The following is a 57335-nucleotide window of genomic DNA, read 5'->3' as shown; positions in this document are numbered from 1 at the left end:
AGCGCCACCAGCTGCTGCTGCGACCGGGAGGTCGCGGAGCCGATGTGGTCGGCGACGTAGGAGGTGGTGGCCGAGGCGGCGATGGTGTTCAGCAGGGCCGTACCGATCGCGCCGCCCACCTGCTGCGAGGTGTTGACCATCGCGGAGGCGACACCGGAGTCCCGGGGCTCGACGCCCAGGGTGGCCAGGGACATGGCGGGCATGAAGGCCGTACCCATGCCGAGACCGAGGAGCAGCATCGCCGGCAGGATGATCGAGGCGTACGACGAACCGATCTCCAGCTGGGTCATCAGGAGCATGCCGACCGCGGCGACCAGGAAGCCGGGGCCCATCAGCATCCGCGCCGGGACCCGGGTCATCAGCCGGGTGCCGATCTGGGTGGAGCCGATCATCATGCCCGCGATCATCGGAAGGAACGCGAAGCCGGTCTTGATCGGCGTGTAGCCCTTCACGATCTGCAGGTAGTAGGTCAGGAACAGGAAGGTGCCGAACATCGCGATGATCGCGACACCGAGAGAGAGGTAGATCCCGCCGCGGTTGCGGTCGGTGACCACGCGCAGCGGCAGCAGCGGGGCCTTGACCTTGGCCTCGGTGACGACGAACGCGATCAGCAGGACCGCGGAGGCGACGAACATGCCCACGGTCACGGAGTTGCCCCAGCCGTCGGACTCGGCGCGGGTGAAGCCGTAGACCAGCGCGACCAGACCGAGCGTGGAGAGCAGGACGCCGGGGATGTCGAGCGGGTTGCGGTTGCGGCCGCCCTTGGGCTCACGGATGACGAAGTACGCGCCGAGCGCGGCGACGACCGCGAACGGGATGTTCACGAAGAAGGTCCAGCGCCAGTCCAGGTACTCGGTGAGCACACCGCCGAGGATGAAGCCCACGGCACCGCCACCACCGGCGATCGCGCCGTAGATGCCGAAGGCCTTGGCGCGCTCCTTGGCGTCCGTGAACATCACGGCGAGCAGGGAGAGCGCGGCGGGCGCGAGCAGGGCGCCGAACACACCCTGGAGGGCGCGGGAGCCGAACATCATGGCCTCGTTGGTGGCCGCGCCACCGAGCGCGGAGGCCGCGGCGAAGCCGATCAGGCCGACGACGAAGGCGTTCTTGCGGCCCCACAGGTCGGCTATGCGGCCGCCGAAGAGCAGGAGACCGCCGAAGGCGAGGGCGTAGGCCGTGACGACCCACTGCCGGTTGCCGTCGGAGATGCCCAGGTCGGCCTGGGCCGACGGCAGGGCGATGTTCACGATGGTGGCGTCCAGGACGACCATCAGCTGGGCGAGCGCGATGAAGACGAGCGCTTTCCAGCGGTTGGCGTCGCCGGTGTCGGCGGCGCCGCGAGCCTTGGAGGCTGTTTCAGACATGGGGATACCCACTTCGGGACTTCGTAACGGAAAAAGCGTGTCGAAAGGGACGGCTCGGCGACGACTGCGTCGCGAGCTGTTGGAGCTCGGAGTTCTGATGTCGGAGTACTGACTGAGGTGGCGCGCTGAACTGATCGGTCAGAGCCGGCCGGTCAGGCCTGGCGGAGATCCTCCATGGTCACGGCCGTGCCCGGCAGGACGGACGGGGCCGGGGCCCGCAGTCCGTCCAGGAACACCTGGAGATGGCGGTGGACGAAACGGTCCGCCTGGACGCAGGCCGTGCCCGCCGGAGGCCGGCTGAGCTGGGCCACGGCGACCATCAGGTCACCGGAGTCCACGTCCGTGCGGAGCTGACCGGCCGCCTTGGCCCGGTCCATGAGTGCCGCCACGAGTTCCTCGGACCGCACGCGCGCGGCCACCAGGTCCGGGTGGTACTGGTCGAAGGTCCCCCGGACCATCGGGCACAGCGCGCTGATGCGCTCGTCGGCGGCGGCGTGCACGAAGCGTTCCAGGGCCTCGAAGGCGTCCCCGGTCTCCGCGAGGGCACGCTCGGCCGCCTCGGTCGTCCGGTCCATGACGGAGCAGACGACCTCACGGACCAGCGCGTCGCGGTCGGGGAAGTTGCGGTACACCGTGGCGTTGCCGACGCCGGCCCGGCGGGCGATCTCGTCGAGCGGCACGTCAGGGCCGAACTCGGTGAACATCTCCCGGGCGGCGGCGACGATCCGCTCCCGGTTGCGCAGGGCGTCGGCTCGCGGCCGGGGCACCTTGCGCTGCACGGTCGTGGCGGTCACGGCGTACTCCTCGATGGGCGGTGGGTGAACGATCCGGGGACGCTCTCCCCGTTTCGCTCGGACACATGACTAAACGGGGAGACGCTCCCCGGTTATTTCAGGTTGAGGAGAACTTATGTTGTGACCTGAGTCACAAGTCCAGCGGCGAGAAACCCACGTTCGGTCTCCTCCAACGCGCGCCCCTCCACCCCTCGGCACAGGGTGATCGAAAGGGTGCAGCCGGTCACCGGTGGCTGCCTGGACGAAAGGCCCGTGCATGGAGCCACAGGCGACCAGCCGTCGCAGCCGGATACGCCCGCGCCGCGTGGCCGCCCTCGCGTCCGTGGCCGCGCTGACCCTCGCGGTCGGCGGCTCGGCCGGCACCGGGCACCTCACGGCGAGCACCCCGACCGCCGCCGGGGCGGGCCCGATCGCCAGGGCCGACGCGGCCACCCACGGCGCCTGCATGATCAGCGGCCGCCCCACCGTCCAGATGTCCGAGGGCGTCCCCACCCCGAGCGGCTACTCCCGCTCCACCGGCACGGTCCGCGCCCTCACCCTGATGGTCGACTTCTCCGACGCCCCCGGTCCGGGCAGCGCCCTCGACCGCTTCCGCGAGTTCTTCCCGCAGACCCAGGACTGGTTCCGCACCAGCTCCTACGGCCGCCTCGACTACCGCCCCGAGACCCCGGTCGCCGACTGGCTGCGCATGCCGAAGCCCTTCCGGTCGTACGGCATAGAGCGCGGCGCCCCCTTCGACCCCGGCTACCGGGAACTGGTCCAGGACATCGTGGCCGCCGCCGACCCCCGCGTGGACTTCCGGACGTACGACTTCCTGAACGTGCTGGTGACGCCGAACGCGGGCCCCTCCGCGCTGGACACGGTCCTGTCGGTGACCTTCGCCGGGAACACCGAGGCCCCCGTCGCGGACGGCGTGCCGGTCGCCAACGCCTCCTTCGTCTACTCCCGTCAGGACGACGGCTCCGGCTCCTACGCGCAGACCGGCTACCGGGTCCTGCCGCACGAGAACGGCCATGTCTTCGGTCTGCCCGACCTGTACACCCAGGAGGGCGGGGGCGCGGTCGGCCACTGGGACATCATGAGCGAGGACTGGGGCGCCAACAACGACTTCCTCGGCTGGCACAAGTGGAAGCTGGGCTGGCTGGACGCCGACCAGATGAGCTGCGTGACGGCCCGCGGGACCACCGAGCACACCCTGACCCCGCTGGGCCGGGCCGGCGGCTCGAAGCTGCTGTTCGTGCCCCTCGACCGGCGCACCGGCTACGCCGTCGAACTGCGCACCCGCGAGGGCAACGACGAGACCGTGTGCCGCCCGGGCGTCCTGATCTACAAGGTCGACGCGAACGTGGACACCGGCCAGGGCCCGGTCACCGTCTACGACTCCCGCCGCGACAGCGGCGGCTGCACCCGCAGCCCCAACATCCACGCGGAGCTCTCCGACGCGCCCTTCGCCCCCGGCCAGGACTTCCAGGACGTACGGCGGGGACTGCGGATCTCGGTGGCGGGGGCGGACCTGGCCGGGAACTACCGGCTGCTGGTGACGCGACGGTGAGGACCGAGGTGCTTCCGGTGACGCGGTGCTGAAGGGGGCGGCCGCCGGTTTACGGTAGGCCTGCCGCGATCGTCGTACCGGAGAACCCATGCCCGCTGAGACGTCCTTGGACGATGCCCCCGCCGGGGCGGCCGTACCGGCCGAGGCGGTCGCGCCGTTGATGCGGGGCATCACCGTGCTCAACCGGCTGACCGAGGCGGGCGGGACGCTGAGCCCCAGCGGGCTGGAGCGGGCCACCGGCCTCGCCCGGGCCACGGTCGACCGGATCACCGCCACCCTCGCCCGCATGGGATACGTCCGTCTCGACGGCCGGGACGTGGTCCTCGCCCCCCGGCTGATGGAACTCGGCAACGCCTATCTGGCCGCCCTGCGCCTGCCCGACCTGCTGGCCGCACGCGCGGACGCGCTCGCCGACGAGCTGGACGAGTCGGTGTCGCTGGCGGTCGGCGACCGCGACGGCATCCGCTTCATCCACCAGGCCACCCGCCGCCGCGCGATGTCCCTCAGCTTCCGCATCGGCGACCTGCTGCCGGCCGAACGCACCGCGCCCGGCCCGCTGTTCGCGTCCGAGTGGACCGAGGAGGACTGGCGCGGCTGGCGCGCGCGCCGGGCGGCGGACCCGGAGGACCGCGGCTTTCCCGCCGTACCGCCGAGGGAACGCGGGGGCACGGACGGGGAGTTCGAGGCGCGGGCCGCGCAAGCCAGGTCGGACGGCTGGGCGTTGGACGACGAGCTGATCGAAGCGGGCCTGGTCGCGGTCTCCGTGCCCGTACGGGATCCCGCCACCGGCCGCATCGCCTGCGTGGCGAGCGTGGTCAGCCACACGAGCCGCCATACGGCGGCGGATCTGCGCGACACCCTCCTGCCCCGGCTGCGTTCGGCGGTCGCCGACATGGAACGCGCCCTGCGGGACGCCCCGGCCGCGCGGCCGGCACCCGGGCCGCAGCCCTCGGGACTGGCGGCCTGGACGGGGGCGTCGAAGCAGGAACTGGGCCGGGAGTTCGTGGAGTCGCTGGCCCGGGGGCTGACCGTGCTCACGGCGTTCGGCGAGGGCAGGGCGGCGCTGACCCTGACGGAGGTGGCGAGGGCGACCGGGCTGGCCCGGGCCACGGCCCGCCGGGCGCTGATCACGTACGAGCATCTGGGCCTGGTGGTGTCGGGCCCGCGTCCGGCCGCAGAGCCGCGTCCGGCCGGGATCCCGCACCGCGTGTTCGTCCTCACCCCCCGCGTGCTGTCCCTGGGCTTTCCGCTCCTGTCCCGTACGTCCCTCCCCCGCATCGCCGGTCCCCATCTGGCGGATCTGGCCGCGCGCGTCCACGAGTCGGCGTCGCTGGCGGTGCTCACGGGTGACGAGATCCAGTACACGGCCCGGGCGGCCGCGGACCGGGTGATGAGCGTGGACATCACCGTCGGCACCCGTCTGCCGGCGGCGGCCACCTCACTGGGGCGGGTGCTGCTGGCCGACCCGGAGACCACCGCGCGCGGCTACGCCCTGCTCGACGAGGAGTGGGAGGAGGGGCTGCGCTCGATCGCCGTCCCCGTCCACGACCGCACCGGCCGGGTCGTCGCCGCCGCGAACGTGGCCCTGCACGCGGCCCGCCGCACGGCCGAGGAGTGCGTCCGCGACATCCTGCCCGAACTGCGGGCCACGGCGGGGCGGATCGAGGGGGAGATGGCGGTGGCGGGGAGGTTCGTGCGGGTGGCGCTCCACTGAGGGCCGAGGCCCGCCGGGGTCCCGGGCGGGCCGCGCGGACCTCAGACCGCGTACGCCCGGACGGCGCGTCCTTCCCTCAACGTCGCTCCCCACCAGGCGAGTTGGTCCAGCAGCACGGTGGCGGCCTTGGCGGCGCCGTCCTCGTCGTAGGGGCGACCCTGTTCGTCGAACCGTTCCCAGGCCATGGGGAAGCTGACGGTGTCGCGCAGGGTGACGGCGTGCAACTCGGCGAAGACCTGGCGCAGTTGCTCCACCGCACGCTGCCCGCCGGCCATGCCGCCGTAGGCGACGAAGCCGACCGGCTTGGCCCGCCACTCGGCGTAGACCTGGTCGATGGCGAGCTTCAGGCCGGCCGGGTAGCCGTGGTTGTACTCGGGGGTGACGACGACGAAACCGTCGAGTTCGCCGATGCGGGCGGCGAGTCGCGGGCCGCCGTCCGGGGCGCCCGCCCCGTAGAGGCTGAGCCGGAGTTCCTCGGCGAGGACGGGCTCGGCCAGGTCGATGACATGGACCTCCATGTCGTCGCGCCGGCCGGCCTCGGAGACGAACCAGTCGGCGACCTTGTCGGCGAACCGGCCGGGGCGGATGCTGGCGACGAGGACGCCGATCTTGAGCGGGTTCTGGGGCATGGGAGTTCCGTCCCTGGTGTCGGGTACCGGGTGGTGTCGGGTACTGGGCTGCCGGCCCCGGAACGGGGCCACATCAGGAACGTAGAAGCTCGACTTAACTTGAGGTCAAGCCCGGCTCGGCGGCGGCCACTGGTACCGGATCACCGGAATCGGGTCGCTGGTATTGATAGAGGGGATGACTGACACCACTGCGCCGGCGGCGAGCGAGATCCTCACCGATGTCCACCAGGGCGTCGGCAGGATCCGGCTGAACCGCCCCAAGGCCCTCAACGCCCTCACCACATCCATGGTCGCCGCCGTCGACGACACCCTGGCGACCTGGGAAGGCAGCCCCCTCACGGCCGTGGTGCTGTCCAGCACGTCCGCGAAGGCCTTCTGCGCCGGAGGGGACATGCGGGCGATCCGGCAGAACGTGCTCGCCGGTGACGCGGAGGCGAGCGAGCGCTTCTTCGCCACCGAGTACCGGCTCAACGCCCGGATCGCCGAGTACCCCGTCCCGGTCGTGGCCCTGGTCGACGGCATCTGCATGGGCGGCGGCCTCGGCCTGTCCGTCCACGGCCGCTACCGCGTCGTCACCGAGAACACGGTCCTGGCCATGCCCGAGACCGCCCTCGGCTTCTTCCCCGACATCGGCGCCGGCTACTTCCTCCCCCGTCTCCCCGGTGCCCTCGGCATGTACCTGGGCCTCACCGGCCACCGCCTCGACGCGGCCGACGCCCTGTACACCGGACTCGCCACCCACTTCGTGCCCGCCGACCGCGTCCACCTGGTCCCGGAGGCCCTGGCCGCCAACCCCCACACCCCGGTCGACACCGTCCTGAAGGACCTGGGCGACGGCTCGGTGGTGCCGCGCAGCAGGCTGGCGGCGGTACGTCCCGAGGTGGACCGCGCTTTCGGCTCCCCGACCCTCGCCGGCATCAGGGCGGAGCTGCGCCGCCTGGACGGCGCCTGGGCGGCCGGGGCCCTGGCCACCCTGGACGCCGTCTCCCCGCGCAGCCTGGAGATCACCCACGCCCTGCTGACCGCCGGCCGGGACCGCACCCTGCGCGACTGTCTCGCCGCGGACCTCCGCCTCGCCCGGACCACCATCGTCCAACCGGACTTCCTGGAAGGGGTCCGGGCCGTCCTCGTCGACAAGGACCACACCCCCGTGTGGCAGCCGGCCTGAGCACGGTCCGCCGGCCGGCGGGGACGTGGGTCCGGGTCACGGCACGGGCGTGAACTCGGGCAGGGTGAGGGCCGAGTGGACCGGCCGGGCCTGTGCGGCGGGCAGCGTGCGGAGCTTGCGCAGCATGTCGTTGCGCCGCTCCAGGGCCCGGGCGGTGGCCGGGAAGAGAGGGGCGTCGCCCACTCCGACCTGGTCCTGGTTCAGGGTCACGAACGCACGGGTGCCGTGTTCGTAGGCGGCGAAGCCCTCGGCGGCGTCCCGGCCGGCCAGGGAACCGGCGAGCATGTACGCGCCGACGAGCGCCAGGCTCGTGCCCTGCCCGGTGAGGAACGAGGGCGCGTACGCGGCGTCGCCGACCAGCGCGACCCTGCCGCTGGACCAGCGGGGCATACGGATCTGGCCGACCACGTCCACGAACAGGTCGTCCGCGTCGCGCATGGCGGCGATCAGGCCCGGGACCTCCCATCCCGCGTCGGCGAAGACCGCGGCGACCAGGTCCCGTTGGGCTCGCGGGTCCCGGAACGCGTCGTCGGCGGTGGGCGGTTCGGGACGGGCGAAGTTCAGGAAGGCGTGGACTGTGTCGTCGTCCGCCACGGCGTAGAGGGCCGCGGCCCTGCCCGGGGTGTTCCACATCATGATCTCGTGGGAGAGACCGAAGGTGTTGCGCAGGGTGAACACGGCGAAGCAATACCCGAGGTACCGGTGGAACTGCTCCTCGGGGCCGAACAGGAGCTCCCGGGTCCGCGAGTGCAGACCGTCCGCGCCGAACACCATGTCGAACGTACGCCTGGCGCCCCCGTGGAAGGTGACGTCGACGCCGTCGCCCGACTGGTCGAGGGTCTCGACCCAGTCGTCGAAGAGGAACTCCACGTCGTCGCGGACCGCCGCGTGGAGGGCGGCGGTCAGATCGCCGCGCCGCACCTCCAGGTCCCGGCCCGCGGCACTGCCGTCGACGGCGTGCGGGGGGATCGAGGCCACCTCGGCGCCGTCGCCGTCGAGGAAGGTGAACCGACGGGAGTCGACGTGGGCCTCCCGCAGGCGGGGCAGGAGGCCCATCCTCCGGACGACCTCCAGGGCGGTGCCGCGCACGTCGACGGGGTATCCACCGCTGCGTAACGTGCCCGCCTTCTCCACCACGGTGACCGCGTATCCGTAGCGGTTCAGCCAGTACGCGAGGGCGGGACCCGCGATGCCGCCCCCCGATATCAGGACCCGGCGCCTCGGCGTGGTGCGGATGTCGGTCGACCGGTCGGTGGGGGTCATTCCTTGACTCCTTTGGTGAGGCGCCGGACGGCGAGCAGGGACAGTGCCGTGACGACACCGGCGATGAGGAAGCCGGTGACGAAGGCCGATTCGGCCGGGTCGTCCGCTCCGGGGCGGGTCCCGGCGGTGAGGAAGGCGCCGCTGACCTGCGCGCCCGCGGCGAAGCCGATCACGCGGGTCACCAGGACCAGGCTGGTGGCGGTGCCGGTGTTGCCGTGATCGACGGAGGTGGCGGTCCTGACCACCATCGCCGTGACGCAGACACCGCCGGCCAGGGCGATCAGCGTCTTGCCGACGACGAGGTGCCAGACCTCGGTGTGCACGAACGCCATGGCGGTCAGCGTGGCCGTCATGGCGACGATTCCGGCCGTGACCACGGCCCTTGAGCCGAACCGCCGCGCCGCGATCCCGCCGAGCGGCCCGCTGACCGCCCCCGCGACGGTCCCGGGCAACAGGTACCACCCGATGTCGGTGGAGCCGGCCCCGAAGCCGTATCCGTCGGCGGACGCCGCGAACAGCTGCGGGACGAGGAACATCGAGGACGAGGTGCCGACGCAGACGGCGAAGGTGATCACATAGGAGCTCCACATCGCGGGCCTGGCCATCAGCTTCAGATCGACCATCGGCCAGGGTGACCGGCGTTCGACGGAGATCCATCCGGCCACGAGGAGGGCCAGGAGCACGACGAGGGCGCCGAGCACGAGGGGGCGTCCGCCCAACTCGGGTGCCACCAGCAGGCCGAGCATGAGCGTCAGCAGAACACCGCTCAGCAGCACCAGGCCGGGCCAGTCGATCCTGGCGTCCGGCCGGGCCGGCGGGTCGTCCGGCATCAGCCGGTGGACGAACAGGGTCGCCACGACGATCGCGAGCGTCGGTACGGCGAACATCCAGTGCCGGGACAGCCCTTCCGCGAGGGGCCCGGCCATCAGCGTGCCCAGCATGTTGCCGCCGACGAACAACCCGCTGACCAACCCGATGGCCACCGGGGACTCGCCCGTCGGGCGATACTTGCGCACCAGGATGAACGACAGCGGCATCGCGCCCACCATCGCGCCCTCCAGCACCTGACCGAGCAGCAGCACCGGCATGTTCGGCGCCAGCGAGGACACCAGTCCGCCCGCCACGACCACCGCCATCAGCCGGACCATGACCCGTTTCCCGCCGTGGCGGTCACCGAGGTTGCCCGCGACGGGCGCGACGAGAGCACCGGTGATGAGCAGCGCGACGCTGAGAAGAGCCCCTTGGGTGGGGCTCATCGATAACTCGCGTTGCAACAGCGGGAGCGTGGGTGTCACCACCGCCTCCAGGGCCCCGGTGGCGGCGGCCAGCATGCCGAGAGCCCAGACGGCGGCCTTCCCGACGCGGACCGGGGGAGCCAGGGTTGTGGTCATGGACGTCCTTTCCCTCGTTGCGGAGGCGAGCGGGACGGATCCCGGCTCCCCTCTCTTCGCATCCATCCGAAGAACTACACTACACCGTGCAGTGTAGTCAGGTTAGGGTATGGCCATGCCGACCACGAAGACGCTGCGCGAGGGGTCCACGCAGAAGCGGGCCGCCATCCTCACCGCGGCCCGGGAACTGTTCCTCGCCGACGGCTTCGACCGGTCCAGCGTCGACGCCGTCGCCGCCCGGGCCGGGGTGTCCAAGCGGACGGTCTACGACTACTTCGGCGACAAGCAGACGCTGCTGCAGGCCGTCGTCGACGCCATCGGCCAGTCACTGATCAGCACGATCCGGCGCATCCTCGACGACACCCTCACCGGCCTCACCGACGCCGCCGAACTCGAAGACGTCCTGGTCACGTTCTCGATGCGCATCGCGACCGACATGCTCGACTCGGCGGAGTACGCGACGCTGCAACGGCTGGTCCGGGCGCGGTCCGGACATGTCCCCGGCCCGGGTGAGAACCCCATGGCCGACACCCCGGACGAGGCCCTGGCCGAACGGTTCGCCGACTTCGCCGCGGCCGGGCTGCTCGACGTCCCCGACGCCCGGCTCGCCGCCGACCAGTTCATCGCGCTGACCTTCGGCGTCGCGCTCAACCGGTTCGGTTCCGTGAACGCAACGGAGGACAGCCGTGTCCGGCCGCTCATCGTGGCGGGGGTGCGGACCTTTCTCCGGGCGTATCGGACCGGGTCCTGATCGGCCTCACCGGCTTCCCGGAGGCTCGCCTCGGACCATCCCGCCAGGTCGGCGCGCGGCAGTTCTACGCGTCGGCCCCGGGCGGTGCCGCCTGCCCGATGCGCCGAGATGCGGGAGCAGACCATCGAGCGACCATGAGGGCGGGCATCAGCCTCTCCACGATGAAACCCCCAGGTCGAAGACGTGGGGGTTTCATCGTCAGCTTCCGGTGGTCCGTGCCGGTCGAGGCGCTCGACGCGTCACTGGCGGCCGGTGCAGCGGAAGTTGGCGGCGTCGTTCGTGCTGCCGTGTCCGTCGTAGCGGGCCACGGCCGGCCAGCGGCACAGCGGCCTGCTCATGGACCCGTTCTCGGCGCGCAGGGTGGTGGGGGCCTTGCCGTGTTCGACCCACTTCACCAGGGCCGTCAGTGGGTCGGCCGGGGCGGGGCCGGAGCCGCCCCTGCAGTGGCCCACGCCGGGGGCCGTGAAGAGGCGGGCGAACTGCTCGGTCTTCGCCCGGCCGCCCATCGCGGCGGTGACCTGCTCGTAGTACCTGATCGTTCCCTGGGGAGGGATCAACTGGTCGGCCAGGCCGTGCCAAAGGAGCAGTTTGCCGCCGGCGGCGCGGAAGGCGCTCAGGTCGGGGTCGTCCGTGCCGACGACGGGGCCCCACTCCTGACGGGACTGGTCGGCGTAGTGGGTGAAGTTGGCCGTGGTCAGGCTGTGCCAGTCGAAGGAGGGGTCCTTCGCCAGCCAGTAGGTGAACCAGCCCGACGCGAGAGGCGTCGGGACTCCGTCGCCGTTCGCGGTGGCGGCGAGTCTGGCGAACGAGGCGCCGGGCAGGATTCCGTACCACAGGCGGCGACCGTCCGGGCGTCGCGGCCCGTCCCAGATCTTTTTCACCACGGCCGCGTCCTTGGCCGTGACCCGCGCCGCGAACACCGTGACGGTGCTCGGCGGCCCCACCGCACTCATCCACCTGGCCGGCTGGACGCTGCTGACCGACCCGACCTTCGACGCCGCCGGCACCGAATACCAGGACGGCCCGGTCCCGGTCCGCAAGACCGCCGACCCGGCACTGAAGCCCGCACAACTGCCCGCTCTCGACGCCGTCCTGGTCAGCCACACCGGGCATCTGGACAACCTCGACATCGCCGGGCGTACGGTGGCCTCCGCTGCCTCGCAGGTGTTCACCACCGTCGCCGGCGCCCCCGAGCTCGGGGGCGCGGCCGTCGGCCTGGAGCCCTGGCAGACCCGGACCCTGTCGAAGCCGGGCCGCACGCCGCTGAACATCACCGCGGTTCCCGCCCGTCACGGTCCCGCCGGCACCGAGGACATCACCGGTCCGGTCACCGGCTTCCTCCTGCACACCGACGACGGCTCGGCACCGACGGTGTACGTCTCCGGTGACACCGTCGACCTGGACGCGATGAGTGCCCTGGCCGGCCGGTACCGCATCGACGTGGCGCTGCTGCACCTGGGCGCGGCCGGCTTCGAGGCATTCGGTGACATACGACTGTCGCTGACCGCGGACCAGGCCGTCGAGGCCCGCCGCCTGCTCGGCGACCCCCTCGTGGTGGCCGTGCACGCCGAGGGCTGGGCGCACTACACCGAGGACCGCGGCCACGTACAGCAGGTCTTCGACGCCGCCGGCGCCCCCCTGCACTGGCCCACCCCGGGCCGGCCCGTCCCCCTGCCGGACCAGCACACCCGCTGACACCTCACCCAGGGCCGCCGACCCGCCCGTCCGCGACGAAGAAACGAAACGACAAGGAAAGAACATGAAGCCGGAAGCCGTGCACGAGCGCTTCGCCCAGTACCTCAAGGACCGCGACCTCGACGGACTGGGTTCCCTCTTCGACGAAGAGCCATGTTCGTACCGGGACCAGGACAGAAGCCGGTCTACGGCAGGGAAGCCATCAAGGAAGCGCTGAAGCCCTACCTCGCCTCGCCCAGCACCATGGAGGTGGTGGCCGCGTCGGTCCATCAGAACGGCGACCTGGCGACGGTCCAGCCGTCCTGGCGGATCACGAGCGAGAGCGGCATCGTGGAAGGAAAGGCGGTCGAGGTGATGAGGAGGACGAGCGAGGGGGACTGGGTCTACATCATCGACAACCCCTACGGCGTCTGATCCTCGTCATCCCGGCATCACCGCCGGGCGACGGAACCTCGGCACGGCAGCGGCGGCCGCATCGTCTTTCTCGATGCGGCCGCCACTTGCTGTCCGGCGCCGGCGACACGGTCATGATCGGGTGCGGTCCGGGCGCGGTTGGCCGGTGAGGGTGAGCAGGTCTGCCGGGTTCAGCGCGAACGGCTCACGACTGGTGCGGCGAGCCTCCCTCACGGCGGGCCGTCCGGAATCGGGGCCGGGACGACAGCAGAGGGCCGGTCACCGGGCGGACTCCGGGGCGGCTGCCGGTTGTTCGGCCTCGGAACCGGACGGGACGCCGATGCGCAACGGCCCGGGCCGCTGTGCTCTGTCCATGCGGGCCAGGGTGAGCGCGGCACTCATGGCCAGAACGACGAGGGCGGCGCCCGAGAGGAGGAAGGCGTCCTGGACTCCGGTGAGTGCGATGGTGGTCGAGGCCACGAAGGGGGAAACGGCCAGGGCCCCGGCCACTCCGGCCTCCCACAGACCCAAGGCCTTCGCCAGATGGTGACTCGGTATGCGCTGCTGCACCAGTGCGATCAGCGGGATGTCCGTGAGGGCCGAGGCCAGCCCGGTGGCGATCAGGAGCACCACGGCCCCGGCGGTGGAGGTGACGATCCCGAGCGGCGCACGGAAGATTCCGAGCAGGGCCCAGGCCAGCACCGCCACCAGGGCGAGTCTGCGCATCCGCAGGCCGGCCAGCACGAGCGCCCCCGCCACCTCCGCGACCCCGGCGACGCCCAGCAACAGGCCGTAGCGGCCGCCCTGCCCGACGACCGCGACCAGCCCCACCGTCAGGAAACCACTGGTCAGAGCGAGGGCGAGCACGAAGGTCACGATGACCACCAGCACGTCGGGAGCGGCCCGAACGGCCCTGAGCCCGGCGGCGAGATCGGCCCACAGCCCCACCTGCCCCGCGGCCGGGACGGGACGGGTCACGCGGATGGCGGCCACGGCGCCCGCCGAGCCCAGGAAGGTCAGTCCGTCGACCACCAGCGCCGCCCGCATGGAGCCGTAGGCCAGCAGCGGCGCGAGCATGAGCGGGCCGACGAAGAAGGCGGCCCGGAAGGCGACCTGCAGCAGGCCGTTGGCCTGTTGCAGACGGTCGGCCGGGACGATCTGCGTGACGATGGCGTTGCGGGCCGGGGCGAACGGGGCGCCGATCAGGGCCAGCAGCGCCGTTGTCACCACGAGCAGGGGCAGGTTCAGCAGACCGAGGGACAGCAACACCGCGGCCACCGCCACCACGGCGACCCGGGCCAGATCGGTGGCGATCATCAGCTTGCGGCGGTCGTAACGGTCGGCGTACGAGGCGGACACGAACGTGGCCAGGAACGCGGGCGCGAACGCGGACACGCTGACCACGGCGACGGCCGTCGGGTCCTTCGTCAGCGACCAGGCCAGCCAGGCGGTCGCGGCGGTGTACAGGCCGTCGCCGAAGCGTGAGACGGCCTGGCCGACGAAGAGAAACAGGAAGTCGCGGTCCCTGAGCAGTGACATGCCGCCACTGTCGGATCTCCTCCGGCACCTGATCCACTTATTAGGCAGATGGCTAATCAATGGGGTCGGTGGTGTGGAGAAAGCTCTCCAGGCTGGGAGCGAGACCCGCCACCTGCCCGGGCACGAGCCGGTACAGGACGTAGTAGCCCTCACGGCGGCGTTCGAGCAGGCCCGCGTCCGCAAGGACGCGCAGGTGCTTGGACAGGGCGGCCTCGCTGACGCCGACCAGCGGGGCCAACTCCTGGGTACTGCGCGGGCGTTCGGCGATCAGCCGGAGGGCGCGCAGGCGGGTGTCGTCGGCGAGCGCGCGGAGCATGCCGACGAGCTGTGCGGGAGGGATCCTGGGGCGGGCTTCCCGGGCGATCGACGAGACGGGAAAGACGAGCCCGAGGGGCCAGGGGCCGTCGCAGTTGACCCGGACGTGCGGCCACACATACGCGCTGGGGGCGAGCAGCAGGGTGTCGTCCGGGCCGATGGCGACCTCGTGGTCGTGGGGGCGCTCCAGCCAGAAGCGTTCGGTCTGCCGGTCGATGCGCACCTCCGGCCACAGGCCGCGGAGCATGCCGTACAGACCGCGCTGTTCGATCTGATGCCCGGCCTCGCTCACCCCCGCGGCCAACTCCGGTTCGATCCGCGCCCATTCCTCCTCGAACGCCTCCCGCCAATAACGCTCCAGCATGCTCAGGAACCTTTCGAGGAGGGCGCGGGGGTCGTCCAGGAGCATCGCGGCCATCGCTTCATCGCTTTCCCGCGCGAGACGCTCCCGCAGCAGGGCGCGTACGTCCGGTTCCCGCAGCACGTGAGGATCCCGGCCCTCGCCGCCGCCCGGCCACGGCGACAACAGCGGGACGGCGAACTCCAGCCGGACCAGCTCCGGGTCCGCCGTACGCAGGCCGGCCAACTCGCTGCCGAAGTCCGCCAGCCCACCGGTCGGCCGCGGAAAGAGGAACTCGGGAAAGTACGAGCGCACCGCGTAGGAGAACGCCTCGATCTCCCGCTTCAGCGCCGGCGACAGCTTGCGCATCGCCCGCACCCAGCCGTGCTGGACGGGGTGGTGCTTGGGCTCCACCAGCACATGAAGGCTCAGTACGGCTTCCATCGTCGGCGAGTAGGCGAACCCCACCCGCTCCGCACCACCGGCAGGCACCCGGAACACGATCGTCATGACCCGCCATCCTCGCCGCCCGGCGCCCCCGGAGGGAGCCTGCCGCGCGAGAGGCCCACCACAGGTCAGAGGCACTCCAGCTCGCCGCCCCGACCTCCTGCCCCCAGACAGAGGACCCTCACTGGCGCGCATCCGCTAAGCTACCCTGGTCAGTCGTTGGTACGTGACGTTGTCTGCTCAAATGACCCGGCGGAGAGCGTCGCACCACATCTGACCAGCGGGCTTGCGCTCCTCGTCGAAGATCCACACCCTGGATTTTCAACAAGGCTTCCCACAAGCCCCCGCCTTCGTAGCTCAGGGGATAGAGCACCGCTCTCCTAAAGCGGGTGTCGCAGGTTCGAATCCTGCCGGGGGCACAGTGCGTTACCGCTCTGACCTGAGGTTTCTCCCTCAGGGAGGGGTTTTACTCGGCCTCGGACTCCTCGTCCGGGGCCGTTTGCGTGAGCGGGCGGAGCGCCAAGACCCACGCGCGCCGCAAAGTCCCTACGCCCCGCACGCCCTGGCTCCGACCTTCCCGGACAAAGCATGAAGCGGCTGCCGAGGAGGCGGCAGCCGAGGCACCCACCCGCAACACACAGGACATGGCATACTTGAAGTATGGCAACTCGGAAGATCACTATCACCGTGCCGGAAGAGCTGGTGGAATCGATCAAAGAACGTGTCGATGCGCGCGGGGTGTCCAGTTACATTGCGGCCGCCGCCGCTCATCAGGACGCCATGGACCGACTGCGCGAGCTGGCTGAACGCCTCGAAGAAGAGCACGGCGCCGTGACGGACGAGGAGCAGCAAGCGGCGCTGGACCGTATCGCCGAGATTGACGGCTGGCACGACGAGCAGCACTCGCATTCAGACGAGACAGCGTGAACCGCATCCCCCGAGCGAAAATGCACCGGCCGCGACAGCGCGTCTTCGTGTTCGACTCCGAGGCCCTCTCCAAGGCGGTTCACGGCGATCGGGAGATGGCCGCGCTGATCAAAACGGCTCCGCGGCTCGGCATCCCGATCATCACGTCGGCGCTCACGACCTTGGAAGCATGGGACCCTCGCGAAACGTCGAAGCAGGCGCTGTGGAACTGGACGCTGTCCCGGATCCGCGTCGTACACACGGACGACCAGGTGATCGCCATGGCGCGCGACATGCTGAAGGCGGCCGGTCTACATGGTCACAAGTACGCCATCGACGCCATCCTGGCGGCTGCGGCAGGGCGGGAAGCCGTGCAAGGAGCTGAGGCAACCGTCTTCACGTCCGACACCGACGACATGACTCAACTCCTCGCGGGACACTCCGTGCGAGTCGAGAAGGTCTGACGACTCGCCGCCCGCACCTCACTCCGACGACTCGCCGGCTCCCGACTGACCACCGGCCGTACGCCGATGGGATCCTCCGCTACCTGTGGTCAAGCCGACCGCCGGGACTAAGAAGCCACGCGCTCTCCACAAGCCGCGGGGACAGGAGGACACCGGCCCGGAACCAGCCGTCACCGGCCTCGCCGAGCATAGTGGACAGTCGGTCGCGCCGCCGTTAACCCCGCAGGCGGCTCCGCGTTGTTGACGGAGGCGATCAGATACGGATCGATCTGAAGCCAGAAGGCGTCACCGTCCCATTGGACCGCTCCGTCGAATCCCATCGCAGCAGCATGACGCGTCCATGGTCATCCGGCAGGGACGAGGCAGCGCCTTGCCTGGCAGGGCGGCACACGCGCGCGTGAGCGAACAGGCAGTCGTCAACGACGAGGAGAACTTCGGCCTCGTCTTCGACAACGTCTTCGCGGACAAGATGGCCGACCACATCGACACCATCGCGGGCATGGGTCGCCAGTACTTCGGCCCCGACAAGGGCTTCAAGTCCAGCCTGGACCGCAGCGCCCGCAAGGCGGCCTGGCGGATGATCCGCCGCGAGGAGGGCCTGGACGACGGGGTCTGATGCGTACGCCCTGGCTTGAGGGGGAGCGCGGCTTCGGCTATGCGGAGGGGTCGGGGGTTTCGGGGGAGGGCGGCAGGGGGTCGGCGACGAAAGTCCCCAGCCCGACCTCGCCCCGCGTCCACCCCTGCTCCCGTACGTGCCGCATCGCCTTCGCCGCCGTCGCATTAACCACGCCGAACTCCTGGGCGATCTCCAGAGTGGACGGCACGCGGCTTCCCGGCGGATACGTGCCCTTCTCGATACGCCGGATGATCTCCGCTGCGATCTGCCGCCACAGCGGGCGTGTGCGGTCAAGCTCCATGACATCAGCGTGGGTGACCACAGCATTCCACGCATCCGTGGTTATCTACGGTTATCCACGCTATCTTGGTTTCGCAACGCAAAGCGGCCCCGACGGGAAGCGGCTACTTCCCTACCGGGGCCTCAGCCGACTGATTGGGAGTCGACCTATGCGCAGCCTACTGGCCGCGATTCTGACCCTCCTCCTGCCCGCCCGCGGTACCCACCGCCCCGCGGCACCCCCACCACCACTGCCCCTCACCCCCTGTCCGCCCGCTCCGGAACCCCCGCCCGTGATCACGCGTCCGCACCAGGCGGATCTCATCACCGCCGACGGCCTGCCCCTGGTCCGGCCGTACGTCGTCGAGTGGGAGCGTGAGCGGGACGAACGGGACCGGCGGCGTCTTCAGCGCGAGCGGCGCCGGGCTGCGGTCCTGGCGACGCTGGGGCAGGACTACGTTCCGGTTCCGTGGGAGGTCGCCGTATGAGCACGAGTACGCCGCGTCTGCGCAACCTCGGCCTCGACCCGGCCACCGGCAAGGAGGCTCTGGCGGTCACGCGCCCCGGCGGCCGCCTTGAAGAGCTGGCCGACGCGCACGCCCTGAAGGCCGCCGCAGTCCTGGTGACGGTCGTCGGCGCAGTGCTGGAGGTGGGGAAGGCGTCGGACGCCGAACTCGCCGCCTTCGTAACGCCGTTGCACGCCGCGCTCGAAGAATGCGTCGGCATCATGGCGGCTGGCGAGGAGTGACGGCGTACGCAAGTCGGCCGCAGGGCCGGTGGCAGCTTCTGGTCTCCCCCGCCATCGCCCGCTCCACCGCTCTGCTCGAAAGCGAGGACGAGGACGACTAGGAGACGGCGGAGGGCTTCCGCGCCGACCTCAACGACTACGCCAGGAAGTACGGCGACCTGGCGGATGATCCGCCGCGAGGAGGGGCTGGACGACGACAGCTGATGCGTGTGCCCCGGCTGGAAACTCTGGCCGGGGCATCCCTTGGAGGACATCGTGAGCACACAGCCCGACCACGGCACAGAGCTGATCCCGCGCCCCGCGCGGACCCCCGAGGCCCTCCGGGCCGCCCTTGCCGCCATCGCGCCGGAGCGGCTGCCGGAAATGGACGCCGATCAGCGCAAGGCCGTCGCCGCCGTCATCGAGCAGAGCAGCATCAAGCCCCTCCAGCTCTTCATGATCGCGTGGGCCGCCAACATCGAAATCGAGCGGTTTCCCGAGGCGGCGCGTGAGTTGCGCCGCGCCGAGTACATGGCCAACGCCGCCGAGACTCTTGAAGAAAGCCGCCGCTACGTAAGGATCTCCGGCGACATCATCCGCGCCGCGTACAAGGCGGTGTCCGAGTGACCTGGAGATGGGAGTACGACCCTGGCGAGAAGTACGTGGCCGGCGGAGCTCCGCCGGCCTTCATCGCCGAGGTCGAGAAGAAAGCCGACGAGTTGATCCGCGCCGCTGAAACAGGGACGCCGGGCCGACCGGCGCGCCCGACCCCACGGGCGTGTTCCGTCGCCCGTTCGCGCCCCGCGCCCGCGCCCAGGCCCCGGCGCCCGGCGGTCGGGGCCGACGGCCGTCCTCCCGGGGGCCCCGCCGGTGCCCGTCCCCGCCCGGCTGCGCGAGGACATCAAGGAGGCGTACGCGCATTCCGACGCCCTGCTGGAGGAGGAGCGGTTCGCGCAGGCCGCCGAGGTGCTCGGCGAGGTCATCGCACCCGCCGCCCTCGCGCTCGGCTCCGAGAGCAGGCAGGTCCTGGCGCTGCGGCGCCAGCGGGCGGCGATCCGCCTCCTCGGCGGCGACTACCGGGCCGCCCTGCCCGAGTTCGACGCCCTCGCCGACGCCTACGCCCGTATCGCCGGGCCCACCGGCGAGCAGGCCCGCGCCTGCCGCGCCCAGGCGGCCCGGTGCCGCGCCGAGCTCGGCCAGGTCACCGACGCGCTGGCCGCGCTCCAGGGTGTGCTGAACGTCGTGCGGGCCGTCGACAGCGACGTGAGCGAGGAAGCCGTGGAGCTGCGGCACAACATCGGGATGCTGCTGCTCGCCCAGGGCCGGACCGCCGAGGCGCGGCAGGTCCTCGAACCGCTCCACCAGGACATGTGCATGGTGTTCGGCCCGGAGGACGAGATGACCGTCGAGATCGCCGAGGCGCTCGCCGTGATCCGCCTCAACCTCGACGGTTCGGCTTCCTGACCCGCTTCCTCCAGAATCGGCATCGCCAAAAACCATGCTGCTCTGCGGCCGAGGGTTTCGCGACGGCCACGTCGCCGGGTGGTTCAGCGCTCACCGGTGTGACCGTCAGGCCAGTGGTGCCGCCGGCCGTGTTCCGATCCTCTGGTGAGGAGTCCACCGCGCCGGTCTCCCACTTGTCGTGGGCTTGCTGGACGGATGTCGGCCGACGGGAGGGAGCGTGCGCGAGATCAGCGTGCCGGAAGGACGGCAGACAGTACGCTGAATCCAGCGGGATCGGGCCCGCAGCACAGTGTCCGGGAGGTGCTTCATGACGGCCGAGATGGTGGCCCCGGCGTGGATGCATGAGCAGATCACGGCGGAGGAGTACGACTCCTGGTCCGAGGAGCAGTGCGCCGGGATCGAGATCGTGGACGGGATGGTCGTCGTGAGTCCGAGTGCGTCCAAGCGGCACCACCGGCTGGCGCGGATTCTGGCGAACGCCCTGGATGCCGCCGCGGGCCCGGAGTGGAACGCCGACACGGACTTCGACGTCCGGCTTCAGGACGTTCCGCTCACCAATCGCCGCCCTGACGTCGTCGTGTACCGCGCAGACACGATCGACATCACCCCGACCCGCCCTGAGCACGTGCTGCTGGTCGCGGAGGTGGTGTCGCCGGGCTCGGAGACCACCGACCGGATCGTGAAGGTCGACCAGTACGCCAAGGCGGGCATCGGCTTCTACTGGCGGATCGAGCAGGCCGCGACAGGCGTTCCTCTCGTGTACACCTATGTTCTCGACCCGGCGACGAAGACTTACCGGGAGGGAGACGTGTTCACGGGCGTCCTCAAGGTAGTAGCCCCCTTCCCGGTGGAGATCGACCTCGGCCAGGTCTGAACCACGCGCTGCTCAGCACAGGGGAAACAGCACCGCGCGGCAGCACCAGGCACCGCCCGGCAAGGATTCGATCCCACTCCTGAAGCGGGTGTCGCAGGTTCGAATCCTGCCGGGGACACAGTGCGAGGCGAGGCCCTCCCCCGTCAGGTCAGGCTGAACTTTTCGGCGTGGATCTGTTGGGTGGGGACGTGCAGGTCTCGGAGGGTGGTGAGCACGGTGCTGGTCATGGCGGGTGGGCCGCAGACGTATACGTCGCGTTCGGTGATGTCGGGGACCAGGCGGTGCAGGTTGTCCGGGGCGAAGGGCGGGGTGGCGTTGTCGCGGGTTCGGCCGGTGAGGAGGTGGAGTCGGCCGCCGTGGAGGGCCAGGAGGTGACGTACTTCGTTCAGCAGAACGGCGTCGGCCTCGCTGCGTACGCGGTACAGCACGACGACGTCGCCGGTCGGCTGCTCCTCCAGCATGGCGCGTACGGGTGTGATGCCCACGCCGCCCGCGATCAGGAGGGTGCCGGGCCGGGTTCGGTGGAGTGAGGTGAAGGCGCCGTACGGGCCCTCGACGAAGGCTCGGGTGCCGGTCGGGATGTTCCGGAGGCCGGCGCTGGTGCTGCCGACCGCCTTCGCCGTGAGGCGGAGTCCCTGGGTGCCCGGCGCCGCGGACAGGGAGAAGGGGTTGGCCGACCACCAGTGGTTGTGTCCGGGGAACCGCCAGATGCAGAACTGGCCGGCGCGGGCCGGGAGTTTGTCGAGGTGGCGGCCGGTGACGTACACGGAGACCACGGTGTCCGACTCCGGTACCACGGCGGCGACGGTGAACCGGTGGTAGGCGTTGCGCCACAGCGGCATGACGACCCGCCCGGTCAGCAGGGCGCCGAAGGCGAGCAGCCAGAGGGCCCACCAGTAGGCCGTGGCGAACGCGGAGGAGGTGAACGTCGTGGTCTCCAGCAGCTGGTGGACGAACGACAGGCCCAGGGCGACGTAGAGCAGCAGGTGCAGGCCGTGCCAGACCTCGTAGCGCAGTCGTCGGCGCAGGGACCGGGTGGAGGTCACGGCGACCACGAGGACGGTGGCGGCGGCCCACATGCCCAGCAGGGAGGCCGGTACGCCGCTCAGTGCGACGAACGTCTTCGCCATGGACGTGTCGTCGAGGGTCGCGTAGCCGAGCACCACCAGCGTGGCGTGGGTGAGGATCGTCCAGAGCAGGGTGAAGCCGAGCCAGCGGTGCCACACCGTGAGCCGGTCCATCCCGATCCGGCGGTCCAGCCAGGGCAGCCGGGCCACCAGCAGGAGTTGGAACAGCAACAGCAGGGCCGCGTGCACTCCGAAGAACTTGGCGACCGTGAGGACGTCGTTCTTGCCCGAACCGGCGTTGAGGAACAGCGTCTCGACGATCACCACGTTGACGAGGACGAACGTCCACATCGCCCAGCGTGCCGCCCGCACCGGAAGCACGGTGCGTGTGCGCACCGTGTTGCTCGCCGTCGTCATGGTCGCCCCACATCCCCCCGGGGCCACGGCACCCGTGACCCGTATGCGCAAACCTACGAAGATCGAGTGATTCCTCCGGATACATGCCTCGATCGGAGAAGCATACGGATTGCCGGTCCGATCCGTTCACGCCGGAACCGTCGAATTCGAGTGGCCTTCGGTGACGCGATGTCCGCGCCTCTCGGGCAGGGCCCGGGACTACGGTGCCCGGCGTCCCGTGCGGAGGCCCGGGCCCACGAGTCCGGTTTCGTAGGCGACGATGACGAGTTGGGCGCGGTCGCGGGCGTGGAGCTTGGCGAGCAGGCGGCCGATGTGGGTCTTGACCGTGGCCAGGCTGAGGTGGAGGTGTTCGGCGATCTCGGTGTTGGACAGGCCCCGGGCGGTCAGGCCGAGGACCTCCAGCTCCCGGTCGGTGACGCCGTCCAGGGAGCGGATGGGCGGACGGGCGGGCTCGGGGCGGCGGGCGAACTCCGCGATGAGGCGGCGGGTCACCGAGGGGGCGAGCAGGGCCTCGCCCGCGGCCACGACGCCGACGGCGGCGAGGACCTCGGTCGGCGGGGTGTCCTTGAGCAGAAAGCCCGCGGCGCCGGCGCGCAGGGCGGCGTAGACGTACTCGTCCAGGTCGAAGGTGGTGAGGATGAGGACGCGGACGTCGGACAGGGCCGGGTCCGAGGAGATCCGCCGGGTCGCCTCGATGCCGTCGAGGTCGGGCATGCGTACGTCCATCAGCACGACGTCCGGCCGTTCGCGGCGGGCGAGTTCGACGGCCTCCGCTCCGTTCGCGGCCTCGCCCACGGACGTCATGCCGGGCGTGTGGTCGACGAGGGCCCGGAAGCTGCCGCGCACCATCGCCTGGTCGTCGGCGATCAGCACCCGGACCGGGGGCACGTCGGTCATGGTCATCGGTTCCCTTCGACGGGCAGGCGGACGGACACCGCGAAGCCGCCCTCCGGCCGGGGGCCCGCCTCGAAGCTGCCGCCGTACATCATCGCCCGTTCGCGGATTCCCAGGAGCCCGTGTCCGCCCGGGAGTTGGCGGGCGGGATGCCGGGGCGCGGACGGTGGTCCCTCGTCCGTGATGTCGATACGGACCTCTCGTTCACCGGCCTCCACCGTGACCCGGCAGCGGGTCGGGGCGGCGTGCCGGACCGCGTTGGTGAGGGACTCCTGGACGATCCGGTAGACGGTCAGCTGTGTGCCCTCGGCCAGGCCCTTCGTGGCGCGCACCGTCAGGTCGACGTCCACCCCCGCCCGGCCGGCCTCCGCCGCGAGCGAGTCGAGGTGGTCGAGGCCCGGTGCGGGCCGCAGCGGTGTGCCCTCGGTACGCAGTACGCCGAGCGTGCGCCGCATCTCGGCCAGCGCGGAACGGCTCGTCTCCTCGATGACCTTGAGGGCGGCCCGTGCCTCGCCCGGGTCGGCCTCCGCCACATGCCCGGCGACGCCCGCCTTGACGGCGATCAGGCTGAGGTTGTGCGAGACGATGTCGTGCAGTTCACGGGCGATCCGCAGACGCTCCTCGTCCAGTGCGCGCTGCGACCGGCGCCGCTGCTCCCGGACGGTCTCGGCCCGGCGGCCACGCACGACGAACCCCGCGCCCCAGGCCCCGCCGATCACCAGCAGCGCGAGCCCGGCCACCCCGGCGGCGGCCTGCCCGTCCCCGACGGGAGTGACCACCGCCTCGCCGAGGTACACGGCACCGCCCGCCACCGGCAGCGCCACCGCGAGGGCGGGCACGGACCGTCGGGCGGGCTCGGCCAGTGCGACGAGGTAGGCCGCGAGCCCGGCGGCGGCGTACGGCTCGCGCGGGATGTCGAGGAACGACGCCGTGGCCAGGGCGGCCAGGACGGTCACCAGGACCGCGAGCGGCCAACGGCGGCGTACGGCGATCGGCAGGCCGACCGCGCAGGCGATCAGGCAGCCGAGCCAGAACGGCCCTGTGTAGACGGGCTGGCCGTCTACGGCGGACAGCCGGGCGAAGCCGATGTAGACGGCGGTCAGGGCCAGGGCCGCGCCGAGGTCGAGGGCGTGGAGATGGCGCTGTCTCCTGGGCTTCATGCGCCGACCGTACGTGAACGTGCGCACTCAACCGGCCTGTCCGAGCAACGTCATCAGTCCGAGCGTCACCAGTGCCAGCGGTACCCAGCGCAGCACCACCGCCCGGCCGGGGCGGGGCGCTTCGGAGAGCAGGGCCCATCCCAGCGGCACCAGTGCCGCGCACAGTCCGGCCAGTGCCAGCAGCGACAGCGGGGTGGTTCCCTTCAGGACGCCGAGGGGCAGTGCCGCGGTGAGGGCGAGTGCGGTGGCGCGGAGCGGGCCGAGCACCCTGGTGCGCCAGGCGCCTAGGGCGACGACGATCCACCCGGCGACGATGGCGAGGTTCAGCGTGGCGAAGACGTGGAAGGCGCCGTAGCCCGCCGAGACGGTGTCGGCCGCGGGCCCGGCCCCCTGGGACCGCGCCAACTGGAAGGCCAGGTGGTCCGCCCCCGCGTGGAAGGCGCGGGCGAACAGCCCGAACATCACCAGGACCCCGCCCCACAGGCCCCAGCCCGCACTCCGCGCCCCGATCCGCGCGGCCAGCACCGCGACCGCGGGCCACAGCAGCACGCCGCCCGCGGCGAAGAGGCCGTACGCGGTGGCCATCAGGGTGGGGTGCCGCTCGTACGCGGCGAGTTGGCCGGGGAAGAAGAACGGGAAGCGGGCCCGCAGCAACGCGCCGGCCAGCATCAGGAGGGGGCCCAGCACCATCGCGGTGCCGCCCACCCAGCGGCCGGGGAAGCCGGTCGTGTCCCACCGGTCCACGGGGAGCGCGTCCCGCAGGCGGACGCCGATCGGGGTGGCCGGAGCGGCTGAGGCGACCGCGGATGTCGTCGGATTCGTCATGCCGAAGACGATGCCGTCATCGTCCCCGCGGGTCGTCGGACCAGGACCTGAACCGCGGGGTCAGACCTGGGTATGACCCGGCGCCCGAACAGGACGGCCTCCAGATCGTCTACGACGGATTCCCCGGCGTCGACGCGCGCTCCCTTTCTCGCCCTCTCGCCCTCTCGCCCTCTCGCCCTCTCGCCCTCTCGCCCTCTCGCCCTCTCGCCCTCTCGCCCTCTCGCTCCTAGCCTGTCGGTGGTTGAGTGACGGTGATGCGCCAGATCACCGAATTGGCCGCCGCGAACTTCCATGCCAACTCGCGTATATCGGCGCGCGGTATTTCGGCGGTGAACGCTCCGTTCCCATCACCGCACCGGGATCCGGCGAGGGTTTTCCCGGCGGCGGTGATGTCGAACGTGGAGGGGCCCGCGCATGTCCACATCACCGTGACGGACGCGGCTTTCCGCGCGGACTCGGGGAGGGTGACACCGCCCGTGCCATGACCCGATCCCGTGTACAGCGTCTTCGAACCGACAGGCACCGGTGACTGGACCGGATCGGGAAGGCGGTCGGGGCTCGTCGGGGTCTGCGGTGTCGCCCCCGGGTTGGCGGTCGCCCCAGGGGTGGCGGTCGCCCGGGCGCCGGCCCCGCCGGAACAGGCCGACACGAGCACCAGGGCCGACAGGCCGAAGGCCAGCAGGGAGGGCTTCATCAGATCGTCCTCGACTCAGGAGTGGGCGATGTAGGGCGAGAGCGCCGGGAGCTTGGCGGTCCCGTGGTTGGAGACGATCCACTTGCAGCCACCGTTCGTGGAACCCCGTTCCCACTTGAAGGAGTATCCCTTCGAGCCGAGGGCCAGCCATCCGTCCTTCTGGCTCGCCGGGACCTTCCACGACCCGCTGAGGGTGACGGTGGTGGTCTTGGCGTAGGAGATCGAGCCACTGATCGTCTCCTCGGCAGAGGCGACGAGGACCGACTCGCTCAGCTTGGCGGCGTACGTGAAGGTGCCGGTCCAGGTGTGGCCCTTGGCCACCGATACCGAGAGCGTGACGCCGGACTGGCCGTAGACGGTCTTGCTCTTGTCGCCGACGAAGACACTCTTGACGTTGTAGAAGCGGAAGCCCGGGTCGGGCGGACAGCCGTCCGGGTGCACCGGGACGTCAGCGGCGTCCGGCGCCTGAGGGATCGGGTTCCCGTCCTGATCGACGTTGACGGTCGTGGGGGCGTCGTCCGCAAAAGCGGTACTCACTCCCCCGGCCCCTGTGGTGAGAAAAACAGTCAGCGCAGCGGCTGTGCATGCGCGAGTGAACGCGGCATTCATCGTTGCCTCCCTTTGACCCCCGTGCGGGAGTGGCGTGAACAGAACATCACGCAATGCCTGGGTGATCGTCAAGAAAATGCGAACGATCTGAGCGAGCCTTGAGCTTGGCGTCGGCGATATTCCCGTTCCGTCAGCACGAAGAGACCGGACGAGCATGAAAAGAATTACCTTCCCCATGCCTCCCTTTACCCAATTAAGGGAAATCAGGACTTGATCCTTGATCCCGGAATCGATCTTTCATGACAGTCCGCCGGACGGCGCCAAGCCGCTGCCCTCGGGAGTGTGTCGGCGGCTGGATGCCGTCACTGATGCCGTCGCCGTGAGGGAGGCGGCTGCCAGCAGGGTCATTGCCGTGGTGGGTGAGGTGAGTTGGGCGATGGTGCCTGCCAGGGCGGCGCTCAGGCCCTGGAGGGTGAGCATTCCGGCGGAGTGCAGTCCCAGGGCGTGGCCGGTCAGTTGGGCGGGGACGAGGGTCATCAGGCGTTCCTGCTGGACGAGGCTCGCGCCGAAGCCGACGGAGGCCACGGTGACGGCGGCGGCCGCGAGGGGGAGGTTCGGGCCGAGGGCGAAGAGCAGGTAGGGCGCGGCCAGCAGCAGGAGCAGGGGTGTGCCGAGGCGGGGGCGCAGGGCGGGTGGGGCGAGGCGGCCGACGGTGACGTCTCCGACGAACATGCCGAGGGCCGCGCAGGCGAACAGGGTGCCGGCCGCTTCGGGGGCGTAGGAGACGTAGAGCGATTCGCAGCCGACGATCAGGCCGTTGGGGATCCACAGGGCGAGGTAGAGGTGGCGGCGGGGGCGGGAGGACCACAGCAGGGCGTTGGTACGCCAGGTCTCGGCCGCCGACGGGCGGCCCTGGGCGCGGGGCGGGCGCGGGGTGAGGCCCAGGCGCAGGACGACGGCCGCGGTGACGTACAGCGCGGCCGACAGCAGCAGGGCGGCTCGCGGGGACAGGGCAGCCAGGAGGACGCCGGCCACCGCGTAGCCGGTGATCTGGAGCAGGCCGCTCATCATGTTGAACAGCGAACGGCCCAGCAGGTAGCCGCCCTTGCCGTCCGCCCCGGCCCCGGTGCCCGCCCCGGTGCCCGCCGGCGACAGGATCTCGTTCAGCAGTCCCCAGCGCACTCCCCCGCCCAGCGAGGCGATCAGGCCCTGGAGGAGGACGACGGTGAAGAGGGCGGCGAGCGGGAGGCCGGGCAGCGCCATGAGCGCCGTACCGGCGGCGAAGGCCAGGGAGATGCCCGTCATCGTGGCCCTCGGGGGCAGCCGGTCCGCGCCGGAGAGGAGGACGGTCGCGCCCAGCACCTGGGCCAGCTGCGGGCCGAGCATGCTCACCGCCGACAGCAGCGGCGACTCGGTCGCCCGGTACACCAGCGTGCCGAGCGCCAGCCCCGCGATCGTCTGGGCGGCGACGTTGGCGGCGGAGGAGAGGAAGAGCGGGGTGAACTCCGGGGTGCGGAAGAGGTGGTGGTAGCTGCGCATGGCGAGAGTCTTCGGCGGGCCGGACGTCGTCGTTATTGTTTCGCGCGGACGCGAAAGGTCGGACGGGGCGAGGGAAGCGGGAGGGTTGCTCATGGGGTGGTGGCAGGTCAACGCCGACACCCTCGCCGGCAGCCGGTTCGTCCTCTCCCCGCTCGCCGAGGTCTTCGCCTGTCTCCAGCTGCTGCACCGGGGCAGGCCCGCGCACCCGGGCGAACAGGCCTGGCTCCGCGCCCACCTGCCCGGCTACCGGGCCCGGCTGGCCGCCGACCCGGTGGCCGCGCGGCTCGTGCGGGCCGGACTGGGCCGGTCCTGGATCGCCGACTTCCTCACGCCCACACCGAGGGACCGGGAGACCTTCGAGGAGGGCGTGGCCCGAGTGCGGGCCGCCGACCCCGGCGAGGCCCGCGCGCACCTGCGGGTCTCCCTCGCCGGCCCGCTGCCCGCCGCACTGGAACGCGACGACCTGCCCGAACGCGCGGCCGCGCTCCTGTCGTACGTCTGGACCGAGACCGTACGACCGGACTGGGACCGGCGTCGACGGGTGCTGGAGGCGGACGTGGTGGCCCGGACCGCGCAGGTGAGCCGGGGCGGCTGGGCGGCCGTGCTGGGCTCGCTGCGGCCGGGGCGGACACGGTGGCTCGGTGACAACCGGCTCCAGGTGAACCCGCACGAGTACCCGCCCCGCGAGATCTCCGGCGCCGAACTGCTCTTCGTGCCGGTCACCCCGAAGACCGGCTGGGTGTCCTGGGAGGAGCCCGACCGGTACGCGGTCGTCTACGCCTGCGCGGGCGTCCTCGCCGACCCCGGCGCCCGGACCGTGCCCGCCTCGCTCGGCGCGCTGCTCGGGGGCGCGCGGGCCGAGGTGCTCGGCCTCCTCGGCTCCCCCCTCAGCACCAGCCAGCTGGTCGCCGTGACCGGGCAGGCGCTCGGCTCCGTCGGCCGGCATCTGCGGGTGCTGCTGGACGCGGGGCTGGTGGAGCGGCGGCGGGCGGGGCGGTCGGTGCTGTACTCGCGGACCGCGGCGGGCGAGGTGCTGCTGAAGGCGGCCGGAACCTCGGGGTCCGGTCAGGGGGACGCCACCTCTCGGAGTTAGGCTCCGCTGCATGACGACTGTAGACAGCAACGGTGTTTCCCCCCTCCATGTCGAGATAGGCGCCCTCCAGGGCGGCGCCGCCGACCTCGCGCAGTACGCCGGTCAGGCCGTGCTCGTCGTGAACGTGGCCTCCAAGTGCGGCCTGACCCCGCAGTACACCGGTCTGGAGCGGCTGCACGCGCAGTACGCCGAGCGTGGCTTCACGGTCCTCGGGGTGCCCTGCAACCAGTTCCTCGGGCAGGAGCCGGGCAGCGCCGAGGAGATCGCCGAGTTCTGTTCGGCGACGTACGGCGTGACCTTCCCGATGACCGAGAAGGTCGAGGTGAACGGCGAGGACCGGCACCCCCTCTACGAGCGCCTGGTCGGCTTCGCCGACGCCGAGGGGCACAACGGGGACATCCGCTGGAACTTCGAGAAGTTCCTGATCGGCCGGGACGGCCAGGTCGTCGCCCGGTTCTCGCCGCAGACCGAGCCGGAGGCCGCGGAGCTCGTGGCCGCGGTGGAGAAGGCGCTCGGCTAGACGGTCGTTGACCTTGCCCCTGGGGCAAGGGCGAGCCTCCTGGTCACCGGGCGGACAGAGCCGCCCGGTGACGGAGGATGACTCGGGTGGACGACGAACTGCTTACCATCGGCGCGTTCGCGGCCCGGTCCCGGCTCTCGGCCAAGGCGCTACGGCTGTACGACCGGCTCGGGCTGCTGGCACCGGCGCACGTCGACGAGGTCAGCGGCTACCGCTACTACCGCGCCGACCAGATCGAACGCGCCCGGCTCGTGGCCCTGTTGCGGCAGCTGGACATGCCGCTCGCCCGGATCGCCGAGGTGGTCGGGGCGGCCGGGGCGGGCGACGGGTGCCGGGCCGCCGACCGGCTCGCCGCGTACTGGGCGGACGTGGAGGCGAGGTTGGCCTCGCAGCGGACGCTCGCCGAGTACCTCCGTGGACGGCTGTCGGGGAGGAGCTCCGAGATGTACGGGAAGTTCGCGGTCGAGACGGTGGACGTGCCGGAGCGGGTGGTGATCACCGAGAAGCGGCACACGCTGGCGGACGAACTGCCCGCCTGGATCGGCGCCTCGCTGGGGCGGCTGGAAAAGGCCTCCCGGGAGTGCGGGGGCAGCACGGCGGCGCCGTACGTCGTCTACCACTCCGAGGTGTCGATGGAGAGCGACGGCCCGGCCGAGTCCTGCGTACCGGTGGCCGACGAGGCCGCCGCCCGGGCGTGGGCCGCGCGGCACGGGCGGGCCTGGGAGACGGCGGTACGGGTGGAGCCGGCCCGGCGGCTGGCGTACACCCGGATCACCAAGGCTCAGGTGGCCCATCCGCAGATCCTGGCGGCCTTCGAGGCGGTGGAGGAGTGGATGGCGGCCCGGAGGCTGAAGCAGACGGGGCCCTGCCGCGAGGTGTACTTCGCGGACTGGGAGACGGCGGGCGCCCAGGACCCGGTGTGCGACGTGGCGTTCCCGGTGGGGTGAAGCCGGGCCCGGACACAGGCCGGGCGGTGACACAGGCCGAGCCCCCTCGGCTAGGACGGCGATCTGGTCGAGAGGGCTCTTCACTGTGGCGCTTGTGCAGTTGTTTTTCGTCTGTTTCTCGTGATCGTGATCGTGGTCGGGCCGGATCGGAAGGACCCGGCCTCCTACTTGACCGAGGCCACGAAGGCGTTCCACGCGTCTGCGGGGAACGCCACCTTGATCCCGTCGGGGCCGACCTTGGTGTCCCCCACGTGCAGTGAGGTCTCGTCGGTCGACCGCACCATCACGCACGCGCCGTTGTTGTTGGTGTACGAGGACGTCATCCACGTTTCCGTGGCACCCAGGCGAATCGCCATGTTTGCTCCGTTAGACAGTAGCGCCGTTCGGTTCTCGCCAACCTTTGCTGATCGTTGGCGTGATCGACGCTACTCGCCGCCCTCCCCTTTAGGAGCAGTCGTTCACTCTTCTGGATGGCATATTCCAGAGGATTCTTCCAGTGGAACCGGTCCGTGGTGTATATTCCCGCCCTTCCCACCGGAAACGGCTCAGCGGGCGTACTCCTTCGCCACGTCCTCGATGAGTTGGCGCGACTGGTCGACGTTCAGCGCCTGGGCCCGCAGGTGCTCGTACATCACCGTGTACTTCTGCACGTCGTGGGCCTTCTCCAGGTAGAGGTCGCTGGTGACGCCCTCGATGTACACCACGCTGGAGTCGGCCGCGTCGGCGAACTCCAGGATCGAGTACTGGCCGTTGATACCGGGATGCGCGCCGACGTCGAACGGCAGCACCTGCACGGTGATGTGCGGCCGCTGGGACGCCTCCGCCAGGTACTCCAGCTGCTCGCGCATCACCGGCCGGCTCCCCACGACCCGGCGCAGCGCGGCCTCGTCGAGGACGACCCAGAGCCGGAGCGAGTCGTGGTCGGCGGCGATACGATCCTGCCGCCGCAGCCGGACCTGGGCGCGCTTGTCGATCTCGGTGTCCGAGGTCTCCGGCGAACCGCCCCTGATGATGGCCTCGGCGTAGGCGCGGGTCTGCAACAGGCCGGTGATGATCTGGGGTTCGTAGACCCTCAGCGACTCGGCGTCGGTCTCCAGGCCGATGTAGACGCTGTACGGGATGTCCCCGAACGCGTGCCACCAGCCCTGCTGGCGCGAGTCCTTGGCCATCTGCATCAGTGAGTCGACGACGCGCTGGTCGTCGACCTCGTAGACCCCGCACAGGTCGCGGACGTCACGCTGGCTGATGCTGCGCCGCCCGTTCTCCAGGCGGCTGATCTTCGACTGCGACACCAGGAGGCGCTCGGCGACCTCCTCGGCTGTCATGCCCTTGAGCTCGCGGAGCCGGCGCAACTCCTGGCCCAGCCGGCGTCGCCTGACGGTCGGATTGACATTGGACGCCACGGGACGTGCACCTCCGGCTGCGTGCCTCGTACTTACCACTTTGCGTATCTGCTGTTGAGCAGACTGCCACCAAGGTGCTTTCTACCGCTGGGAAACGAGGGATATGCGCTGTGCGCGGGCTTGTCGGCGGATGTGCGGTCCTGTGCCCGCATGGCGCGCGATCCGGGTGGGCCGCAGGGCCGTGTGGTTCGCGCTGCCCGGAAAAGCGGCCGCGCGGGGCGGCGGAGACCGGTCGCCCGGTATGTCCGGACGAACGGTTCCGTCGCCCCGCGCGGACCAGCGGCTCCCGTACCGGGTCTGTTGGGGGACTGCGGTGCGGCGCTCGGTGGAGCGTGGTGCATGGTGCCTGGTAGTGCCTGGTGCGTGGTGGTGCCTTTGCTGCGGTGTGCCGTGGGACTGCGGCTCAGTGAGCCACGGCACGTGCCATGGGCCCGCGGCGCGGCTGCATCGGAACGCCGCGCGCGGGTTCCGGTGCGGGCCTGGCTCCGGGGGCGGCCTGACGGCCGGCCGGGGCCGGGTTGCGGCGCGGCTGCGCCGCCACGCCGTTCTGGACGTCCATCACGGCGTGCGCCACGAGGCCGCCCATCGGGTCGTGCCTGATCAGATCCCTGAGCCGGGAGCGGGAGGACCGCCCCTCGTTCCCGGGGTACAGATGCTTGCCGAGGCCCACCGCGTGCGCCAGCGCCGCGAGCGCCGCCGTCCGTGGGTCCGGTGGCACGCCGGTGCGGATCGCCGAATCCAGTCGGGCTCTGATCTCCCGGCTGATGTCGTTGTCCGTCGCCTGATAGCGCGTCGTCGGCAACACTCCGCACATCTGTCCCGCCACGGCATGCACCATGCCGCACCGCTCCAGATGCGAGAGGTAGGTCTGGCGCAGCCCCAGGCGGGGCCCGCCGATCCAATGGACCGCCCGCACAGGAGCGCCACGCCTTCGCAGCAACTCCAACGCGCAGTCCAGTGTTGGGTCTCCAGTCGGCCGTGGTGCTACCACGGCGATACGATCCCCGTCTGGGGCTATCCGTCCGGCCAGCGCCAGCTCCACTAGCTGTGCTCCGGCCAGACCGAGGTCGAGCGACTGCGGCTGTGCGGTGGTTCCCGTGGTCGGGTCCAACGCCAGCAGCAGAAGCTCCTCCGGAAGTGTTCTGCGGCTCCTGCCCATCCATGCCTCCCCGCGTGGATGAATGACAGGGTGACCCCTCTCACATCGGTCTGTCGAGGGTGCGTGACCTGTTTGTAGTGGAACCAGTAGGTATGTCGTTCTCGTCTACCGCTTGGGTCAGGCCCACACACAGGACACTGGTACATGGTTCGGACAGCGCGGGGGAGCGGTGTCCGGGCGGCGGTTCACGGTTCAGCAGGCGCACGGCTCACGTGCGGCAGGAGGAGGCATCGGTGGCGGGCGAGTCCCCCGACAGGTCGAAGCAGCACGGGTCGTCGGCAGAACCGACGTCGGGGAGCGCGGCTCCGGTTCCCGAGGCCAGGACCGGAACGAACGAGCCCCGCGATCCCCGCCTCGCCATGACCCGCCTCGGCGGCGTCGACACGGCGACCAAGGTCTTCTCGGTCCGCGAGGTCGCGGACGCGGCGCGGGGCGCTTCGCGCACGGACACCGGGGACGAGACGGCGGGGGCCGCGGCGTCGAGCGGGGGCTCGGGACCGGAGGGCGCCGACGCGCGGTCCGAGGGTGCCGGGCGTGAGGACGCCGGGGAGGAGCGGGGCGCCGACACCGGCGCCGCTGAGACGCGGGGCGACGCCGACACCGACACCGACGCCGGTTCGGACGCGTCCGGCGACGAGCCCCCGGCGGGTGACGACCGGCTCCGGGACGCTGTGGCCGCGTGGGTGGCCAAGGGCACCGGTGGCGCTGAGGGCGCCCAGGACGCCGGTGAGGGCGGTACGGAGGCGGAGGGCGCCGCGGAGGGCTCCGGGGGCGAGCAGGAGGCCGTAGAGCCCACTCAGGGCGAGACCGAGGATCAGAGCGGGTCGCCTGCCGGCGCGAAGGGCCCCGAGACGGACGAGACTCCGGACGACCGGGCCGACGCCGAGGCCTCCGACGGAGGCGCGGGCGAGGACGCCCGGGGCGACCGGGGCGACGCGGACGCGGAGCCGGAGAACGACTCGCGGGACGCCGCGCGCGACGAGGTCGTGGCGGCGGAGGGCCGGGAGCCGGTGACGGCGGGAGCGGCTGAGGCCGGTTCGGAGTCGACCTCCGAGACCGGCGCCGAGGCCGACGCTGACGCCGAGGCCGACGCTGACGCCGAGAGCGGCGCGGCCGGCGAGGACGGCACGCCCGCGTCCCCGGACGCGGAGGACGCCGACGTGAACGGCTCCAAGGAGGCCGGCGCTGCGGCAACGGCCGCTCCGGACGCCGAGGCCGACGCCGGCACCGACGCCAAGGCCGGTGCCGACACTGAGGACGCCGAGGACGCCGACGCGGAGCGCTCCAAGGGCGCCGACCCGAAGGGTTCCGGCTCCCCCGAGGACGGTGACGGTGGGCCCGTCGTGGATCAGCCCACCGCCGTTTTCAAGGCGCCGCGGGTGACCGGTCCCGCCGTGGACCAGCCGACGACGATGTTGAAGCTCGGCGGGGTGGCCAAGGCCGGGGAGACCAAACCCGGCGCCGACGGAAAGTCCGGGCCGGACACGAAGGCCGGGGCGGACGCCGAGTCCGAGGCGGACGCCGAGTCCGGCACGGGCAAGAAGTCCGGCACCGACACCAAGCCCGGCACGGATGACAAGCCCGGCACCGCCGACAAGCCCCCCGCCGCCGACAAGCCCGACACAGGCACCAAGCCCGGTGCGGATGCGAACGCCAGCCACAAGGCCGGCGTAGAGGCCGAGCGGGAGGCCGAGCGGACCAGTCGGTTCGTCGCGTTGAAGCCGTTGGACGATCCGGCGGCGCGGAAGCCGGCGAGGGCGGACGCGACGACGGCGTTTCCGCGGGTGTCGGGTCGGACGGACGCGACGACCGCGTTGCCGCAGGTGAAGGGGCGTGCGGATGCCACCGCGGCGGTGCCGCAGGTGGGCCCGGAGCGGACGACGCAGCAGCCGTTGCCGCCGAAGCCGCCGCTGGATCTGCTGGCGGAGCTGACGAACACGCCGCCGCCCCCGGACACCCCGGTCCGCACGGCCGTGCGCCGGGTCAAGATCTGGACCCCGCTGGTCCTGCTGCTCGCCGTGGTGTTCGCGGTCGTACAGTCCGTACGTCCGTTGCCGACCCCCGAGCTCCAGCTCACCGCCGAGGACAGCTTCACCTTCGACGGCGCCAAGGTCGACATCCCGTGGCCGGCCGACGGACAGGCCGCGCTCGACGTCCAGGGCATCGGTACGTTCGGCTCGTCCGGTGAGCAGAAGCCCGTACCGATCGCCAGTGTCGCCAAGGTCATGACGGCGTACGTCATCCTGCGCGACCACCCGCTCAAGAGCGGCGCCGACGGTCCGAAGATCGAGATCGACGCGACGGCCGAGAAGCAGTCGAACGCCGGTCAGGAATCCACCGTCGACGTGACCGCGGGCGACTCCATCTCGCAGCGCGAGGCCCTGGAGAGCATTCTGATCGCGTCCGCGAACAACGTGGCGCGGCTGCTCGCCCGGTGGGACGCCGGTTCGGAGAAGGCGTTCGTGAAGAAGATGAACGACGCCGCCGCCGACCTCGGGATGAAGAACACGACGTACACCGACCCCTCGGGCCTGAACAACACGACCGTCTCCACGGCCGTGGACCAGGTGAAGCTGGGCAAGAAGGCGATGGAGTACCCGGCCTTCCGCGAGGTCGCCGCGATGATGTCGTACGTCGACTACAAGGGACAGAAGCACGACAACTGGAACCGTCTCGTCGGCTCCAACAACGTCGTCGGCATCAAGACCGGCACCACCACCTCCGCCCTCGGCAACCTGGTCTTCGCCGCGAAGAAGGACGTGAACGGCGAGACGCGCAGGATCGTCGGCGCGGTGGTGCGCCAGCCCGCGGGCGGTACTGACAACACCATCCTGGGCGCCGCCCTCTTCGAGAGCGACAAGCTGATCCGGGCCGCGCAGGACGCGCTGAGGGCCGAGACGATCCTGAAGAAGGGCGATGTCGTCGGGTACGTCGACGACGGCCTCGGCGGCCACACCCCCGTCGTCCTCACGGAGAACGTCACGGCCGTCGGCTGGGCGGGTCTGACCGTCAAGCTCACCTTCACCGCCGACGACCTTCCGCACACGGCGAAGGCGGGCACCAAGGTGGGCTCGCTCACCGTCGGTGACGGCTCCGGCAGCGCGGTGAAGGTGCCGGTCGCCCTTCAGGACGATCTCGTCGAGCCGGGCTTCACGGACAAGTTGACGCGCCTCGGCTGATACGGGCGGAAGAAGTGCGCGGTCGCACCCCGTCGACCGGAACCCGTCCTGGTTCCGGTCGACGGGGTGCGTGCTAGCGTCACGAATCGGGGCAGGTGCCACCGTAGGGACGCGGTCACCCAACCCCGCGGGACACGACCGGCAACGCGCGGGGAACGGAACGCGTCCTAGAACAGAAGACGGGAGACCACGGGGAGTGCCTTCAGGTGGCCACAGCGGAGCCGACACGCGCCGACGACACCGATCCGGGCCCGGAAACCGGCCCGCGAATACGGCTGCCCGCACACCCGGGTCCCGACCACGGACCGACTGACGACGAGAGCACCGAGGACCGCCCTGACAGCGGGAGCGGTTCCACGCTGCTCGACCGCCTCGCCGACCGCACCACCCCCCTGCGCGAGTGGGTCCAGCGGCACCCCGTGCTGTCCCTGACGGGACTGTCCGGGGTTCTCCACGTCGTCTGGTTCTTCACCTTCGCGAACAGCGGGGGCGACCTCGCCGCGCAGGACGCCTGGGCCGAGTTCGTCGGCCGGCACCCGGACTCGGCGTACAACCTGGCCTGGTACGGCGGGATGCACCCCGTGTCGTACAGCGTGGTGTCGCCGTATCTGATGTCGGTCCTGGGTGTCCGTACGACGATGATGATCGCGGGGACCTTCTCGGCGACCCTGCTGATGCTGATCCTGCTGCGCAGCCGGGCGGTGCGGAATCCGCTGTGGCCGGGGCTGGCCGGTGTCTTCGCCTTCCTGTGCAACGCGGCCTCGGGCCGGGTGACGTTCGGGCTCGGCACGCTGTTCGCGCTGGGCGCGGTCGCGGTGGTGTTCTGCTGGCCGTACCGCTGGCGCTACAAGCGGTGGGCGAAGGCGCTGTGCGCGGCGCCGCTGGCCGCGCTGGCGACCATGTCCTCGCCGGTCGCCGGTCTGTTCGTGGGGCTCGTGGCGGCCGCGCTGTTCCTCCAGAAGCGGCGGCCGGGCGCCTGGGCGCTGGGGATCGCCCCCACGGCCGTGGTGGCGGTGTCGGCCTGGCTGTTCCCGTTCTCCGGCACCCAGCCCATGTCGTTCGGGTCGGCGGTGCTGCCGCTGGCGTACGCGATCATCGTCTACGCCGTCGTACCGCGCGCCTGGAAGACCGTACGGATCACCTCGGCCGTGTACGGGCTCTCGGTGCTGCTGGTGTGGCTGATCAGCTCGCAGATCGGCTCCAACATCACGCGGCTGCCGATGCTGTTCGCCGGGGTGGCGCTGGCGGCGGCGCTGCCGTTCACCGTGCCGCGCACCCGCAAGTGGTACGTCGTCGTGCTGGCCTCGGTCGGGTTCACCGGCTGGATCGGGTTCAAGACGGTCGACGACGTCGTCCACACCCAGCCGGCCGCCTCCTGGGCACGCGAACTCGCCCCCCTCGTCAACGAACTCCAGGAGGTCGGCGCCGAGAAGGGCCGCGTCGAGGTCGTCCCGGCCCGCTCCCACCGGGAGGCCTCCGCCCTCGCGCCCTACGTCAACCTGGCCCGCGGCTGGAACCGGCAGGCCGACATGGAGCGCAATCCCCTCTTCTACGACGACACGCTCAACTCGGCGAACTACCACGAGTGGCTGCGGCGGTGGGCCGTGCACTTCGTGGTGCTGCCCAAGGACGAGCCGGACGGGGACGGGGGCGAGCGGGAGCGGGAGCTCGTGCAGCGCGGGATGCCGTATCTGAAGCAGATCTGGGGCGACGCGAACTGGCAGCTGTTCCAGGTCGTCGACCCCGCGCCGCTGGCCGAGCCGAACGCGGTCGTCGAGCGGGCCGCGCAGGGTGAGATGACCATGGAGGTCAAGGAGGCCGGGCGGGTCCTCATCAAGATCCCCTACTCGCCGTGGCTGAGCATCGTCGACGCGGAGGGCAACAAGCTGAAGGCGCCGGAGGAGACAGAGGCGTCGAAGAACCGGCCGGACGATCAGCCGAAGTCGTACGACAACGTCAACGGGTGTCTGATGGAGACGGAGGAGGACGCGGAGGGGGATCGCTGGACGATGCTGATCGCGCCGAAGGCGGGGACGTATCGGTTGGCGGCGCCGTACTCCATGCCTCGCGGGACGCCTTGTCCGGAGGAGCTCAGGTAGTTGCGCGGCTGCGGGGCGGTGGGGGCTGGTCGCGCCCACGCGGCGGAGCCGCACATTGATACAGCCCCGCGCCCCTTGGGTCAGCGCAGTCCATCCACGTACTTGTCTGTACCCGGGATTGTCGGGACGAAAGGCGCCAGGAGCTCCAGCCGGCCCAGTCCCGACTCCCCCACCGCCTCCTCCAGCCCCGCGAAGTGCCCCTCCCAGCACTCCCTGGGATCCGCCTCCAAGAACCACAGCAACGTCAGGCGGGTGTCGATGCCCTCCACCTGCTTGACGTAGGACATGCGGTCGCCCGGCAGTGGGGTGGGGCGGAAGACCGTCACCATGGCGGTGGGGGAACCCGTGAGCCGTTTCGGGAGGTGGCGGGAGATGAGCCACTCCAGCAACTCGGCGCGCTGCTCGGAGGATTCGGCGTCGAGGACCTGCAGCACCAGCCCCGCGTACGGGTGGTCCAGGGCGTGGAAGTCGCGGGGGCCGGCCGCGCCGTCGCGGTAGACCGTGGACTCGTGGTCCTGGAAGGCCGTGAAGACGTGGGTGCGGTCGCGGTAGACGCGGCTGTCGCGGTTGAGGCGTTTGTTGATGGCGACGGTCCAGCGCATGTGGTCGTCGTAGCGGCCGTCGGTGATCCAGTACGTGGAGAGGTAGCAACCGGCGGTGACGGGCTCGGCGATGGCGGACTTCTCGGGGCGGCGCAGGAGTTGGAGGTCGCGGGTGGCCACCCAGCGGCGGCCGGCGAACATCCAGGGCATGGCCATCGCGCCGGCGTAGTAGTGGTCGTCCTCGTACCAGCGGTTGTAGGCGTACTCGTGGCCCGGATGCGGCTCGACCATGGTGATCAGGGCGTGGCCGGGGCGGATTCCGTACGGGCCGACGGCGGCCAGTTCGGCGTAGGTCTCGCTGCGGGTGTCCTCGCTCATGCCCTTCCCCTTCCTCGGCGGCTCGCCCATACTCTGACGCTCCGTCAGATAATGCGCCAGGGGTCGGAGTCGAGGAGGCCGCCATGTCGTTGCTCGCGGGCAGGACCGTCGTCGTGTCGGGGGTGGGCGCGGGGCTCGGCCACCAGGTGGCCGCCGCGGTGGTGCGGGACGGGGGGAACGCGGTCCTCGGGGCGCGCACCGAGGCGAACCTCGCGAAGAGTGCCGCGGAGATCGATCCGGACGGGGCGCACACGGCGTACCGGGCGACGGACGTCACCGACGAGGGGCGGTGCGAGGCGCTGGCGGGGCTGGCGCGGGAGCGGTTCGGGCGGATCGACGCCGTGGTTCATGTCGCCGCCCTGGACTCCTGCTTCGGGGGGCTTGAGGACGCCGACTTCTCCACCTGGCAGTCGGTGATCGACGTCAATCTGCTGGGTACGCTCCGGATGACGCGGGCCTGTCTGCCGGGGCTGAAGGAGCGCGGAGGTGCGGTGGTGTTCATCGGGACGCAGTCGGCGGTGGCCGCTCCGTCGCAGGTGCGGCAGGCCGCGTACGCCGCTTCGAAGGGGGCGCTGACCAGCGCGATGTACTCGCTGGCGCGGGAGCTGGGGCCGCACCGGATCCGGGTGAACTCGGTGCTGCCGGGCTGGATGTGGGGGCCGCCGGTGCAGGCGTACGTGCGGTTCACGGCCCGGGCGGAGGGCAGGCCGGAGGGCGAGGTACTGACGCGGCTGACCCGGCGCATGGCCCTGCCGGAGCTGGCCACGGACTCGGACGTGGCGGATGCGGCGGTGTTTCTGAGCTCGGACCGGGCGCGGGCGATCACGGGACAGTCCTTGCTGGTCAACGCCGGTGAGTTGATGCGGTGAGGGATCTGAAGGTCGGTTCATGTAGGTGAACGTAGGCCATCAGCTCGAATATCTTTGCCTCCCCTTGACCTTACGCTTACTTGTCGTGTTCACGCGGCACCCCAGACGATGAGCGCCGGGCTGAAACCCTGGGAGGGCGCACATGAACGGTCTCGACTGGGCCGTGCTCATCGGCTACTTCGGCGTGATGGTCGCGATCGGCGTGTGGTCGCACAAGCGCGTGGACAACGTCAGCGACTTCTTCACCGCCGGCGGCAAGATGCCCTGGTGGCTGTCCGGCATCTCCCACCACATGTCGGGCTACAGCGCGGTGATGTTCACCGGGTACGCGGGTATCGCCTACACCTACGGCGTGACGTCCTTCGTGACCTGGTCCTTCCCGATCGCGCTCGGCATCGCCATCGGCTCGAAGCTGTTCGCGCCGCGCATCAACCGGCTGCGCTCACGGCTCCATGTGGCCTCTCCGCTGGAGTACCTGAAGAACCGCTACGACCTGAAGACCCAGCAGGCGCTGGCCTGGTCCGGCATGCTGCTGAAGATCGTGGACGTGGGCGCCAAGTGGGCCGCGATCGCGACCCTGTTGTCCGTCTTCACGGGCATCTCCCTCAACCAGGGCATCCTCATCACCGGCACCATCACCGCCGTCTACTGCACGATCGGCGGGCTGTGGGCGGACGCGCTGACCGAGCTCGGGCAGTTCATCATCCAACTCCTCGCCGGTGTCGCGATGTTCGTGGCCGTGATCATGGAACTCGGCGACAAGGGCATCGGGTTCATCGACGCCTGGGACCAGCCGGCTCTCCAGGGCCACGACAAGCCGCTGGTCGCCGACTACGGCGCGGTGTTCCTGCTGGCGTTCCTGTTCATCAAGCTGTTCGAGTACAACGGCGGCATGCTCAACCAGGCCCAGCGCTACATGGCCACCGCCACCCCGCAGGAGGCCGCGCGCTCGGCCCGTCTGTCGGCGGTGCTCTGGCTGGTCTGGCCGCTGGTCCTCTTCTACCCGATGTGGATGTCCCCGCTGCTGGTGGACGCGCAGAAGCCGGACGGCTCCGACTCCTACGGCCTGATGACCGAACAGCTCCTGCCCCACGGCCTGTTGGGCCTGGTCATCGTCGGCTTCTTCTCGCACACCATGGCCATGTGCTCCTCCGACGCCAACGCCATCGCCGCCGTCTTCACCCGTGACGTGGCCCCGGTGATCTCGCAGCGGGCGCGGACCTGGACCCAGCGCACGGGGCTGATCGCCGCCCGCGTCGCGACCGTGGTCTTCCTCGGCCTGTCCATGGCGGCGGCGACCCAGGTCAACTCGCCGACCTTCAAGGACATCATCACCGTTGTGATCAAGTGGGTGGCCGGGCTGATGGGACCGATGGCGATCCCGATGATGCTGGGCCTGCTGCGGCCGTTCCGCCGCTCCGGTCCGACCGCCGCGATCACCAGCTGGGCGATGGGCCTGTTCGCCTTCTGGCTGGTCAACTACCCGATCAACTGGAACGTCGAGGGCGGCGTCCCGCTCCAGTACCAGGTGTCGATCCCGCTGGCCGTGTCCCTCGTGCTGTACATCCTCATCGGCTTCATCAAGCCGGAGGACACCCCGGAGCGGCTCGCGCTCATCGAGAGGATCAACACCGACGACGACGGGTCGGCGGCGGCCGCGATCCCCACCCCGGCGGGCGGGGTGGAGGACGCGCTGGGCAGGACCCCGGTGAAGGACTGAGCCCTCACCGGGGCCGGGAGTCACGGCGTCACGGTCAGCGTGGTCGCGCCGACGGTCTCCGTGCCCCTGCCGTAGTGGACGACACCGACGTAGGCACCGCCGGCCTTGAGGTCACGCCAGGAGACCTTGACCTTGGGGCCGGCACCGGAGGTGACCGACTGCTTCGCCGGGGTCACGGTGGCCTGCTTGTCCGCCTTGGTGCCCGGACCGACCAGCCAGGTGTGCAGCGTGTACTTCTGGCTGGTCGCGCCCTCGGGCAGGCCGTACTGGTTGACGTACACCTGGTACGTGCCGGGCCTGAGGTCGACGTGCTCGTCGCTGCTGCGGACCGGCAGCGCGGAGACCAGCCTGCCGTCCTTGTCGAGCACCCACAGGTCCAGGTCACTGCCCTTGAGGTGGTCCGAGGGCAGGATGCCGACGCGGGCCAGTGAGGTGTTCTCGGGGATCGTGACCTCGGTCCTGGCGGAGGCGGCCGTGGGCTTCGACGGGTCGAAGCTCTCCGCCGTACCGGTCAGGGTCCCGGTCGTGGTCGTCCCCGCGTACAGGCCGTACACCTTCGTGGTCAGCGAACCGCTGAAGCCGGCCTTCGCGGAGAGGGCCGTCGAGCCGGTCCTGCCCTTGCCGGTGGCCTCGGCCGCCGCCCGCAGCGGTGCGGCGCGCAGGGCGACCGCGCTGCGGACCGTGTGCCGCTGGTCGGTGAGGGTGACCGCGCCGAACGCCCATGAGTCGAAGGCGGCGGTGGTGCGGGTGAAGGCCACCTTGTAGGTGGCCGACTTCCCGGCCGGCACCTTCAGGGTCTTCGGCGAGATCGTGGCCTTGTAGCCGGCCGGCGCCTCGACCGCGGCCGTGTACACACCGGCCGTCCCGGTGACGTTGGTGACCCGGCGGGTGACGGTCTGCCCGGCGACGAGGTCGCCGACCGCGATCGTCGGGTTGTTGAGGTCGCTCGGGTCGGTCTTGCGGGCGGTGGCGCAGGCGTCGCCGCCGTCGGCGGTCAGCGGCGGCTGGCCGATGGCGCACAGGTACGCCGTCCACTCCGCGGAGGTGGAGTCGTAGACCAGGCCCGGGTCGTAGGCCGTGTTCGGCACGACGTGTCCGGCGCCGTAGTCGAGCGGCGTGGCCGCCTTGCCGGAGCGCTGGATCGGCTTGCCCGTGTTGTCCTTGGTGGTGGCGGTGGTCATCAGCGCCGACTTGACCTCCATGGGGGACCAGTCGGGGTGCAGCTGCCGCAGCAGCAGGGCGAGGCCGGAGACATGCGGCGCCGACATGGACGTACCGGACATCATGCCCTGATCGCCCGGGAAGGTGCCGTGCGCGGCGGTGCCGGCGACGATGTCCACGCCGGGCGCCGTGATGTCGGGCTTGAGCAGGTCGCCGCCGCTGTTGAGGTCGGGGCCGCTGGAGGAGAAGCCGGCCATCTGCGGCGCCTGCTGCTTCACGGCCTTGGCCGCGGTGAGCGCGGCGGTCGCACCCGAGCCGGCGGCGTACGCCTTGATCGCCTCACCGGCGGCCAGGGGGACGTGGACCGACGGGACGGTGTGGGCGTCGGCGACCTCCTCGTCGGCGGCGCTGACGTTGTACAGCACCATGCCGACGCCGCCCTCGGCCTTGACCTGGGCGCTCTTGTCGAGGCGGGCGTTGCCGCCGCGCGCGCAGATCACCACGGCGCCCTTGACCTCGGCCGGGTCGAGGGAGTCGGGCTGGCACTGTCCGGCCGCGGTGGCGTCCACGCCGCTCCTGGCGGCCTCCGCCCCGTCGACGAGCGGGGCGGACGGCACGCCCTGCGCGGCGATGCTCACCCCGTCGTAGGTCTTGCCGTCGCCGAGGGTGAGGGTCCCGCGGTAGCCGGTGTCGTGGGTGGAGGCGGCGACGGTGGTGACCCACGGGACGCCGTTGGAGCCGGTGCCCGGGCCGCTGTTGCCCGAGGAGGCGGAGATGAAGACGCCGGCCTTGGCCGCGTTGAACATCGCCGTGTACTCGGGGCGGTTGGCGGGCTCGTCGTTCGGGCCGCCGACCGAGTAGTTGATGACGTCCACGCCGTCGGCCACGGCCTTGTCGAAGGCGGCGACGATGTCGGAGGTGGAACAGCCGTCGGTCCAGCACACCTTGTAGGCGGCGATCCGGGCGGCCGGGGCGAGCCCGCGTATGGACCCTGCTATGCCGCTGTCGGGCACGGTGGCGTTGACGCCGGTGTCGCCCGCCGCGGTGGTCGCGGTGTGGGTGCCGTGGCCCTCGGCGTCCATCGGGGACGCCCAGTCGTCCGGCTTGGGGTCGGCGATGCCCTTGTTGAAGTACTGGGCGCCGATCACCTTGTTGTTGCAGGTGACCAGGTGCGCGAGGTCCACCCCCGGATCGCAGGCGCCCTTCCACTTCTTGGCGATGACCGCGGCGTCGGGGCGGGGCTCCGGCAGGGCCTTCAGCGACGGGTTGGCGGTGGCGATGCCCGTGTCGATCACACCGAGGATCGTGCCCTCGCCCGCGCGCTTCCGGCCCCCGGGGATCTTGGAGTAGAGGCCGCCCTTGGCGTCCAGGCCGAGGAACTTGGCGGTGTCGGCGGGCGCGAGGGCTCCCGCGGCGGCCGCGGTCTCTGCCTCGGTGGTGGCCGTGGACGTGGCTGTGGACGTGGCCGTGGGGTGGCTGACCATGTTCTTGGCCACCGACAGGACGCCGGGCGTGCGGGACAGCGCGGTCGCCTGACCGGCCGTCAGCTCGGCGGAGAACCCGTTGAGCACGTACTGGTAGGTGTAGAGCGGCTTGACGCCCCGCACCGCGTCCAGCACCTTCTCGCGCTCGCGCTTCAGATGGCGGACGTACTCGCGTACGGCGCCCGTCGCGGTGTCGAGCCGCTCGCCCTGGTCGGGCGCGGTGCTGGACTCCGTGGCGACGGGCCTGTCGGCGAGCTGGACGACGTACAGGCCGTCGGTGAAGGTCTGCTGGGCCTGCCGGGAGGTGCCGGGCGTCGCGTCCTGCGACGCGGCCTGGACGGGAGTGCCGTAGGAGAGCACCAGGCCGCCGGCGAGCGCCGGGGCCAGGAGGGAAACAGTTCTGCGGCCGACGCGACGGCGGCGGCCGGGGTGTTCCTGGGACAAGTGGATGCCTTCCCCCGCGCACGCCTGACGCAGACGTGCGCACAAAGGTCGCAGTGAAAGTGGTCGGGCCCCCGAGATCGCCGTCATCGTGTTACGCGTGAGGCTGGTGTGAGAAGAGCAAAGTCCTTGAAAGCTGCGTAACTTCACAGCAGATTCACGGCGTTCTTCAGGTCCGTTCCTCTACCGACCAGTACAAACACCGGAGTTGTGCAGAGGTGGCGGTGGCGCTCAGGGGGGGCGGGTCCCCGGTTCCGGGTGCCCGCCCCCACAGCTGTCCTGCCAGGACTTACGCAGTGACGGTCAGCTCGGTCGTGCCGACGGTGTCCGTGCCGTTGCCGTAGTCGACCAGGCCGAGGTAGACGCTGCCGGTCGGCAGGTCACGCCAGGAGACGGTGACCTTCGCGGTGTCGCCCTGGGTCACCCGTTGCTCGGCCGGGGCCGCGGTGGCCTGCTGGTCCGGCTCGGTGTCCGGGCCGATCAGCCAGGTGTGCAGGGTGTACTTCTGGCTCGTCGCGCCCTGCGGCAGGGCGTACTGGCTGACGTACACCGTGTAGGTGCCCGGCTCGAGGTCGATGTGCTCGTCGCTGCCGTCGACGGGCTGAGGGGGGACCGGGTTGCCGTCCTCGTCGAGCACCCACAGGTCCACGTCGCTGCCCGCCAGGTGGTCGGCGGAACGGATCGCGACGCGGGCGAAGGCGGTGCCCTCGGGGACGGTGAGCTCGGTCCTGGCCGTGGCGGCCGTCAGCTTCGACGGGTCGAAGGCGGTCTCCGTGCCGGTCAGGGTGCCGGTCTTGGTGGTACCGGCGTACAGGCCGTCGACCGTGGTGGTGAGGGTGCCGTCGAAACCGGCCCTCGGGGTGAGGGTGACCGAGCCGGTGGCGTCCTTGCCGGTGGCCGTGCTCGCCACGCTGATCCGTACGGCTCGCAGGGCGACGGCGCTGCGAACCTTGTGGTGCTGGTCGCTCCAGGTGACCGAGCCGAACGCCCACTCGCCGTAGGCCGCGTCGGTACGGGTGAAGGTCACTGTGTACGTAGCCGAACCGCCGGCCGGCACGACCAGCCTCTTCGGCGAGACCTGGGCCCGGTAGCCGGGCGGCGTCTGCAGCGTGGCGCTGTACACGCCGGTCGTGCCGGAGACGTTGGTCACCGTACGGGTCACCGTCTGCTTCCCGGTGAGGTCACCGACCGAGATCGTCGGGGTGTTGAGGTCGCTCGGGTCGATCTTCTCGGCGGTGGCGCAGGCGTCGCTGCCGTCGTCGGTCGCCGGCGGCTGGCCGATGGCGCACAGGTACGCCGTCCAGTCGGCGGAGGTGGAGTCGTAGACCAGGCCCGGGTCGTCGGCGGTGTTCGGGACGACGTGCCCGGCGCCGTAGTCGAGCGGAGTGGCCGCGCTGCCGCCGTAGGCCCGGATCGGCCTGCCCGCGTTGTCCTTGGTGGTGGCGGTGGTCATCAGGGCCGACTTGACCTCCATGGGGGACCAGTCGGGGTGCAGCTGGCGCAGCAGCAGGCCCAGGCCGGCCACGTGCGGGGCGGACATGGACGTGCCGGACATGATGCCCTGCTCGCCCTTGAACATGCCGCGGTTGCCGCCCGGAGCGGTGCCCGCGGTGATGTCCACGCCGGGGGCCGTGATGTCGGGCTTGAGCAGGTCGCCGCCGCTGTTGAGGTCCGGGCCGCCGGACGAGAAGCCGGCCATCCGGGGCGCTTCCTGGTGCACGGCCCGCGCCGCGCCGAGCTCGGCGGTCGCGCCGGCGCGGTCGGCGTACGCCTTGATCTTCAGGCCGGTGGCCTCGTTGACGTGGACGGACGGCACGGTGTGGGCCAGGGCGACCTCGTCGACGGCGGGGCCGACGTTGTACAGCACCATGCCGGCGCCGCCCGCGGCCTTGACCTGGGCGCTCTTGGTCTGGATGACGCCGCCGAACTTGCAGAGCACGATGGCGCCCTTGACCTTGGCCGGGTCGAGGGTGTCCGGCCTGCAGAGCTCGGCCTGGGCGGAGGACACGCCGCTCCTGGCGGCCTTCGCCGCGTCGACGAGCGGGGCGGACGGCACGCCCTGCGCGGCGATGCTCACCCCGTCGTAGGTCTTGCCGTCGCCGAGGGTGAGGGTCCCGCGGTAGCCGGTGTCATGGGTGGAGGCGGCCACGGTGGCTGCCCAGGGGACGCCGTTGGTGGCGGTGCCGGGGCCGTCGTTGCCCGACGCGGCGGAGATGAAGACGCCGGCCTTGGCCGCGTTGAACATGGCCATGTACCAGGGGTCGTTGGCGGGAGCGGCGCTCGCGGGGACGAGGGAGTCGTTGATGACGTCCACGCCGTCGGCCACTGCCTTCTCGAAGCCGGCGACGACGTCCACCGTCCAGCAGCCGGAGTTCCAGCACACCTTGTAGACCGCGATGCGAGCGGCCGGGGCCAGCCCGGATATGCGCCCCTTCATGCCGCTGTCGGGCACGGTGGCGGGCACGTCGTAGTTCCCCGCCGCGGTGGTCGCGGTGTGGGTGCCGTGGGCTTCGACGTCGATCGGGGACGCCCAGTCGGTGGGGCCGGGGTCGGTGACGCCCTTGTTGAAGTACTGGGCGCCGATCACCTTGTTGTTGCAGGTGACCCGATGGTCGGCGTCCTGGCCGGGGTCACAGCTGCCCTTCCACTTCTTGGCGATGACCTCGGCGTCGGGGAGGGGCTCCGGGAGGGCCTTCAGCGACGGGTTGGCGGTGTCGATTCCGAGGTCGAGAACACCGAGGATCATGCCCCGGCCCGCGTTCCGCTGACCGCCGGGGATCTTGGAGTACAGGCCGCCCCGCTCCTTCAGACCGAGGAACCTGGCGGTGTCGGCGGGCGGGAGGGTGCCGGCGGTGGTCGCGGTCACGGCGGCACCGGCTGTGGCGGTCGTCGTGGCGGGGTGGCTCACCTCGTTGCGGACCAGCGAGACGACGCCCGGAGTACGGGCCAGTGCGTTGGCCTGACCTGCCGTCAACTTGGCGGCGAACCCGTTCAGTACGTACTGGTACGTGTACAGCGGCTTGACGCCCTGCACCGCGTCCAGCACCTTGTCGCGTTCCCGCTTCAGGTCGCGGACGAGGTCGTGTACGGCGTCGGTCGCCGTGTTGAGCCGCCGGCCCGGCTTGGGCGCCGTCCTGGGGTCCGTGGCGACGGGGCGGTCGGCGAGTTGGACGACGTACAGGCCGTCGCTGAAGGTCTGCCGGGCCTGCTGGGAGGTGCCGGCCGGAGCGTCCTGCGGCGCGGCCTGGACGGGAGGGCCGTAGGTCAGGATGAGGCCGCCGACGAGAGCCGGGGCCAGCAGAGAAGCCATCCTACGGCCGACGCGAGTGCGCCGGCCCGGCTGTTGTGGGTACAAGTTGATGCCTTCCCCTGCGCATGCCTGACGGAGGCGTGCGCTCAAAGGTCGCGGTGAACGTGGTCGAGTCCCCGAAGATCGTCGCCATCGTGTTACGCATGAGGCCGGCGCGGAAAGAGGAAAGTACTTGAGAGTTACCCAACTTCACAGGATATTCACGTCTGCCTCCAGCCGCGTCCCTCTACCGCCCAGTACGAACACCGGGGTTGCGAAGAAGTGGCAGCGGGCGCTCAGGCCCTCGGATACCGCGCCAGCCACCCCGGCGACGCCCCCGCGGGACCGTGCAGGGCGGGCCCCTGGGTCATCTCCATCGCGAAGTCGTCGGCGAGTTCGAGGAGGGTGGGCCGGCCCTCCAGTTCGGCCAGCCAGGCCGGGGGCAGGGCGGTCTCGCCGTGCAGGGCGCCGAGCAGGCCGCCGGTCAGGGCGGCGGCCGCGGCCGAGGGGCCGTCGTGGTTGACGGCGAGGCACAGGCCCTGGCGGACGTCCTCCCCCACCAGCGCGCAGTACACGGCCGCCGACACCAGCCCGGCCGCCGTCCCGTCCCCGATCAGTTCCTCGACCCGGGCGGGCGTCGGCATGCCCTGCCGTACGGCGCCCAGGGCGTGCTGGAGTCCTTCGGAGACGGGCTCGTGTCCCGGCCGCGGGGCGAGCAGGGCCAGCGCCCGCTGCACGGCCCCGTCGAGGCTCTCGCCGCAGGCCAGGGCGTGCACGATCACGGCGTACGCGCCCGCCGAGAGGTACGCGACGGGGTGGCCGTGGGTCTGCGCGGCGCACTCCACGGCGAGCTGGACGACGAGCTGCGGTTCCCAGCCGACGAGCAGCCCGAAGGGCGCGGAGCGGGCGGCGGCCTCGGGGCCCGTCTCGCCCGGGTTCTTGGGCGTGTCCAGCGTGCCCATGGTGTCGTCGCCGAGCCCGAGCAGCAGGGCGCGGGTCGGGTCGCGGCGGGCGTAGAGCCACTCCTCGCGGGCGAGCCAGCCGTCGTCCTTGCGGCGCTCGTCCGGTCCCCAGTCGCGCTGGGTGGCGGCCCATCTGCGGTACGCCCGGTGCAGGTCGGTCGGCGGATGCCAGGCGCCGGTGTCTCTTCGCACCTGGGCGCGGATCAGCCCGTCCACGCTGAACAGGGTCAGCTGGGTGAGGTGCGAGACGGCTCCGCGCCGCCCGTGCCCGAGGCCGAGGTCGAGCAGCCCCTCCGCGCCGTACTCCTCCCGGATCTCCGCCAGCCCCAGCCCGTCCACGGGTGCGCCGAGCGCGTCCCCGACGGCGGCCCCGAGCAGCGTCCCCCGCACCCGGCTACGAAAATCCTGCTGCTCGGCACGTCCCCACACGGCCCCGGCTGTCGCACCCACCAAGACCTCCCCTGTGGCACCGCCCGTTTGTACGACAGCTCTGCACTGTAATCGAACGGGGACGGTGGGTTCAGGGGGGCGGCGGAAGGTGCCTGTGGCATGGGCGCCGGGGGCATGGGCGCTAGGGGAGGTCGTCGTCCGGTCGGTGCGCGTACCGGGCCCGTACCGCTTCGGCGGCGGCGGTGACCTCCGCGACGAGCGGGGCGATGCCGTCGCGGTCCGCGTCCGGGCTGTTCAGGAGGTCGGTGAGGATGTCGGCGAGGTTGGCCAGCGTCATCCAGCCGGGGTCCAGGGCGAGGAGGTCCGCGAGGCCCTGTGCCGCCTCGGTCCGGTCGTCGAGGGCGCAGCCCAGGAAGCACCGCCCCTGCGCAAGTTCCGCCGCGTCCAGTCCGTTGCCGTCGCCGCCGTCGCCGTTGTCGTCATTGCCGTCGCGCACCAGTTGCGCCAGCTCACGCCACAGCGGTCGCGCGGCCCGCAGTCCCTCGGTCCGGCCGACGGTCACCGCCAGTTCGAAGGTGCCGACCACCGGCTCCGCCGCCCGCACCCGCTCGGCGACGAGTCGCGCCTCGCCCCAGCGGCCGGCCTGCCGGTACAGCTCGACGCGCAGGTCGTCCGCGTCGTCCAGATCGGCGAGCCGCGCCTCCGCATCCTCCCGACGGCCGCACAGGAGCAGCAGCTCTACGGCCTTACGGCCCGCCCAGTCCGGCTCCGTCCCCAGCTCCACGCACCGGTCCAGGTCGGCGAGCGCCTGCTCGGTGCGGCCGGTCGCGAGGCCCACGCGGGCGCGGTGGGCGTGGGCCGGGCCGTGGTCGGGGTTCAGCGCCAGGGCGCCGTCCAGGTACCGGAGAGCCTCCGTGTGGTCCTGCACGACGCGGCGGGCCGCACCGAGCACGAACAGCGCTTCGGAGTCGTCCGGGTCGAGATCGAGGATCCGGCGGAAGACGTCGGCCGTCTCCCGGTACCGGCCCGCGTACAGCAGGGCCACGCCCAGCTCATGGCAGATCCACTCGGCGTCCGGATCGGCCTCGACGGCCAGTCGGAGGTCGTCGAACATGCCCTCCCGGTCCCCGAGCCGCTTCTTCACCCGGGACCGCATCACCAGCGCCCAGCCGTAGCGGGGCCGCAGCTCCACGGCACGGTCGAGGTCGGTCAACGCCTCCTCGTCCCGGGCCAGTGCGTGCAGGGCCACGCCTCGGCTCGCCAGCGCGGAGGCGTGCCCGGGCTCGAGGGCGACGGCCCGGCCGAGTTCCGTGACGGCGTCCTCGAAGCGGCCGGCGAGCCGGTAGGAGTCACCCCGTTCCGAGGCGACCCAGGCCGCGTCGGGCGCGAGCGCCACCGCCCGGCCGAACTCGGCGAAGGCCGTGTCCAGGTCACCCCGGGAGCGGAGCAGACGGGCCCGGCGCACTCGCGTCCACAGGTCCTCCCCGTCGATGCCCAGCGAGCGGTTGAAGTCGGCGAGCGCCTCGTCGTACCGCCCGAGCGTGTGCCGGCACACGGCCCGCCCGGTCAGCGAGCGGGTGTCGGTCGGGTCCAGGGCGATGGCCCGGCCGAAGTCGGCCTCGGCTTCCTCGAAGTGGCCCGCGAGTCGGTGGGTCTCCGCACGCTCGGCGATGATCCAGCCGGTGTCCGGGGCGAGTTCGTCGGCGCGGTCGAGGGCGGCGAGGGCGGCCGGGAAGTCGTCCGTGAGCTGCAGGGTGAAGCCGCGGCCGTAGTGGGCGAGGGCCAGGTCGGGGGCGAGCTCGATCGCCCGCTCGTACTCCTCCAGCGCCCGCCCGTACTCCTGCCCGCGACGCAGTTCCCGGCCACGCAGCGCATGGGCCTCCGCCCGCCCCCGCGGATCCAGCCCGGGACGCGAGAGAAGCACGCCCATGGCCCGTGCGACCCCGGTCTCGGCGACGGCCCGGATCGCCCCGACATCCACCGCGACCCGGGCCACACCGGTGCCGACCATCACCCCGCCCACACCGGTCCCGGCCGGGGCCACCCCGGTGTCGCCCTCGGCCGCAGCCGCCCCGCCGTCGGCCGTGACCGGAGCCGCCCCGGGGCTACCCCCAGCCGGCCCCACCCCACGGTCGCCCGCGACCGGAGTCACGCCGATGGGGCCCACTACGGGACCCGCCTGGCCGCCCCCAGCCGGACCCGCTCCGCCGTCGCCCCCCGCCGGAGCCACCGCACCGTCCTCGGCCAGGGCCTCGCCCAGTTCGCGGCCCCATTCCCGAAGGGCCGTGTGGTCGGTCGCCTCACCGGCGTCCTCCAGCATCCGGGCCCAGCGGCGGCCGAGGATCTCGTCGTTACGGCAGGCGGCGACCAGGGACCGCAGTGCCTCGCCGAGCGCGGCGGGTGGACGGGCGCAGAGGAGGTGGTGGGTCTCCTCCAGGAGGAGGTCACGCCATTCCTCGTCCTCCCACAGGTCCTCGGTCGCCCGGCCGGCCTCGGTCTCGGCCCGCCACTCGGCGAACGCCTCCGCCAGCCGCCGGTGCCGCCGCGCCCACTCGCGCGGGGAGCGGCGGCGCTCCAGGCGCAGCATCTGTGCGCGTACGACGTCGTGGTACCGCACCCGGCCGCCGCGCTCGCCGACGAAGGGCAGGGCGGTCAACCACTCGTAGAGCACGTCGAGTTCGTCGTCGGGGCGGTCGACCAGGACCCGGAAGACGTCGGCGTCCAGCCATCGCGGGAGGGCGCAGATCCGGGCGGTCTCGCGGCGGTCCTCCGGTTCGCGCCGCAGGAACAGGCCGACGGCGGTGGTGCTCGGGTCGCGCAGGTTCTCCGGGTCGCCGGGGCGGTTCTGGGCGAGCGTCGACACCAGGACGGGCAGGCCGCCCGTCAGGCGCAGCGCCTCCTCGACGACCGGTTCGGCCGCCACTCCCCGCGCGGCGAGCAGGGTGCGCGTCTCGGCCTCGGTGAAGGGGGCGAGGGGCAGGTCCGTCACGGCGTCCAGGCCGCTCCAGCGGGTGGCGTCCAGGGGGCGCTGCCCGGCGGTGACCACGACGACGGTGGCGGGCAGGCCGCCGTCGCCCCGGTGCCGGGTGACCATCTCGTGCAGCCACGGGTCGAGATACGGCCCGGTCCGCTCGTAGGTGTCGAGGAACAGGACGATCCGGCCGGCCGCGGCGGTGGCCGTGCGCAGGTCCGCGAGCAGGACCGGGGTGAGGACCTTCTCCGGGGTCAGGACGAGGTCGATGTCGTCCTGGTTGCGGAAGCGGGCGGCGAGTCCGGCGCGTACGCGGTCCGTGCCCTGGGCGAGCCGGTCGGCGGGCAGGGCCCTGGTGAGGAGGGACACGCCGGGCAGGGCGGCCTCCAGGGCGCCCATGCCCAGTTCCACCGCGACCCTGCTGCCGGTCGACGCCGTCTCAGGAACCGGGCCCGGACCAGGACCCGGTTCCGGGGCGAGGGCGGCGAGCGCGGCGGCCTCCGCCTCGTGCCGGCGCTCGTGGTAGGTGGCCAGCCGCCGCTCCAGGTCCTTCAACCGGCGTCCCTGGTCGGCGAACTGACGGCAGATCTCCGACAGGGCCTCCGGGACGCTTCCGGCGCCCTCGTCGACGTAGGCCGTCAACGCGCCCCGCTCCCGGGACAGTTGCTCCAGCTCCTGGAGGAGGTAGGTCTTGCCGACACCGGCGGTGCCGTGCACGTGGAAGCGGAAGCGCCGACGCGGGTCCCCGGGCTGGAGGTCGAAGTTCCGCAGGAACACGGCCCGTTCGGCGTCCCGGCCGACGAATCCGGTCCGGGCGTGCCGCTGGATCAGCTCCTGCCACGTGGGCTGCGCCTGCGCCATCCGCCTGTCACCCCGTCCACTCGCCCCACGGTCTCACCGGCATTCTGGCCCAATGGTCCCGCGGCACGGCCGGCACCGGTGAAAATGATCGACATGTCCACGACCCCACGCACCCCCCGCAGCGCGCTCGCTCTCAGCGCGACCCTTCTGACCGCCACCGTCGCCCTCTACATGGTGCTCGTCGCCTTCGGGAACATCACCGACTTCGGCACCAACCAGCAGTTCGTCCGGCATGTGCTCGCCATGGACACCACGTTCAAGGACGAGGACCTGATGTGGAGAGCCGTCACCAGCAAGGGACTTCAGGACGCGGCCTACGTCGCCATCATCGTGTGGGAGACGATCGCCGCGCTCGTCCTGGTCTTCGGCACCTGGCTGTGGTTCCGGGGCGACGACCACGCCCGCCGTTTCTCGACGTACGGCCTGCTCATGGTGATGTTGCTGTTCGGGGCCGGGTTCATCGGGATCGGTGGTGAGTGGTTCGCGATGTGGCAGTCCGGGGACTGGAACGGGCTGGAGGCGGCGACGCGGGCGTTCCTGTTCAGCGGGGTCGTGCTGATCGTCAACCACCTGCCGTCCGGGGACGGCCGGAAGGTCAGCTGACCACCACGACCGTGGTGCCCGTGTCCCCGAACGTCCACAGCGCGGAGCCGTCGGCCTTGCCCATGCGGATGCCGCTGGTCTGCGTGCCGGCGGCGACCGCGGGCGGCGAGGAGCCGTCCACGGCGTTGGAGAACGCGATCGACAGGCCGGACTTGGCGGCGAAGTACAGGATGTTCTCGATCTGTACGCCGTCGGAGCCGGTGGTGGCCTCCGTGCGCTGCGAGACGGTGTAGCTGCCGGGGTCCGGGCTCACCGTGCCCGGCCACACCGCGAAGGAGCGGCGGGCGGCGTCGCTCGCGTCGACCAGCCACACCCGCTTCTGGCTCAGCGAGTACACGACGCGCCGCCCGGTGCCGGAGTCGTCCGGCACCGGCGCGGGTGCCGCGGGCTTCGTCGGCTTCGGTGTCGCCTCCGCCGGGGCGGAGGCGCTCGGGCGGGCGGCCGTGGGGTGCGGACCCTTGTCCGCCTGCACGGCCAGGACGACGACCGCAGCGACCGCGCCCGCCGTCAGACCGGTCACCCAGACCCACGAGGGAAGCCGTCGGGCAGGCACGGGCACGCATCTCCTCAGCTACGGGGCCCCTCCACCGAGGGGCTCCGATCATCGTACTGGGCCGGGAGGTGCGTACGGTTCGCGGCGAGAGGGGCCCGAGAGAGACCGGCAAGGGCCTCTCCCTACACCTCCGTGTCCCCGTGGGTGATCCCTCAGTACCCCGGTAGGGATCAGTCCAGCACCGGCAGCAGCTCCGGCAGATGCCCGTCCGACACGGCCGCCGCCCGCTGCCGTTCCTCGGACACCTCCCCGTAGAGCGTGGTGCGCGGCCTGGCCGGCCGTCCGGCCGCCTCCGCCACGGCGATCAGGTCCTTGACCGACTTGTACGAGCCGTAGGAGGAGCCCGCCATCCGGGAGATCGTCTCCTCCATCAGGGTGCCGCCCAGGTCGTTGGCGCCCGAGCGGAGCATCTCGGCGGCGCCCTCGGTGCCCAGCTTCACCCAGCTGGTCTGGATGTTGGGGATGTACGGGTGCAGCAGCAGCCGGGCCATCGCGGTCACCGCCCGGTTGTCCCGCATCGTCGGGCCCGGGCGCGCGATGCCCGCCAGGTAGACCGGCGCGTTGGTGTGGATGAAGGGCAGGGTCACGAACTCCGTGAAGCCGCCGGTGCGTTGCTGGATCCCGGCGAGGGTCCTGAGGTGCCCGAGCCAGTGCCGGGGCTGGTCGACATGGCCGTACATCATCGTCGACGAGGACCGGATGCCCAGTTCGTGGGCCGTCGTGACGACCTCGATCCAGGTCGCCGCGGGCAGCTTGCCCTTGGTCAGGATCCAGCGGACCTCGTCGTCCAGGATCTCGGCGGCCGTACCCGGGATCGTGTCAAGCCCGGCCTCCTTGGCGGCGGTCAGCCACTCGCGGATGGACATGCCGGTGCGGGTGGCGCCGTTGACGACCTCCATCGGCGAGAAGGCGTGCACGTGCATGCCCGGCACCCGCTCCTTCACCGCCTTGGCGATGTCGAAGTACGCCGTCCCGGGCAGGTCGGGATGGATGCCGCCCTGCATGCACACCTCCACCGCGCCCACCTCCCACGCCTGCTGGGCGCGGTCGGCGACCTGGTCCAGGGAGAGGGTGTAGGCGTCGGCGTCCGTCCTGCGCTGCGCGAAGGCGCAGAAACGGCAGCCGGTGTAGCAGACGTTGGTGAAGTTGATGTTCCGCGTGACGATGTACGTCACGTCGTCGCCCACCGCCGACCTGCGCACGTCGTCCGCGATCCGGGTGAGGGCGTCCAGCGCCGGACCGTCGGCGTGCAGCAGCGCCAGCGCCTCGTCGTCGGTCAGCTTCGTCGGGTCGTCGGCGGCGGTCGCGAGGGCCTGGCGTACGTCGGTGTCGATGCGCTCGGGCGCCATGCCGGGGGCGGCGGCCTCGCGCAGGGCGCCCCAGTCGCCGTAGACCTCGTCGAAGTCGTCGCGGCGGTCGGAGGTGCGGCCGTCGGTGTCGATCGTGCGGTGCAGGTCCGTGCGGCCGGTGGCCTCGAAGACCTCCTCGGGCTCCTGCCACGGCCGGCCCTCGACGGTCGCGTCCGGGAGGGCGAGGCCGGTCTCCGGGTCGGCGAGCGCCGCCACGTGCGGCCGCAGCCTCGGGTCCAGCCAGGGTTCGCCGCGCCGGACGAACTCGGGGTACACGCACAGCCGTTCCCGCAGCTCGAACCCGGCGGCACGGGAGCGCTCGGCGAGTTCCTCGATCTGCGGCCAGGGCCGCTCGGGGTTGACGTGGTCGATGGTCAGCGGGGAGACCCCGCCCCAGTCGTCGATCCCAGCGCCGATCAGCCGCTCGTACTCGCTGTCGACCAGGTTCGGCGGGGCCTGGATGTTGCCGCTCGGGCCCATGATCAGGCGGGCGACGGCGACCGTGGCGACCAGTTCGTCCAGTTCCGCGTCGGGCATGCCGCGCATCGCGGTGTCCGGCTTGGCGCGGAAGTTCTGGATGATCAGTTCCTGGATGCCGTGGTAGGCGCGGGATATCCGGCGCAGCGCGAAGAGCGACTCGGCGCGCTCCTCGTACGTCTCGCCGATGCCGATGAGGATGCCGCTGGTGAAGGGGACGGAGGAGCGGCCGGCGTCCTCCAGGACACGCAGGCGTACGGCGGGTTCCTTGTCGGGGGAGCCGTGGTGAGGGCCGCCGGGCTCGGACCACAAACGGGTCGCGGTCGTCTCCAGCATCATGCCCATGGACGGCGCGACCGGCTTCAGCCGCTGGAAGTCGGTCCAGGTCATGACGCCCGGGTTCAGGTGGGGCAGCAGGCCCGTCTCCTCCAGGATCCGGATGGAGATCGCGCGGACGTAGGCGATGGTGTCGTCGTAGCCGTGCGCGTCGAGCCACTCCCTGGCCTCCGGCCAGCGGTCCTCCGGCTTGTCGCCGAGCGTGATCAGGGCTTCCTTGCAGCCGAGCGCGGCGCCCTTGCGGGCGATGTCGAGCACCTCGTCCGGGGACATGAACATCCCGTGCCCGGCCCGGCGCAGCTTGCCCGGCACGGTGACGAAGGTGCAGTAGTGGCATTTGTCCCGGCACAGCCGGGTCAGGGGGATGAAGACGCTCTTCGAGTACGTGATGACACCGGACCGGCCCGCCTGCTCGAGCCCCGCGTCCCGCACGCGGGCGGCGGACGCGGTGAGGTCGTCCAGCTGGGCGCCCCGCGCCTGGAGCAGCACCCCCGCCTCGGACACGTCGAGAGCGACGCCGTCCCGGGCGCGTTTCAGAGCGCGACGCATGGAGTTCTCGGTGGGGCCGGTTCCGGAGGTCGCGGAAGTCGTCATCCTTCGAGCATACGGACGGGCTCCGCCGGTTCAGCGGGGACGGGGGTGGTGCGGAGGGTGGTGCCGGGGCGCGTCTGAGCTCGGGGGTTCGGGTTCGTCGGCGACTGCGGGTGGTGGGGGTTCCC

47 protein-coding genes, 1 tRNA gene and 1 pseudogene (1 of these 49 only partly in view) are annotated in these 57335 nt (G+C 71.4%); 23 read left to right on the top strand and 26 right to left on the bottom strand.

Features of this window, described 5'->3' with window-relative positions:
* Both K4B79_RS25310 and K4B79_RS25305 read right to left on the bottom strand, forming a co-directional pair.
* A protein-coding gene (locus tag K4B79_RS25310) for an MFS transporter (protein WP_232029197.1) crosses the window boundary here: on the bottom strand, positions 1-1364 show its 5' portion. 175 nt of this gene lie to the left of the window's left edge; 1364 of the gene's 1539 nt are visible here — the first part of the coding sequence; it begins with the start codon at positions 1362-1364; its stop codon lies off the left edge, out of view.
* A gap of 152 nt (positions 1365-1516) precedes the next feature.
* Positions 1517-2158: a TetR/AcrR family transcriptional regulator gene (locus K4B79_RS25305; protein ID WP_232029196.1), complete on the bottom strand. Its 642-nt coding sequence runs from the start codon at positions 2156-2158 to the stop codon at positions 1517-1519.
* Positions 2159-2414: 256 nt separating this feature from the next.
* Between K4B79_RS25305 and K4B79_RS25300 the strand changes: the two genes are divergently transcribed.
* Both K4B79_RS25300 and K4B79_RS25295 read left to right on the top strand, forming a co-directional pair.
* On the top strand, positions 2415-3710 hold the full coding sequence (locus K4B79_RS25300) for a M6 family metalloprotease domain-containing protein (RefSeq protein WP_232029195.1): 1296 nt from the start codon (positions 2415-2417) through the stop codon (positions 3708-3710).
* Between the two features lie 88 nt (positions 3711-3798).
* Positions 3799-5424 carry an IclR family transcriptional regulator domain-containing protein gene (locus K4B79_RS25295; RefSeq protein ID WP_232029194.1) on the top strand — a complete coding sequence of 542 codons (1626 nt, stop codon included), beginning with the start codon at positions 3799-3801 and terminating at the stop codon, positions 5422-5424.
* A gap of 41 nt (positions 5425-5465) precedes the next feature.
* Here K4B79_RS25295 and K4B79_RS25290 read toward each other — a convergent pair whose 3' ends face one another.
* Positions 5466-6053, bottom strand: a complete 588-nt coding sequence (locus tag K4B79_RS25290) for an NADPH-dependent FMN reductase (protein ID WP_232029193.1) — start codon at positions 6051-6053, stop codon at positions 5466-5468.
* 175 nt (positions 6054-6228) lie between these two features.
* Here K4B79_RS25290 and K4B79_RS25285 point away from each other — a divergent pair, with 175 nt between their 5' ends.
* The gene (locus tag K4B79_RS25285; RefSeq protein WP_232029192.1) at positions 6229-7221 is read left to right on the top strand and encodes an enoyl-CoA hydratase/isomerase family protein; all 993 of its coding nucleotides are present in this window, start codon (positions 6229-6231) and stop codon (positions 7219-7221) included.
* 36 nt (positions 7222-7257) lie between these two features.
* Here K4B79_RS25285 and K4B79_RS25280 read toward each other — a convergent pair whose 3' ends face one another.
* Together K4B79_RS25280 and K4B79_RS25275 are read right to left on the bottom strand one after the other, a co-directional pair.
* The gene (locus K4B79_RS25280; protein WP_232029191.1) at positions 7258-8484 is read right to left on the bottom strand and encodes an FAD-dependent monooxygenase; all 1227 of its coding nucleotides are present in this window, start codon (positions 8482-8484) and stop codon (positions 7258-7260) included.
* A complete protein-coding gene (locus tag K4B79_RS25275; RefSeq protein WP_232029190.1) occupies positions 8481-9875 on the bottom strand; it encodes an MFS transporter in 1395 nt (464 codons plus the stop codon). Before K4B79_RS25275 ends, K4B79_RS25280 begins: the two co-directional genes overlap by 4 nt.
* Before the next feature lie 115 nt (positions 9876-9990).
* On the opposite strand from K4B79_RS25275, the gene K4B79_RS25270 reads away from it, so the two are divergent.
* Positions 9991-10626 (top strand): TetR/AcrR family transcriptional regulator, encoded by a 636-nt coding sequence (locus K4B79_RS25270; RefSeq protein WP_232029189.1) that lies wholly within the window; start codon positions 9991-9993, stop codon positions 10624-10626.
* 239 nt (positions 10627-10865) lie between these two features.
* Here K4B79_RS25270 and K4B79_RS25265 read toward each other — a convergent pair whose 3' ends face one another.
* Positions 10866-11510 (bottom strand): tannase/feruloyl esterase family alpha/beta hydrolase, encoded by a 645-nt coding sequence (locus tag K4B79_RS25265; RefSeq protein ID WP_232029188.1) that lies wholly within the window; start codon positions 11508-11510, stop codon positions 10866-10868.
* A gap of 16 nt (positions 11511-11526) precedes the next feature.
* On the opposite strand from K4B79_RS25265, the gene K4B79_RS25260 reads away from it, so the two are divergent.
* Complete coding sequence (locus tag K4B79_RS25260; RefSeq protein ID WP_232029420.1) at positions 11527-12321, top strand: MBL fold metallo-hydrolase; 795 nt, start codon at positions 11527-11529, stop codon at positions 12319-12321.
* A 153-nt stretch (positions 12322-12474) separates the two neighbouring features.
* A complete protein-coding gene (locus tag K4B79_RS25255) occupies positions 12475-12735 on the top strand; it encodes a YybH family protein (RefSeq protein WP_232029187.1) in 261 nt (86 codons plus the stop codon).
* A gap of 258 nt (positions 12736-12993) precedes the next feature.
* On the opposite strand, the gene K4B79_RS25250 is transcribed toward K4B79_RS25255, so the two are convergent.
* Together K4B79_RS25250 and K4B79_RS25245 are read right to left on the bottom strand one after the other, a co-directional pair.
* On the bottom strand, positions 12994-14253 hold the full coding sequence (locus tag K4B79_RS25250) for an MFS transporter (RefSeq protein WP_232029186.1): 1260 nt from the start codon (positions 14251-14253) through the stop codon (positions 12994-12996).
* A 52-nt stretch (positions 14254-14305) separates the two neighbouring features.
* The gene (locus K4B79_RS25245; protein ID WP_232029185.1) at positions 14306-15418 is read right to left on the bottom strand and encodes an ArsR/SmtB family transcription factor; all 1113 of its coding nucleotides are present in this window, start codon (positions 15416-15418) and stop codon (positions 14306-14308) included.
* A gap of 283 nt (positions 15419-15701) precedes the next feature.
* Between K4B79_RS25245 and K4B79_RS25240 the strand changes: the two genes are divergently transcribed.
* The 4 genes and pseudogenes from K4B79_RS25240 to K4B79_RS25225 all read left to right on the top strand — a co-directional run.
* Positions 15702-15774, top strand: a tRNA-Arg gene (locus tag K4B79_RS25240).
* Positions 15775-16015: 241 nt separating this feature from the next.
* The gene (locus tag K4B79_RS25235; RefSeq protein ID WP_232029184.1) at positions 16016-16282 is read left to right on the top strand and encodes a ribbon-helix-helix domain-containing protein; all 267 of its coding nucleotides are present in this window, start codon (positions 16016-16018) and stop codon (positions 16280-16282) included.
* A complete protein-coding gene (locus K4B79_RS25230) occupies positions 16279-16725 on the top strand; it encodes a hypothetical protein (RefSeq protein ID WP_232029183.1) in 447 nt (148 codons plus the stop codon). The genes K4B79_RS25235 and K4B79_RS25230 overlap by 4 nt, the downstream gene beginning before the upstream one ends.
* Positions 16726-17128: 403 nt before the next feature.
* Positions 17129-17341, top strand: a pseudogene (locus tag K4B79_RS25225) (hypothetical protein); the annotation flags it as partial.
* Positions 17342-17378: 37 nt separating this feature from the next.
* Here K4B79_RS25225 and K4B79_RS25220 read toward each other — a convergent pair.
* A complete protein-coding gene (locus K4B79_RS25220) occupies positions 17379-17642 on the bottom strand; it encodes a GntR family transcriptional regulator (protein ID WP_232029182.1) in 264 nt (87 codons plus the stop codon).
* Between the two features lie 148 nt (positions 17643-17790).
* Between K4B79_RS25220 and K4B79_RS25215 the strand changes: the two genes are divergently transcribed.
* The 5 genes from K4B79_RS25215 (at position 17791) to K4B79_RS25195 (ending at position 20685) form a co-directional block, all read left to right on the top strand.
* Positions 17791-18108 (top strand): hypothetical protein, encoded by a 318-nt coding sequence (locus tag K4B79_RS25215; RefSeq protein ID WP_232029181.1) that lies wholly within the window; start codon positions 17791-17793, stop codon positions 18106-18108.
* Positions 18105-18368, top strand: coding sequence for a hypothetical protein (locus tag K4B79_RS25210; protein WP_232029180.1), 264 nt, complete (start codon positions 18105-18107; stop codon positions 18366-18368). Before K4B79_RS25215 ends, K4B79_RS25210 begins: the two co-directional genes overlap by 4 nt.
* Positions 18369-18623: 255 nt before the next feature.
* Positions 18624-18974 carry a hypothetical protein gene (locus tag K4B79_RS25205; RefSeq protein ID WP_232029179.1) on the top strand — a complete coding sequence of 117 codons (351 nt, stop codon included), beginning with the start codon at positions 18624-18626 and terminating at the stop codon, positions 18972-18974.
* A 243-nt stretch (positions 18975-19217) separates the two neighbouring features.
* Entirely contained in the window at positions 19218-19811 is a 594-nt protein-coding gene (locus K4B79_RS48350) for a tetratricopeptide repeat protein (RefSeq protein WP_232029178.1), read from the top strand.
* A 307-nt stretch (positions 19812-20118) separates the two neighbouring features.
* The gene (locus K4B79_RS25195; RefSeq protein WP_232029177.1) at positions 20119-20685 is read left to right on the top strand and encodes a Uma2 family endonuclease; all 567 of its coding nucleotides are present in this window, start codon (positions 20119-20121) and stop codon (positions 20683-20685) included.
* Between the two features lie 143 nt (positions 20686-20828).
* Here K4B79_RS25195 and K4B79_RS25190 read toward each other — a convergent pair whose 3' ends face one another.
* The 7 genes from K4B79_RS25190 to K4B79_RS25160 form a co-directional block, all read right to left on the bottom strand.
* Positions 20829-22169, bottom strand: coding sequence for a ferredoxin reductase family protein (locus K4B79_RS25190; RefSeq protein ID WP_232029176.1), 1341 nt, complete (start codon positions 22167-22169; stop codon positions 20829-20831).
* Between the two features lie 198 nt (positions 22170-22367).
* Complete coding sequence (locus K4B79_RS25185; protein ID WP_232029175.1) at positions 22368-23072, bottom strand: response regulator; 705 nt, start codon at positions 23070-23072, stop codon at positions 22368-22370.
* Positions 23069-24223, bottom strand: coding sequence for a sensor histidine kinase (locus K4B79_RS25180; protein WP_232029174.1), 1155 nt, complete (start codon positions 24221-24223; stop codon positions 23069-23071). Before K4B79_RS25180 ends, K4B79_RS25185 begins: the two co-directional genes overlap by 4 nt.
* 27 nt (positions 24224-24250) lie before the next feature.
* Entirely contained in the window at positions 24251-25048 is a 798-nt protein-coding gene (locus tag K4B79_RS25175; RefSeq protein WP_232029173.1) for a hypothetical protein, read from the bottom strand.
* Between the two features lie 226 nt (positions 25049-25274).
* A complete protein-coding gene (locus K4B79_RS25170) occupies positions 25275-25742 on the bottom strand; it encodes a hypothetical protein (protein ID WP_232029172.1) in 468 nt (155 codons plus the stop codon).
* Positions 25743-25757: 15 nt separating this feature from the next.
* Positions 25758-26279 (bottom strand): hypothetical protein, encoded by a 522-nt coding sequence (locus tag K4B79_RS25165; RefSeq protein ID WP_232029171.1) that lies wholly within the window; start codon positions 26277-26279, stop codon positions 25758-25760.
* A gap of 309 nt (positions 26280-26588) precedes the next feature.
* On the bottom strand, positions 26589-27830 hold the full coding sequence (locus K4B79_RS25160; protein WP_232029170.1) for an MFS transporter: 1242 nt from the start codon (positions 27828-27830) through the stop codon (positions 26589-26591).
* 91 nt (positions 27831-27921) lie between these two features.
* Here K4B79_RS25160 and K4B79_RS25155 point away from each other — a divergent pair, with 91 nt between their 5' ends.
* The 3 genes from K4B79_RS25155 (at position 27922) to K4B79_RS25145 (ending at position 30390) form a co-directional block, all read left to right on the top strand.
* Complete coding sequence (locus tag K4B79_RS25155) at positions 27922-28923, top strand: ArsR/SmtB family transcription factor (RefSeq protein WP_232029169.1); 1002 nt, start codon at positions 27922-27924, stop codon at positions 28921-28923.
* Positions 28924-28933: 10 nt separating this feature from the next.
* Positions 28934-29443 carry a glutathione peroxidase gene (locus tag K4B79_RS25150; protein WP_232029168.1) on the top strand — a complete coding sequence of 170 codons (510 nt, stop codon included), beginning with the start codon at positions 28934-28936 and terminating at the stop codon, positions 29441-29443.
* Positions 29444-29520: 77 nt separating this feature from the next.
* Positions 29521-30390 (top strand): MerR family transcriptional regulator, encoded by an 870-nt coding sequence (locus K4B79_RS25145; RefSeq protein WP_374208509.1) that lies wholly within the window; start codon positions 29521-29523, stop codon positions 30388-30390.
* Positions 30391-30554: 164 nt separating this feature from the next.
* Here K4B79_RS25145 and K4B79_RS25140 read toward each other — a convergent pair whose 3' ends face one another.
* The 3 genes from K4B79_RS25140 to K4B79_RS25130 all read right to left on the bottom strand — a co-directional run bounded on the left by K4B79_RS25140 (position 30555) and on the right by K4B79_RS25130 (position 32952).
* A complete protein-coding gene (locus K4B79_RS25140; RefSeq protein WP_232029166.1) occupies positions 30555-30746 on the bottom strand; it encodes a DUF397 domain-containing protein in 192 nt (63 codons plus the stop codon).
* Between the two features lie 189 nt (positions 30747-30935).
* Positions 30936-31793, bottom strand: a complete 858-nt coding sequence (locus K4B79_RS25135) for a helix-turn-helix domain-containing protein (RefSeq protein ID WP_067434487.1) — start codon at positions 31791-31793, stop codon at positions 30936-30938.
* Between the two features lie 403 nt (positions 31794-32196).
* Positions 32197-32952, bottom strand: coding sequence for a GOLPH3/VPS74 family protein (locus tag K4B79_RS25130; protein WP_232029165.1), 756 nt, complete (start codon positions 32950-32952; stop codon positions 32197-32199).
* 233 nt (positions 32953-33185) lie between these two features.
* Here K4B79_RS25130 and K4B79_RS25125 point away from each other — a divergent pair, with 233 nt between their 5' ends.
* Both K4B79_RS25125 and K4B79_RS25120 read left to right on the top strand, forming a co-directional pair.
* On the top strand, positions 33186-36131 hold the full coding sequence (locus K4B79_RS25125; RefSeq protein WP_232029164.1) for a D-alanyl-D-alanine carboxypeptidase: 2946 nt from the start codon (positions 33186-33188) through the stop codon (positions 36129-36131).
* 206 nt (positions 36132-36337) lie between these two features.
* Positions 36338-38230 carry a DMT family transporter gene (locus tag K4B79_RS25120; RefSeq protein WP_232029163.1) on the top strand — a complete coding sequence of 631 codons (1893 nt, stop codon included), beginning with the start codon at positions 36338-36340 and terminating at the stop codon, positions 38228-38230.
* 80 nt (positions 38231-38310) lie between these two features.
* Here the strand turns inward: K4B79_RS25120 and K4B79_RS25115 are convergent, their stop codons facing one another.
* Positions 38311-39150: a hypothetical protein gene (locus K4B79_RS25115; RefSeq protein ID WP_232029162.1), complete on the bottom strand. Its 840-nt coding sequence runs from the start codon at positions 39148-39150 to the stop codon at positions 38311-38313.
* Between the two features lie 83 nt (positions 39151-39233).
* On the opposite strand from K4B79_RS25115, the gene K4B79_RS25110 reads away from it, so the two are divergent.
* Together K4B79_RS25110 and K4B79_RS25105 are read left to right on the top strand one after the other, a co-directional pair.
* Complete coding sequence (locus K4B79_RS25110) at positions 39234-40019, top strand: SDR family oxidoreductase (protein WP_232029161.1); 786 nt, start codon at positions 39234-39236, stop codon at positions 40017-40019.
* A gap of 142 nt (positions 40020-40161) precedes the next feature.
* Positions 40162-41739 (top strand): sodium:solute symporter family protein, encoded by a 1578-nt coding sequence (locus K4B79_RS25105; protein ID WP_232029160.1) that lies wholly within the window; start codon positions 40162-40164, stop codon positions 41737-41739.
* A gap of 20 nt (positions 41740-41759) precedes the next feature.
* Here K4B79_RS25105 and K4B79_RS25100 read toward each other — a convergent pair whose 3' ends face one another.
* The 4 genes from K4B79_RS25100 to K4B79_RS25085 all read right to left on the bottom strand — a co-directional run bounded on the left by K4B79_RS25100 (position 41760) and on the right by K4B79_RS25085 (position 53298).
* Positions 41760-44828, bottom strand: a complete 3069-nt coding sequence (locus tag K4B79_RS25100; RefSeq protein ID WP_232029159.1) for a S8 family serine peptidase — start codon at positions 44826-44828, stop codon at positions 41760-41762.
* A 286-nt stretch (positions 44829-45114) separates the two neighbouring features.
* A complete protein-coding gene (locus tag K4B79_RS25095; protein WP_232029158.1) occupies positions 45115-48135 on the bottom strand; it encodes a S8 family serine peptidase in 3021 nt (1006 codons plus the stop codon).
* A gap of 275 nt (positions 48136-48410) precedes the next feature.
* Positions 48411-49526, bottom strand: a complete 1116-nt coding sequence (locus K4B79_RS25090) for an ADP-ribosylglycohydrolase family protein (RefSeq protein WP_232029157.1) — start codon at positions 49524-49526, stop codon at positions 48411-48413.
* 121 nt (positions 49527-49647) lie between these two features.
* Complete coding sequence (locus tag K4B79_RS25085) at positions 49648-53298, bottom strand: tetratricopeptide repeat protein (protein WP_232029156.1); 3651 nt, start codon at positions 53296-53298, stop codon at positions 49648-49650.
* 93 nt (positions 53299-53391) lie between these two features.
* Between K4B79_RS25085 and K4B79_RS25080 the strand changes: the two genes are divergently transcribed.
* Positions 53392-53901 (top strand): DUF2165 domain-containing protein, encoded by a 510-nt coding sequence (locus tag K4B79_RS25080; RefSeq protein WP_232029155.1) that lies wholly within the window; start codon positions 53392-53394, stop codon positions 53899-53901.
* Here K4B79_RS25080 and K4B79_RS25075 read toward each other — a convergent pair.
* Positions 53894-54460, bottom strand: coding sequence for a hypothetical protein (locus K4B79_RS25075; RefSeq protein WP_232029154.1), 567 nt, complete (start codon positions 54458-54460; stop codon positions 53894-53896). The genes K4B79_RS25080 and K4B79_RS25075 overlap by 8 nt on opposite strands.
* 164 nt (positions 54461-54624) lie before the next feature.
* Complete coding sequence (locus K4B79_RS25070) at positions 54625-57210, bottom strand: bifunctional FO biosynthesis protein CofGH (protein ID WP_232029153.1); 2586 nt, start codon at positions 57208-57210, stop codon at positions 54625-54627.
* Positions 57211-57335: the final 125 nt, after the last annotated feature.

The sequence above is a fragment of the Streptomyces lincolnensis genome (assembly GCF_021173675.1).
Taxonomy (GTDB): Bacteria; Actinomycetota; Actinomycetes; order Streptomycetales; family Streptomycetaceae; genus Streptomyces; species Streptomyces lincolnensis_B.
Note: the sequence above shows the minus strand (reverse complement) of the source record. Positions and strands in the feature narration are given on the sequence as shown.

What these genes read in the sequence shown, in the direction of transcription:
- K4B79_RS25300 (WP_232029195.1), top strand. Translation starts at nt 2,415, where the DNA reads ATGGAGCCACAGGCGACCAGCCGTCGCAGCCGGATACGCCCGCGCCGC.
- K4B79_RS25295 (WP_232029194.1), top strand. Translation starts at nt 3,799, where the DNA reads ATGCCCGCTGAGACGTCCTTGGACGATGCCCCCGCCGGGGCGGCCGTA.
- K4B79_RS25290 (WP_232029193.1), bottom strand. Translation starts at nt 6,053, where the DNA reads ATGCCCCAGAACCCGCTCAAGATCGGCGTCCTCGTCGCCAGCATCCGC.
- K4B79_RS25285 (WP_232029192.1), top strand. Translation starts at nt 6,229, where the DNA reads ATGACTGACACCACTGCGCCGGCGGCGAGCGAGATCCTCACCGATGTC.
- K4B79_RS25280 (WP_232029191.1), bottom strand. Translation starts at nt 8,484, where the DNA reads ATGACCCCCACCGACCGGTCGACCGACATCCGCACCACGCCGAGGCGC.
- K4B79_RS25275 (WP_232029190.1), bottom strand. Translation starts at nt 9,875, where the DNA reads ATGACCACAACCCTGGCTCCCCCGGTCCGCGTCGGGAAGGCCGCCGTC.
- K4B79_RS25270 (WP_232029189.1), top strand. Translation starts at nt 9,991, where the DNA reads ATGCCGACCACGAAGACGCTGCGCGAGGGGTCCACGCAGAAGCGGGCC.
- K4B79_RS25255 (WP_232029187.1), top strand. Translation starts at nt 12,475, where the DNA reads ATGTTCGTACCGGGACCAGGACAGAAGCCGGTCTACGGCAGGGAAGCC.
- K4B79_RS25250 (WP_232029186.1), bottom strand. Translation starts at nt 14,253, where the DNA reads ATGTCACTGCTCAGGGACCGCGACTTCCTGTTTCTCTTCGTCGGCCAG.
- K4B79_RS25245 (WP_232029185.1), bottom strand. Translation starts at nt 15,418, where the DNA reads ATGACGATCGTGTTCCGGGTGCCTGCCGGTGGTGCGGAGCGGGTGGGG.
- K4B79_RS25235 (WP_232029184.1), top strand. Translation starts at nt 16,016, where the DNA reads ATGGCAACTCGGAAGATCACTATCACCGTGCCGGAAGAGCTGGTGGAA.
- K4B79_RS25220 (WP_232029182.1), bottom strand. Translation starts at nt 17,642, where the DNA reads ATGGAGCTTGACCGCACACGCCCGCTGTGGCGGCAGATCGCAGCGGAG.
- K4B79_RS25215 (WP_232029181.1), top strand. Translation starts at nt 17,791, where the DNA reads ATGCGCAGCCTACTGGCCGCGATTCTGACCCTCCTCCTGCCCGCCCGC.
- K4B79_RS25210 (WP_232029180.1), top strand. Translation starts at nt 18,105, where the DNA reads ATGAGCACGAGTACGCCGCGTCTGCGCAACCTCGGCCTCGACCCGGCC.
- K4B79_RS25195 (WP_232029177.1), top strand. Translation starts at nt 20,119, where the DNA reads ATGACGGCCGAGATGGTGGCCCCGGCGTGGATGCATGAGCAGATCACG.
- K4B79_RS25190 (WP_232029176.1), bottom strand. Translation starts at nt 22,169, where the DNA reads ATGACGACGGCGAGCAACACGGTGCGCACACGCACCGTGCTTCCGGTG.
- K4B79_RS25185 (WP_232029175.1), bottom strand. Translation starts at nt 23,072, where the DNA reads ATGACCATGACCGACGTGCCCCCGGTCCGGGTGCTGATCGCCGACGAC.
- K4B79_RS25180 (WP_232029174.1), bottom strand. Translation starts at nt 24,223, where the DNA reads ATGAAGCCCAGGAGACAGCGCCATCTCCACGCCCTCGACCTCGGCGCG.
- K4B79_RS25175 (WP_232029173.1), bottom strand. Translation starts at nt 25,048, where the DNA reads ATGACGAATCCGACGACATCCGCGGTCGCCTCAGCCGCTCCGGCCACC.
- K4B79_RS25170 (WP_232029172.1), bottom strand. Translation starts at nt 25,742, where the DNA reads ATGAAGCCCTCCCTGCTGGCCTTCGGCCTGTCGGCCCTGGTGCTCGTG.
- K4B79_RS25160 (WP_232029170.1), bottom strand. Translation starts at nt 27,830, where the DNA reads ATGCGCAGCTACCACCACCTCTTCCGCACCCCGGAGTTCACCCCGCTC.
- K4B79_RS25155 (WP_232029169.1), top strand. Translation starts at nt 27,922, where the DNA reads ATGGGGTGGTGGCAGGTCAACGCCGACACCCTCGCCGGCAGCCGGTTC.
- K4B79_RS25150 (WP_232029168.1), top strand. Translation starts at nt 28,934, where the DNA reads ATGACGACTGTAGACAGCAACGGTGTTTCCCCCCTCCATGTCGAGATA.
- K4B79_RS25145 (WP_374208509.1), top strand. Translation starts at nt 29,521, where the DNA reads ATGACTCGGGTGGACGACGAACTGCTTACCATCGGCGCGTTCGCGGCC.
- K4B79_RS25140 (WP_232029166.1), bottom strand. Translation starts at nt 30,746, where the DNA reads ATGGCGATTCGCCTGGGTGCCACGGAAACGTGGATGACGTCCTCGTAC.
- K4B79_RS25130 (WP_232029165.1), bottom strand. Translation starts at nt 32,952, where the DNA reads ATGGGCAGGAGCCGCAGAACACTTCCGGAGGAGCTTCTGCTGCTGGCG.
- K4B79_RS25115 (WP_232029162.1), bottom strand. Translation starts at nt 39,150, where the DNA reads ATGAGCGAGGACACCCGCAGCGAGACCTACGCCGAACTGGCCGCCGTC.
- K4B79_RS25110 (WP_232029161.1), top strand. Translation starts at nt 39,234, where the DNA reads ATGTCGTTGCTCGCGGGCAGGACCGTCGTCGTGTCGGGGGTGGGCGCG.
- K4B79_RS25105 (WP_232029160.1), top strand. Translation starts at nt 40,162, where the DNA reads ATGAACGGTCTCGACTGGGCCGTGCTCATCGGCTACTTCGGCGTGATG.
- K4B79_RS25095 (WP_232029158.1), bottom strand. Translation starts at nt 48,135, where the DNA reads ATGGCTTCTCTGCTGGCCCCGGCTCTCGTCGGCGGCCTCATCCTGACC.
- K4B79_RS25085 (WP_232029156.1), bottom strand. Translation starts at nt 53,298, where the DNA reads ATGGCGCAGGCGCAGCCCACGTGGCAGGAGCTGATCCAGCGGCACGCC.
- K4B79_RS25080 (WP_232029155.1), top strand. Translation starts at nt 53,392, where the DNA reads ATGTCCACGACCCCACGCACCCCCCGCAGCGCGCTCGCTCTCAGCGCG.
- K4B79_RS25070 (WP_232029153.1), bottom strand. Translation starts at nt 57,210, where the DNA reads ATGACGACTTCCGCGACCTCCGGAACCGGCCCCACCGAGAACTCCATG.